The organism is Streptomyces sp. NBC_00038 (assembly GCF_026343635.1).
In the GTDB taxonomy this organism is placed as follows: Bacteria; Actinomycetota; Actinomycetes; order Streptomycetales; family Streptomycetaceae; genus Streptomyces.
In genome coordinates this window covers 1205528-1263198 of sequence record NZ_JAPELQ010000001.1, presented here as the reverse complement: position 1 = coordinate 1263198, position 57671 = coordinate 1205528, and the positions used below count along the sequence as shown (strand labels likewise).

Annotated in this window: 52 protein-coding genes (2 of these 52 running past the window's edge); 28 read left to right on the top strand and 24 right to left on the bottom strand. The window is 70.6% G+C overall.

Annotated elements, in window-relative coordinates; all coding sequences use genetic code 11:
- A protein-coding gene (locus OG219_RS05860; protein ID WP_266823561.1) for a TerD family protein crosses the window boundary here: on the top strand, positions 1 to 105 show its 3' end. 1164 nt of this gene lie to the left of the window's left edge; only the last 105 of its 1269 coding nucleotides appear in the window; its start codon lies off the left edge, out of view; its stop codon occupies positions 103 to 105.
- Positions 106 to 109: 4 nt separating this feature from the next.
- Here the strand turns inward: OG219_RS05860 and OG219_RS05855 are convergent, their stop codons facing one another.
- Positions 110 to 1285: a glycosyltransferase gene (locus OG219_RS05855; protein WP_266823559.1), complete on the bottom strand. Its 1176-nt coding sequence runs from the start codon at positions 1283 to 1285 to the stop codon at positions 110 to 112.
- A gap of 57 nt (positions 1286 to 1342) precedes the next feature.
- Between OG219_RS05855 and OG219_RS05850 the strand changes: the two genes are divergently transcribed.
- Positions 1343 to 2128: a glutamate racemase gene (locus OG219_RS05850; protein ID WP_266823557.1), complete on the top strand. Its 786-nt coding sequence runs from the start codon at positions 1343 to 1345 to the stop codon at positions 2126 to 2128.
- Positions 2129 to 2261: 133 nt separating this feature from the next.
- On the top strand, positions 2262 to 2807 hold the full coding sequence (locus tag OG219_RS05845; protein WP_266823555.1) for a hypothetical protein: 546 nt from the start codon (positions 2262 to 2264) through the stop codon (positions 2805 to 2807).
- Between the two features lie 24 nt (positions 2808 to 2831).
- Here the strand turns inward: OG219_RS05845 and OG219_RS05840 are convergent, their stop codons facing one another.
- Complete coding sequence (locus tag OG219_RS05840) at positions 2832 to 3917, bottom strand: O-antigen ligase (RefSeq protein ID WP_266823553.1); 1086 nt, start codon at positions 3915 to 3917, stop codon at positions 2832 to 2834.
- A 251-nt stretch (positions 3918 to 4168) separates the two neighbouring features.
- On the opposite strand from OG219_RS05840, the gene lnt reads away from it, so the two are divergent.
- The 4 genes from lnt (at position 4169) to OG219_RS05820 (ending at position 9186) form a co-directional block, all read left to right on the top strand.
- The gene (gene lnt, locus OG219_RS05835; RefSeq protein ID WP_266823551.1) at positions 4169 to 5782 is read left to right on the top strand and encodes an apolipoprotein N-acyltransferase; all 1614 of its coding nucleotides are present in this window, start codon (positions 4169 to 4171) and stop codon (positions 5780 to 5782) included.
- 55 nt (positions 5783 to 5837) lie between these two features.
- A complete protein-coding gene (locus tag OG219_RS05830) occupies positions 5838 to 6311 on the top strand; it encodes an NUDIX domain-containing protein (RefSeq protein WP_266823549.1) in 474 nt (157 codons plus the stop codon).
- Between the two features lie 60 nt (positions 6312 to 6371).
- Complete coding sequence (locus tag OG219_RS05825; RefSeq protein WP_266823547.1) at positions 6372 to 7172, top strand: 3-hydroxybutyrate dehydrogenase; 801 nt, start codon at positions 6372 to 6374, stop codon at positions 7170 to 7172.
- Positions 7173 to 7248: 76 nt separating this feature from the next.
- Positions 7249 to 9186, top strand: coding sequence for a GAF domain-containing protein (locus OG219_RS05820; RefSeq protein WP_266823545.1), 1938 nt, complete (start codon positions 7249 to 7251; stop codon positions 9184 to 9186).
- Between the two features lie 59 nt (positions 9187 to 9245).
- Here OG219_RS05820 and OG219_RS05815 read toward each other — a convergent pair whose 3' ends face one another.
- Positions 9246 to 10631, bottom strand: coding sequence for an MFS transporter (locus tag OG219_RS05815; RefSeq protein ID WP_266823543.1), 1386 nt, complete (start codon positions 10629 to 10631; stop codon positions 9246 to 9248).
- 342 nt (positions 10632 to 10973) lie between these two features.
- On the opposite strand from OG219_RS05815, the gene OG219_RS05810 reads away from it, so the two are divergent.
- Positions 10974 to 12581 carry a serine/threonine-protein kinase gene (locus tag OG219_RS05810; protein ID WP_266823541.1) on the top strand — a complete coding sequence of 536 codons (1608 nt, stop codon included), beginning with the start codon at positions 10974 to 10976 and terminating at the stop codon, positions 12579 to 12581.
- Positions 12582 to 12657: 76 nt separating this feature from the next.
- A complete protein-coding gene (locus OG219_RS05805) occupies positions 12658 to 13200 on the top strand; it encodes an FABP family protein (RefSeq protein WP_266823539.1) in 543 nt (180 codons plus the stop codon).
- Positions 13201 to 13256: 56 nt separating this feature from the next.
- Here OG219_RS05805 and OG219_RS05800 read toward each other — a convergent pair whose 3' ends face one another.
- Positions 13257 to 14009 (bottom strand): hypothetical protein, encoded by a 753-nt coding sequence (locus tag OG219_RS05800; RefSeq protein ID WP_266823537.1) that lies wholly within the window; start codon positions 14007 to 14009, stop codon positions 13257 to 13259.
- Positions 14010 to 14226: 217 nt separating this feature from the next.
- Here OG219_RS05800 and OG219_RS05795 point away from each other — a divergent pair, with 217 nt between their 5' ends.
- Entirely contained in the window at positions 14227 to 17139 is a 2913-nt protein-coding gene (locus OG219_RS05795; RefSeq protein ID WP_266823535.1) for an AAA family ATPase, read from the top strand.
- Between the two features lie 63 nt (positions 17140 to 17202).
- On the opposite strand, the gene OG219_RS05790 is transcribed toward OG219_RS05795, so the two are convergent.
- The 3 genes from OG219_RS05790 to OG219_RS05780 form a co-directional block, all read right to left on the bottom strand.
- Complete coding sequence (locus OG219_RS05790; RefSeq protein WP_266823533.1) at positions 17203 to 19224, bottom strand: serine protease; 2022 nt, start codon at positions 19222 to 19224, stop codon at positions 17203 to 17205.
- Between the two features lie 129 nt (positions 19225 to 19353).
- Positions 19354 to 20088 carry a TIGR03943 family protein gene (locus OG219_RS05785; RefSeq protein WP_266823531.1) on the bottom strand — a complete coding sequence of 245 codons (735 nt, stop codon included), beginning with the start codon at positions 20086 to 20088 and terminating at the stop codon, positions 19354 to 19356.
- Positions 20085 to 21104, bottom strand: a complete 1020-nt coding sequence (locus tag OG219_RS05780) for a permease (protein ID WP_266823529.1) — start codon at positions 21102 to 21104, stop codon at positions 20085 to 20087. The genes OG219_RS05785 and OG219_RS05780 overlap by 4 nt, the downstream gene beginning before the upstream one ends.
- A 192-nt stretch (positions 21105 to 21296) precedes the next feature.
- Here OG219_RS05780 and OG219_RS05775 point away from each other — a divergent pair, with 192 nt between their 5' ends.
- Genes OG219_RS05775 through OG219_RS05755 form a run of 5 tightly spaced genes read left to right on the top strand, consistent with a single transcriptional unit; the run spans position 21297 to position 26036 of the window.
- The gene (locus OG219_RS05775) at positions 21297 to 22802 is read left to right on the top strand and encodes a cytosine permease (protein WP_266823527.1); all 1506 of its coding nucleotides are present in this window, start codon (positions 21297 to 21299) and stop codon (positions 22800 to 22802) included.
- Positions 22799 to 23362, top strand: a complete 564-nt coding sequence (locus OG219_RS05770) for a cysteine hydrolase family protein (RefSeq protein ID WP_266823525.1) — start codon at positions 22799 to 22801, stop codon at positions 23360 to 23362. The genes OG219_RS05775 and OG219_RS05770 overlap by 4 nt, the downstream gene beginning before the upstream one ends.
- Positions 23359 to 24066: a GntR family transcriptional regulator gene (locus tag OG219_RS05765; RefSeq protein WP_266823523.1), complete on the top strand. Its 708-nt coding sequence runs from the start codon at positions 23359 to 23361 to the stop codon at positions 24064 to 24066. The genes OG219_RS05770 and OG219_RS05765 overlap by 4 nt, the downstream gene beginning before the upstream one ends.
- A gap of 36 nt (positions 24067 to 24102) precedes the next feature.
- On the top strand, positions 24103 to 25107 hold the full coding sequence (locus OG219_RS05760) for an ADP-ribosylglycohydrolase family protein (protein ID WP_266823521.1): 1005 nt from the start codon (positions 24103 to 24105) through the stop codon (positions 25105 to 25107).
- Complete coding sequence (locus OG219_RS05755; protein WP_266823519.1) at positions 25104 to 26036, top strand: PfkB family carbohydrate kinase; 933 nt, start codon at positions 25104 to 25106, stop codon at positions 26034 to 26036. Before OG219_RS05760 ends, OG219_RS05755 begins: the two co-directional genes overlap by 4 nt.
- Here the strand turns inward: OG219_RS05755 and OG219_RS05750 are convergent.
- Positions 26012 to 27274, bottom strand: a complete 1263-nt coding sequence (locus OG219_RS05750; protein ID WP_266823517.1) for an alpha-L-fucosidase — start codon at positions 27272 to 27274, stop codon at positions 26012 to 26014. The genes OG219_RS05755 and OG219_RS05750 overlap by 25 nt on opposite strands.
- 297 nt (positions 27275 to 27571) lie before the next feature.
- Here OG219_RS05750 and OG219_RS05745 point away from each other — a divergent pair, with 297 nt between their 5' ends.
- A complete protein-coding gene (locus tag OG219_RS05745; RefSeq protein WP_266836010.1) occupies positions 27572 to 30442 on the top strand; it encodes a carbohydrate binding domain-containing protein in 2871 nt (956 codons plus the stop codon).
- Between the two features lie 50 nt (positions 30443 to 30492).
- On the opposite strand, the gene OG219_RS05740 is transcribed toward OG219_RS05745, so the two are convergent.
- The 3 genes from OG219_RS05740 to OG219_RS05730 form a co-directional block, all read right to left on the bottom strand.
- Positions 30493 to 31359, bottom strand: a complete 867-nt coding sequence (locus OG219_RS05740; protein WP_266823515.1) for a geranyl diphosphate 2-C-methyltransferase — start codon at positions 31357 to 31359, stop codon at positions 30493 to 30495.
- Positions 31360 to 31422: 63 nt separating this feature from the next.
- Positions 31423 to 32688, bottom strand: a complete 1266-nt coding sequence (locus OG219_RS05735) for a family 2 encapsulin nanocompartment cargo protein terpene cyclase (RefSeq protein ID WP_266823513.1) — start codon at positions 32686 to 32688, stop codon at positions 31423 to 31425.
- 5 nt (positions 32689 to 32693) lie between these two features.
- On the bottom strand, positions 32694 to 34115 hold the full coding sequence (locus tag OG219_RS05730; RefSeq protein WP_266823511.1) for a family 2B encapsulin nanocompartment shell protein: 1422 nt from the start codon (positions 34113 to 34115) through the stop codon (positions 32694 to 32696).
- Between the two features lie 264 nt (positions 34116 to 34379).
- On the opposite strand from OG219_RS05730, the gene OG219_RS05725 reads away from it, so the two are divergent.
- Both OG219_RS05725 and OG219_RS05720 read left to right on the top strand, forming a co-directional pair.
- The gene (locus tag OG219_RS05725; RefSeq protein WP_266823509.1) at positions 34380 to 35621 is read left to right on the top strand and encodes an acyl-CoA dehydrogenase family protein; all 1242 of its coding nucleotides are present in this window, start codon (positions 34380 to 34382) and stop codon (positions 35619 to 35621) included.
- Between the two features lie 157 nt (positions 35622 to 35778).
- Positions 35779 to 36192 carry an SseB family protein gene (locus tag OG219_RS05720; RefSeq protein ID WP_266823507.1) on the top strand — a complete coding sequence of 138 codons (414 nt, stop codon included), beginning with the start codon at positions 35779 to 35781 and terminating at the stop codon, positions 36190 to 36192.
- Positions 36193 to 36199: 7 nt separating this feature from the next.
- Here the strand turns inward: OG219_RS05720 and OG219_RS05715 are convergent, their stop codons facing one another.
- From OG219_RS05715 to OG219_RS05685, 7 genes are all read right to left on the bottom strand, one after another.
- Positions 36200 to 37573, bottom strand: a complete 1374-nt coding sequence (locus tag OG219_RS05715) for an FAD-binding oxidoreductase (protein ID WP_266823505.1) — start codon at positions 37571 to 37573, stop codon at positions 36200 to 36202.
- A gap of 74 nt (positions 37574 to 37647) precedes the next feature.
- On the bottom strand, positions 37648 to 38748 hold the full coding sequence (locus OG219_RS05710) for an LLM class flavin-dependent oxidoreductase (RefSeq protein ID WP_266823503.1): 1101 nt from the start codon (positions 38746 to 38748) through the stop codon (positions 37648 to 37650).
- Between the two features lie 74 nt (positions 38749 to 38822).
- Positions 38823 to 39794: an ABC transporter substrate-binding protein gene (locus OG219_RS05705; RefSeq protein ID WP_266823502.1), complete on the bottom strand. Its 972-nt coding sequence runs from the start codon at positions 39792 to 39794 to the stop codon at positions 38823 to 38825.
- A complete protein-coding gene (locus OG219_RS05700) occupies positions 39791 to 40507 on the bottom strand; it encodes an ABC transporter ATP-binding protein (RefSeq protein WP_266823501.1) in 717 nt (238 codons plus the stop codon). The genes OG219_RS05705 and OG219_RS05700 overlap by 4 nt, the downstream gene beginning before the upstream one ends.
- Before the next feature lie 2 nt (positions 40508 to 40509).
- The gene (locus OG219_RS05695; RefSeq protein WP_266823499.1) at positions 40510 to 41406 is read right to left on the bottom strand and encodes an ABC transporter permease; all 897 of its coding nucleotides are present in this window, start codon (positions 41404 to 41406) and stop codon (positions 40510 to 40512) included.
- Positions 41407 to 41430: 24 nt separating this feature from the next.
- Positions 41431 to 42279, bottom strand: coding sequence for a sulfurtransferase (locus tag OG219_RS05690; RefSeq protein WP_266823497.1), 849 nt, complete (start codon positions 42277 to 42279; stop codon positions 41431 to 41433).
- On the bottom strand, positions 42276 to 42998 hold the full coding sequence (locus OG219_RS05685) for an alpha/beta hydrolase (protein WP_266823495.1): 723 nt from the start codon (positions 42996 to 42998) through the stop codon (positions 42276 to 42278). The genes OG219_RS05690 and OG219_RS05685 overlap by 4 nt, the downstream gene beginning before the upstream one ends.
- A 357-nt stretch (positions 42999 to 43355) precedes the next feature.
- Between OG219_RS05685 and OG219_RS05680 the strand changes: the two genes are divergently transcribed.
- A complete protein-coding gene (locus OG219_RS05680) occupies positions 43356 to 44204 on the top strand; it encodes a LysR family transcriptional regulator (RefSeq protein ID WP_266823493.1) in 849 nt (282 codons plus the stop codon).
- 30 nt (positions 44205 to 44234) lie between these two features.
- On the opposite strand, the gene OG219_RS05675 is transcribed toward OG219_RS05680, so the two are convergent.
- The 6 genes from OG219_RS05675 to OG219_RS05650 all read right to left on the bottom strand — a co-directional run bounded on the left by OG219_RS05675 (position 44235) and on the right by OG219_RS05650 (position 49424).
- Positions 44235 to 44627 carry a MarR family winged helix-turn-helix transcriptional regulator gene (locus tag OG219_RS05675; protein ID WP_266823491.1) on the bottom strand — a complete coding sequence of 131 codons (393 nt, stop codon included), beginning with the start codon at positions 44625 to 44627 and terminating at the stop codon, positions 44235 to 44237.
- A 104-nt stretch (positions 44628 to 44731) separates the two neighbouring features.
- On the bottom strand, positions 44732 to 45085 hold the full coding sequence (locus tag OG219_RS05670; protein WP_266823489.1) for a VOC family protein: 354 nt from the start codon (positions 45083 to 45085) through the stop codon (positions 44732 to 44734).
- Between the two features lie 166 nt (positions 45086 to 45251).
- Entirely contained in the window at positions 45252 to 46283 is a 1032-nt protein-coding gene (locus tag OG219_RS05665) for a LacI family DNA-binding transcriptional regulator (protein ID WP_266823487.1), read from the bottom strand.
- Complete coding sequence (locus OG219_RS05660; protein WP_266823485.1) at positions 46280 to 47185, bottom strand: carbohydrate ABC transporter permease; 906 nt, start codon at positions 47183 to 47185, stop codon at positions 46280 to 46282. Before OG219_RS05660 ends, OG219_RS05665 begins: the two co-directional genes overlap by 4 nt.
- On the bottom strand, positions 47182 to 48105 hold the full coding sequence (locus tag OG219_RS05655; RefSeq protein WP_266823483.1) for a carbohydrate ABC transporter permease: 924 nt from the start codon (positions 48103 to 48105) through the stop codon (positions 47182 to 47184). The genes OG219_RS05660 and OG219_RS05655 overlap by 4 nt, the downstream gene beginning before the upstream one ends.
- Entirely contained in the window at positions 48102 to 49424 is a 1323-nt protein-coding gene (locus tag OG219_RS05650) for an ABC transporter substrate-binding protein (RefSeq protein ID WP_266823481.1), read from the bottom strand. The genes OG219_RS05655 and OG219_RS05650 overlap by 4 nt, the downstream gene beginning before the upstream one ends.
- A gap of 185 nt (positions 49425 to 49609) precedes the next feature.
- On the opposite strand from OG219_RS05650, the gene OG219_RS05645 reads away from it, so the two are divergent.
- The 9 genes from OG219_RS05645 to OG219_RS05605 form a co-directional block, all read left to right on the top strand.
- Positions 49610 to 51631: a beta-galactosidase gene (locus OG219_RS05645; RefSeq protein ID WP_266823479.1), complete on the top strand. Its 2022-nt coding sequence runs from the start codon at positions 49610 to 49612 to the stop codon at positions 51629 to 51631.
- Between the two features lie 270 nt (positions 51632 to 51901).
- Positions 51902 to 53470 (top strand): arabinogalactan endo-1,4-beta-galactosidase, encoded by a 1569-nt coding sequence (locus OG219_RS05640; protein ID WP_266836009.1) that lies wholly within the window; start codon positions 51902 to 51904, stop codon positions 53468 to 53470.
- Between the two features lie 145 nt (positions 53471 to 53615).
- On the top strand, positions 53616 to 53903 hold the full coding sequence (locus OG219_RS05635; protein WP_266836008.1) for a winged helix-turn-helix domain-containing protein: 288 nt from the start codon (positions 53616 to 53618) through the stop codon (positions 53901 to 53903).
- Positions 53904 to 54087: 184 nt separating this feature from the next.
- A complete protein-coding gene (gene crcB / locus OG219_RS05630; RefSeq protein ID WP_266823477.1) occupies positions 54088 to 54552 on the top strand; it encodes a fluoride efflux transporter CrcB in 465 nt (154 codons plus the stop codon).
- A gap of 16 nt (positions 54553 to 54568) precedes the next feature.
- A complete protein-coding gene (locus tag OG219_RS05625) occupies positions 54569 to 54943 on the top strand; it encodes a DUF190 domain-containing protein (protein WP_266823475.1) in 375 nt (124 codons plus the stop codon).
- Between the two features lie 2 nt (positions 54944 to 54945).
- The gene (crcB, locus tag OG219_RS05620) at positions 54946 to 55320 is read left to right on the top strand and encodes a fluoride efflux transporter CrcB (RefSeq protein WP_266823473.1); all 375 of its coding nucleotides are present in this window, start codon (positions 54946 to 54948) and stop codon (positions 55318 to 55320) included.
- A gap of 72 nt (positions 55321 to 55392) precedes the next feature.
- A complete protein-coding gene (locus OG219_RS05615; protein ID WP_266823471.1) occupies positions 55393 to 56226 on the top strand; it encodes an undecaprenyl-diphosphate phosphatase in 834 nt (277 codons plus the stop codon).
- Between the two features lie 123 nt (positions 56227 to 56349).
- Positions 56350 to 57081, top strand: coding sequence for a FadR/GntR family transcriptional regulator (locus OG219_RS05610; protein WP_266469844.1), 732 nt, complete (start codon positions 56350 to 56352; stop codon positions 57079 to 57081).
- Positions 57078 to 57671, top strand: the 5' end (the start) of a protein-coding gene (locus OG219_RS05605) for an amino acid permease (RefSeq protein WP_266823468.1). The gene runs 846 nt beyond the window's last position; the window shows 594 of its 1440 coding nt (coding positions 1-594); the start codon lies at positions 57078 to 57080; the stop codon falls past the right edge of the window. Before OG219_RS05610 ends, OG219_RS05605 begins: the two co-directional genes overlap by 4 nt.

Here is a 57671-nt window from a genome sequence, read left to right as displayed (position 1 = left end):
CAGCGTGAGGCCCGGTTCCTGGTCCCCGAGCGCGGAGTGAGCCCCCAGCGCACCGTCGACTACGCCTACGGATGGGGCATGAACTGGACCCCCGGCAGGAAGTGAGCGGTCAGCTCTCGTCCAGGGCGGCGTCGGGACGTGCGTAGGTGCGGCCCTTCCAGGCCGCGCCCCGCCCCCTGTAGTGCTGCACCGCGGAGTCGACCGTCATGAGGAGATACAGGAAAGCCGTGACGGGCAGCAGCGGAGCCAACCACAGAGGCTGCCGGTAGTAGCGCAGCATCGGCAGATACGTCGCCGTCATCAGCAGCCACGCGAGCCCCCCGGCGGTCGCGGCCCACACACTCGCTGTGGCGAGGCCCGCGAAGAGGGCGATCGGCGGCACCAGGTAGACGACGGCGAGGCCGGTGACCGTCCCGGTGAGCAGCAGTGGGTTGTGCCGCAGCTGGGCGTACGCGCTGCGCGAGACCATCCGCCACAGGTCGTGCAGACGCGGATACGGGCGGACGCTGTCCACTCCCTCCGCGAGCCCCAGCCAGATGTGGCCGCCACTCCCCTTGACCGCCCTCGCGAGCGCGACGTCGTCGATGACGGCATGGCGGATGGCGTCCGGAATCCGCGCCCGCTCGGCCGCGTCCGCACGCAGCAGGACGCAGCCGCCCGCCGCGGCAGCCGTCCGCGAACCCCGCACGGCGATCCTGCGGAAGGGATAGAGCTGGGCGAAGAAGTAGACGAAGGCGGGTACGACGAGCCGCTCCCACACGCTCTCCACCCGCAGCCGGGCCATCTGCGAGACCAGGTCGAAGCCGCCGGTGCGCGCCGCCGCAACCAACTCCCGCAGGCTGTCCGGAGCATGGGCGATGTCGGCGTCTGTCAGCAGCAGATACTCGGGTGCACGCGCGCGTGCCAGACCGATGCCGTGACGCACCGCCCAGAGCTTGCCCGTCCAGCCCGCGGGCGGCTCCCCGGGCGAGTCGACGGTGAGCGACAGCCCGCCGTGCCGCCGCGCCAACTCACGGGCCAGCTCCCCGGTGCCGTCCGAACTGCCGTCGTCGACGAGGAAGACCTCCGCCCGCCCGGGATAATCCTGGGCGAGGAGAGACGGCAGGCTCGCGGGCAGCACGGCGGCCTCGTCGCGCGCGGGGACGACGACGCAGACCGACGGCCAGTCGTCCGGGTCCCTGCGGGCCGGCAGTCTGATGTCGGTGCGCCAGAAGAAGCCCTGGCAGAGCAGCAGCCACAACCAGGCGGCGAGTGATCCGGCGGCGATCCACACGAAGGCGCTCACGGGCGCAGTCTGCCCCACGGGACCGGCCCGCCGACGCCCATCGTCTATCGTGGCCGGGTGAAGATCGCGCTCATGGACTCCGGAATCGGCCTGCTTCCCGCCGCGGCCGCGGTACGCCGTCTGCGACCCGACGCGGATCTCGTGCTCTCCTGGGACCCGGACGGCATGCCCTGGGGGCCCCGTACCCCGCAGGACATCACGCGGCGCGCCCTGGCGGTGGCCGAGGCCGCTGCCGCGCACGGTCCCGATGTCCTGATCGTCGCCTGCAACACCGCGTCCGTCCATTCCCTGCCCGAGCTGCGCGCACGGTTCGAACCGGACCTGCCGATCATCGGCACGGTCCCGGCGATCAAGCCGGCCGCCGCGGGAGGCGGGCCCGTCGCGATCTGGGCGACACCCGCCACCACCGGGAGCCCGTACCAGCGCGGTCTCATCCGGGAGTTCGCCGACGGCGTGGCGGTCACCGAAGTGCCGTGCCCCGGGCTCGCGGACGCCGTGCACCACGCCGACGAGTCGGCGGCCGACGCCGCGATCGCCGCTGCGGCCGCACTCACCCCCGACGACGTGACGACGGTCGTCCTGGGCTGCACCAACTACGAACTGGTCGGTGAGCGCATCCGCGCGGCCGTGCAGAAGCCCGGCCGCGCGCCCCTCATCCTGCACGGCACGGCCGGGGCGGTCACCGCTCAGGCGCTGCGCAGGATCGGCGAGATCCCCGCCCCCGAGGCACCCGCCGACTCCACCGTCACGATTCTGCTCAGCGGCCGCGAGGGCGCGATGCCGGCGACCGCGCTCACCTATGCGGAAGGCCGCCTCCTGTCGGCGGTCAGCCCCGCCCGCTGACCGACGGTCACGGACTGCGTACGGTCACGGTCGGCCACCGGGTGAACGCCGTCCGTACGGCGAACGTCCACCCGGAGCAGTAACGCTCCGCAACCCAGTGCCCGCAGTGCGGAACCTGAGTAGTCTCATTGGCATGAGGGACCACCCCCACGGCAAAAAAACCTCGCACCCCGCCATCTGGACGGGGCGCGCGACCAACCGCGTCCAGTGGTTGCCCGCGCTCGGCGGGGCCGCCTGCATCGCGCTCGGCATCGAGCTGGCCGTCGACTCCGCGTGGACGTCGGGCAGCGCCCCGCTCGTCATGTCCGTCGTCGGCTGCATCGCGGCAGGACTGCTGATCCTGTTCGGCACGCTCGCGTTCGTGCATGTCTCCGTGAAGGTCGACAAGGACTCCCTCGAAGTGCGCTGCGGCCACATAGGGCTGCCGCGTCGCCGCATCCCGCTCTCGAACGTCGTCGGCGCCGACTTCGCGCCCTCGGTCACCCCCCGCCAATGGGGCGGCTGGGGCTACCGCTGGCGGCCCGAGATGGGGACCGCGGTCATCGTCCGGCGTGGCGAGGGCGTGGTGCTCCTCCTCGGAGACGGCCATACGTTCACGATCACGGTGGACAACGCGGAGGCGGCCGTACGGATCATCCGCGACCATCTGCGAGCGACCAGGCCGGGCACGGCGCTCTGACCCGGTCGCCTGCCCTACGGCTGATCAGTCGCCTGCGTCGCGGCTGAAGGCGGTTGCCGGGGGGACCCCACCCGCGTCGATGATGAGATCCGGCACCTCGTCGGACAGCGGTCGTGCCGTGGCGAACCCGGCCAGCAGACCCGCGCCCGCCGTGACCGTGGTGAAGCTCAGAGCGTTGCCGACCGACGCGACGACGGCCAGTGCGGTCAGGGCCGCGCCCGCTGTGAGCGCGATCGGTGTGGGACGCCGCGTGCGCCACAGTGCGTACAGGACCCAGCAGAACACCGCCGCAAGAAGTGCCAAGCCGATCACGCCCTGCTCGGCCGCCTGCTGCAGAGGCGCGGAGTGGGGCTTGCCGTCGGGCAGCAGCGACTGCGTGACCGTCGGGCCGAGTTCCCCGTAGCGCCCAGGTCCTGCGCCGAAAGCCGGATACTCGCGGGCCAGGTGCAGCGCGTCGCGCCAGAGCAGGACCCGGTGCTGGGTGAGCGGGCCTTCCAGAGCGGCGGTCAGGCCGTCCGGCAGCACGTTCTCGGCGATCGCCCAGGACGTTCCCGTCACCAGAGCGGTGGTGAGCGCGAGGCCGGCCAGTCCCAGGGCGCGGCGGCGCATGCGGGCGGCGGCGAGGGAGCACAACAGCACCCCCGCGCAGATGACGAGTCCCGCGGTCGACGCCAGTACCGCCGCGGTCACCACGATCCCGGCGGCCAGCAGCCGCAGCGCGAGGCGCAGCACCAGTGGGCGGGCGGCCCAGGCCGCGCAGCAGGCGGCTCCGACGGAGAGGGCCAGCAGCGCGGCCGTGGCGCCACTGTGTCCGAGCGGCGAGGTGATCTGCGGGCCGGGAGTGGTGTGCGGGGCGGTGACCGCGAGGCCGAGTCCGGCGAGCGCCCCCGCACAGGGCGCGGCGACCGGCAGCAGCGCCCCGAGGATCCGTCCCGAGGCGTAACCGGCTGCCACGGCGAGTATCGCCAGGAGTACGCCCTCGGGCCGGCCGTCGTGCGCGCCCGCCGTGATCAAGGACCAGATCGCGCACGCCGCGAGCACGATCACGCCCGCGACGTCGGAAGCGTTGCGTCTGTCGCCCGCGGCCGCGGGATCGGCCGCAGAAGTCATCCCCGTGGACCCCACCCCGTCGCCCCCCGACTGTGACGGGCCCCCGCCGTCGAGGCCGCTTCCGGCCGCACGTCAGAGGCTCGGGCACACCGTAACGGGTGATGCGCCAGTTTGTGGACAAGTTGCGCAGGAACGTTGCGGCAGATGCGAGGGGGAGCGCCCTGCCGGGCAGGGGTTTTCCGCCGGGTCCTCGGCTCCCACGGGACGGACCGCGCTGTCGGCGCCCAGGTCACGCGCCGTACACTCCCGGAGTGACCGCCACCGCGACATCCGTAGACGAGCCGGAGCAGCTCGAACCCCAGGCCGCGCCCGTATCGCGTGGGGCCAGACTCGCCCGCCGTCTCGTTCCGGCCTCCACCGCGGTGCTCTCCGGCGTGCTGCTGTACGTCAGCTTCCCGCCGCGCACTCTGTGGTGGCTGGCCCTTCCGGCTTTCGCGGTCTTCGGCTGGACGCTGCGCGGACGCACCTGGAAGGCGGGCCTCGGGCTCGGCTATCTGTTCGGCCTCGGGTTCCTGCTGCCGCTGCTCGTGTGGACCGGTGTCGAGGTCGGCCCCGGGCCGTGGATCGCTCTCGTCATCGCCGAATCGGTCTTCGTCGCACTCGTCGGCGCGGGTATCACCGCCGTCTCCCGGCTGCCGGGCTGGCCTCTGTGGGCGGCGACGCTGTGGATCGCGGGCGAGGCGGCACGCGCGCGCGTGCCGTTCGGCGGGTTCCCCTGGGGGAAGATCGCGTTCGGGCAGGCGGACGGTGTCTTCCTTCCGCTCGCCGCGGTGGGCGGAACTCCGGTGCTCGGTTTCGGGGTCGTGCTCTGTGGCTTCGGGCTGTACGAGGTCGTGCGCCTGGTTCTCGAAGGCCGCCGTACCCGGGTCGTACGGCGCGGTGCCGCCGCCGTGGCACTGCTCAGCGTCGTCGTCCCCGTGGCGGGGGCGCTCGCCGCGCGGTCCCTGGTGAGTGACAAGGCCGAGGACGGCACGGCGACCGTCGCGGTCATCCAGGGCAATGTGCCGCGTGCGGGGCTGGAGTTCAACGCCCAGCGACGTGCCGTTCTCGACTACCACGCGCGGGAGACCGAGCGGCTGGCCGCCGAGGTCAAGGCGGGCAAGGTCGCCCAGCCCGACTTCGTGCTGTGGCCGGAGAACTCCTCGGACATCGACCCGTTCACCAACCCCGACGCGCGCGCCGTGATCGACGCCGCGGCCAAGGCGATCGGCGCCCCCATCTCGGTCGGCGGTGTCGTCGAGCGGGACGGCAAGCTCTACAACGAGCAGATCCTGTGGGACCCGGACAAGGGCGCGGTCGACACGTACGACAAGCGGCAGGTCCAGCCGTTCGGCGAGTACCTCCCGCTGCGTTCGCTCATCGGGGCCATCAACAGCAACTGGACTTCCATGGTCAGCCAGGACTTCAGCCGTGGCACCAAGGCGGGCGTGTTCACCATGGACGGCACCAAGGTCGGCCTCGCCACCTGCTACGAGGCCGCCTTCGACTGGGCCGTGCGGGACACCGTCACGGACGGCGCCCAGATGATCTCGGTGCCCAGCAACAACGCGACCTTCGACCGCAGCGAGATGACCTACCAGCAGCTCGCCATGTCCCGCGTCCGTGCCGTGGAGCACAGCCGCACCGTCACGGTGCCGGTGACCAGCGGCGTCAGCGCCATCATCATGCCGGACGGGAAGATCACCCAGAAGACCGGGATGTTCGTGGCGGACTCGCTCGTCCAGGAGGTGCCGCTGCGCTCCTCGGAGACCCCTGCCACGCGGCTCGGGATCCTTCCCGAGATGCTCCTGGTGCTGGTCGCGGCGGGCGGGCTCGGCTGGGCGGTGGCGACGACGGTGCGCGGACGACGCGACACCAGCGTTTAGCGTGGCGTTCCCGTACCGCAACGGAGCTGCGGAACAGGGCCGTTAGGGTCGGTGCATGGCTACTCCTGACTTCATCCACACGATCCGGGCCACCGCCGGCCAACAGCTGCTCTGGCTGCCCGGAGTCACCGCCATCGTCTTCGACGACGCGGGCAGAGTGCTGCTGGGGCGCCGCACCGACACACGCAAGTGGTCGGTGATCGGTGGCATCCCCGACCCGGGGGAGCAGCCCGCTGCCGCAGCGGTGCGGGAGGTCTTCGAGGAGACGGCGGTGCGATGCGTCGTCGAACGCGTCGTGCTCGTCCAGGCCCTTGCGCCGGTGACCTACGAGAACGGCGACATCTGCCAGTACATGGACATCACGTTCCGGTGCCGGGCTGTCGGTGGAGAGGCCCGTGTCAACGACGACGAGTCGCTGGACGTCGGCTGGTTCGACGTGGACGCCCTGCCGGAGCTGAACGAGTTCTGCCAGCTTCGGATCAAGCAGGCACTGTCCGACGCACCCACATGGTTCGACCCTACGACCTGAGTGTGAAGTGTGTGGGGTGACCACATCGGTCGGGGCTGGGGTGCTGCTTAGGGTCGGGACATGACCTCGCCCAGCCCCCACCCGGGCACCCCAGCCTCCGCACTCGACCACGGTGGCCGTACCGCCCTCGTCACCGGTGCCGCCGGCGGTATCGGCCGTGCCTGCGCGCTGCGGCTCGCCGCAGCCGGGGCCAAGGTGAAAGCGGTCGACCGGGACACCGCGGGTCTGAACACCCTCGCCGACCTGGCACAGGGCCTCGCGGGCACCGTCGAGCCGCACGTCCTCGACCTCACCGACCTCGACGCGGCGGAGCAGGCCGCCGAGGGCACCGACATCCTCGTGAACAACGCAGGGCTGCAACTGGTCCGCCCCATCGAGGAGTTCCCGCCCGACGTCTTCCACACCGTGCTCACCGTGATGCTGGAGGCACCGTTCCGGCTCATCCGCGGCGCCCTGCCCCATATGTACGGGCAGGGCTGGGGCCGCATCGTCAATGTGTCGTCCGTCCATGGGCTGCGCGCATCGGCGTTCAAGTCGGCGTATGTAGCCGCAAAACATGGCTTGGAAGGGCTCTCCAAAACCGCCGCCCTGGAAGGCGCTCCCCATGGAGTCACCTCGAACTGTGTGAACCCCGCCTATGTGCGGACCCCCCTGGTCGAGAAGCAGCTCGCCGACCAGGCACGGGCCCATGGGATCCCGGAGGAGCGGGTGCTCGCCGAAGTGCTGCTCCAGGACAGCGCGGTCAAGCGGCTCATCGAACCCGAGGAGGTCGCCGAGGCGGTCGCGTATCTGTGCGGGCCGCAGGCGTCCTTCATCACCGGTACGTCCTTGGCGCTGGACGGCGGCTGGACCGCTCACTGAGCGGGTGTGACGGGTGCCCATCGTGAGTTATCCACAGGCAGGCGGCGTCGATCCGCCGATGGGTGATCCTGGGAGCATGTCCCGCGATCACACGCAGTCCGCCGAGCCCGCCGCCGACAGCGTCGAGGCGCCGTTTCTGGAGCTGCTGGCCAGAGGCGCGTCCGCCGACGCCTACGAGCAGCCCGTGCTGCTCGCCCGCGCGGAGGGCCGGCCGCCGGAGCGCGTCGCCGCCCTCGAACAGGCAAAACTGCTCGCGCTGCGTGTGCGCTCGGAGATAGAGGGACGGCGCCGCCGGGAGGCGGAGCTCTCCGCGCTCTTCGAGACCGCCCACGATCTGGCGGGCCTGCGCGATCTCGACGCCGTGCTGCAGGCGATCGTGCAGCGGGCCCGGTCGCTGCTCGGCACCGACGTCGCGTATCTCAGCCTGAACGACGAGGGCAGGGGCGACACCTATATGAGAGTCACCGAGGGCTCCGTCGCCGCGCGCTTCCAGCAGTTGCGGCTCGGTATGGGCGAGGGCCTCGGCGGGCTCGTCGCGCAGACCGCCCGCCCCTATGTCACCGACGACTACTTCAAGGACGAGCGGTTCCAGCACACCCGGACCATCGACGCGGGTGTACGGGACGAAGGCCTGGTCGCGATCCTCGGTGTGCCTCTCATGATCGGGCCCCAGGTCATCGGCGTGCTGTTCGCCGCGGACCGCCGCGCACGGGTCTTCGAGCGGGAGCAGATCGCCCTCCTCGGTTCGTTCGCCGCCCTCGCCGCCGCGGCCATCGACACGGCGAACTGGCTCACGGAGACCCGCTCGGCTCTCGACCGCCTGGGCCGTGCCAACGAGATCATCCGCGATCGCAGCGGAGTGATCGAGCGCGCGTCCGACGTCCACGACCGGCTCGCCGAACTCGTGCTGCGCGGTGGGGGAGTCCACGACGTGGCCGCCGCGGTGTCCGAAGTCCTCGACGGCACGGTCGAGTTCGCCGAGTCCGGCGCCGCACCCGCCACCGCCCTGGAGACATCCCGGGCCGAGGGCCACGCGGTGCGACACGGATACGACTGGGTCGCCGCCGTGGCGGCCGGAGGCGAGCTGCTCGGCGCGCTGGTGCTCCGCGGCCATCCGGGACTCGACCCCGTCGACCAACGCACCCTGGAACGCGCCGCGATGGTCACCTCACTCCTGCTGCTCGCCAGACGCTCGGCCTCCGAGGCCGAACAGCGCGTCCGCGGCGAGCTGTTGGACGACCTCCTGGACGACCGCGACCGCGACCCGCGCCTGTTGCGCGAGCGTGCCGCCCGACTGCACGCCGACCTAGACGGGACCCATGTGGTGCTGGCCGCCCGGCTAGAGGCACCGGCCGCCGACGCCGACCAGGAGGCGGCCGCCCGCAGACGCCTGTGGTCCGCCGCCTCCCATCTCGCCACCACCCGGCACGGACTCGCCGCGGCCCGCGACGGCGGCACCGTCCTGCTGCTGCCCCTCCGCTCCGGCGACACCGCGACGGACCTGGCCCGTCGCACGGCCAAGCACCTCGGCACCGCCGTGCACGAGAAGGTCACCGTCGGCGCCTCCGCGCCCGTCCAGCAGCTCGTCCAGCAACTCGCCGCCCGACCGGGCGCGGTGGCCGCGGCCTACGCTGAGGGACAGCGCTGCCTGGACGCTCTGCGCCTGCTCGGCCGAGCCGGAGACGGCGCCGCCGCCGAGGACTTCGGGTTCCTGGGGCTGCTGCTCGCCGGCGACCGCGACATCTCCGGCTTCGTCGAACGCACCGTCGGCCAGGTCGTCGCGTACGACGAACGACGCGGCACCGACCTGCTGCGCACCCTCGACGCCTACTTCGCGTGCGGCATGAGTCCGGCACGGACCAAGGACGACCTGCATGTGCACGTGAACACGGTCGCGCAGCGGCTGGAGCGAGTGGGCCGACTGCTCGGGGACGACTGGCAGAGCCCCGGCCGCGCCCTGGAGATTCAACTCGCCTTGCGGCTGCACCGGTTGTCGTCCACCGCACCGCACTGAGCCGCACGGCCTCGACCCCCGCACGCACTCGGGCGACGGGGGTCGGTTCGGGGCGGGGATCACGACGTACGCGCGTCCACTGTCCGGGCTGTCGTCGGCAACTCCGCCGGTGAGGGCTCCACGTCCGCCAGGTCGCGGTGCCGCGTCTCCTTGGCGACTCCCACCGCGATCAGTGTCACCACGACCGCCCCGATCACGTACAGCGCGATCGGAGTGGAACTGCCGTAGTCGGAAAGGAGCGCGGTCGCGATGAGCGGTGCGGGCGCGCCCGCCGCGACGGAGGCGAACTGGGCGCCGATGGAGGCACCGGAGTAGCGCATCCGCGTCGCGAACATCTCGGAGAAGAAGGCGGCCTGGGGCGCGTACATGGCGCCGTGCAGCACCAGGCCCACGGTGACGGCGAGGACCATGTTCCCGAAGCCGCCGGTGTCGATGAGGGAGAAGAACGGGAACATCCACAGGCCGATTCCGGCGGCGCCCAGCAGATAGACGGGCCTGCGGCCCACCCGGTCCGAGAGTGCGCCCCAGGCCGGGATGACGGCGAAGTGCACGGCGGACGCGATGAGTACGGCGTTGAGTGCCGTCTGTTTGGAGACGCCGGCCGACGTGGTGGCGTACACGAGGATGAAGGCGGTGATCACGTAGTAGCTGATGTTCTCCGCCATGCGGGCACCCATCGCGACCAGCACGTCACGCCAGTGATGACGTAGCACGGAGACCAGCGGCAGCTTCTCCACGTCGTCCGGCCGCTCCGCCCTGCGGGCCTGGGCCTGCGCCAACGCCTGCTTGAAAACTGGTGATTCATCGACAGACAGACGTATCCACAAACCGACGATCACCAGGACGCCGGAGAGCAGGAACGGAATGCGCCAGCCCCAGGAGACGAAGGCGGCGTCCGACAGTGTGGCGGTCAGCAGCGAGAGCACACCGGTCGCCAGAAGCTGTCCGGCGGGCGCCCCCGTCTGCGGCCATGAGGCCCAGAATCCGCGGCGCTTCGCGTCACCGTGCTCGGACACCAGCAGGACGGCGCCGCCCCACTCCCCGCCGAGCGCGAAGCCCTGCACCAGCCGCAGAACGGTGAGCAGCACCGGCGCCGCCGCGCCGATGGTCGCGTGTGTGGGCAGCAGACCGATCGCGAACGTGGCCCCGCCCATCAGCAGCAGGCTCAGCACCAGCAGCTTCTTACGGCCGAGCCGGTCGCCGAAGTGCCCGAAGACGAGCGCGCCCAGCGGCCGGGCCGCGAACCCCACGGCGTACGTCAGGAAGGACAGCAAGGTGCCGACGAGCGGGTCGGAGCCGGGGAAGAACAGCTTGTTGAAGACGAGCGCGGCTGCCGAGCCATAGAGGAAGAAGTCGTACCACTCGATGGTGGTGCCGATCAGGCTCGCGGCGACGATGCGCTTGAGGCTGGCCGGTGGTGGGGGAGCGGTTGCTGCGGGGGCCATGTGCACCACTTCCAGGCGTTGGGCGGGGACGTGTACGTACCGGCACAAGGTAGAAAGCAGCAGGTCAACGGCACATGTGGTGGGACACCATAGTTCGGGGGCCGAGTGTGCGTGTTTCACCCACGTTCGCATCGTGCAGCGGACACGGGACCAGCGGGACCAGGTCGCTGAAGCGGAATGCCTCGCCCATTCGTAGGCGCGCAGCGCAGTGACCGCAGGCGCTCGGCCTCGGCGGCGGACCGGACGGATTCGCACCGGTTGTCGGAGGCCTCCGCTAGAGTCGGCGCGTCCCCGGTCAGGCACTCTGCCGCGGGTGTTTTCGCGCTGGGGGATGACGGCACGATGGGGTTCGAACGACTGGAACTGGCCGGCTACGAGATCCAGGAGGTCCTGGGTCAGGGCGGTTTCGCCACGGTGTACCGGGCGTCCCAACTCGCCGTGGGCCGCGAGGTGGCGCTCAAGGTCGACAGCAGAATGCTGGCCTCGCCCCGGGACCGGCAGCGATTCATGCGGGAGGTCACCGCGGCCGGCCAGTTGTCCGGGCACCCGCATGTGGTGTCCGTGTACGACGCCGGGGTACTCGGCGACAACCGCCCGTACATGGTGCTGGAGTTGTGTCCCGGCGGCTCGCTGGGCGACCGCCTGCACCGCTACGGACCGCTGTCCGTCAAGGAGGCCTGCGACATCGGCGTGGGCATAGCCGACGCGGTGGCCGCGGCCCACGCCGCCGGGGTGCTCCACCGCGACATCAAACCGGGCAACATCATGATCAACCGGTACGGCGGGGTCGCCCTCACCGACTTCGGACTGGCCGCCATGCCCCGGCCCGACCGGGAACTCTCGGTCACCCGGGAGGCGTTGACGCCGGCGTACGCGCCGCCCGAGGCCTTCCACATGGCCGAACCGGCCCAGGCCGGCGATGTGTACTCACTCGCCGCGACGGTCTACGCCCTGCTCCTCGGCCGCCCTCCGCACTTCCCCGAGGACGGCAGTCAGCTCAGTCTCGCCGAGCTGATCGTGCGTCACACCTGGCCTTACCCCGACCTGCCAGGAGTGCCGACCGGGCTCAACGAGATCCTCAGACACGCCCTGGCGGTGGACCCGGCGTACCGGATCTCCGACGCCGGCGTGCTGCGTGACGCCCTCGCCGCCGTGAACACCGGCACCGTCCCTCGGAGCGGCTTCGCACAGGCTCGCCCCACGACCGCCACGGTCCCCGCCGAGCGGGACGCCGCGCCGTCGCACTACCCCCTTCAGGACTCCGTCCCCCCAACGGTGGCTCCCGGTCTGCCCGATCGGCCGGACGGGGCGGGCCCGACGGCCACCGTCACGGGGTCGGGCGAAGCGAAGCCGAACAGAAACCGCCCCAGGCTGATCGCCGTGCTGGCGGCGGTGGCGGTCTCGGTGAGCGTGTCGGTCACTGTGATCAACTACCAGAACGGGGAGTCGGACGCCCCTGATGCCTCCACGACCCTGACTCCGTCCAACGGCGCGAGCACCGCGGGGAACGCCGGGTTCGGCGGGGTGTCGACCAGCGCGCAGGACTGCCCGGCCGCAGCGGTCGAGGGGCTGGGCGGCAGGTGTGTCATGACCCCGGAGTGCTGGAGCGGCATCACGGACATCTCGGGGACCATCACGGTCAGCCGCGCGGACTGCCAGGTGAAACACGTTTGGGAGACCTTCGCCATCGCCCCGCTGCCCAAGGACGGGATGACGAACAACGCCCGGGACCTGATCAAGCACCCCGACGTGCGGTCGCTGTGCTCGCAGGACGTCATGCTCAAGTCCCGGTCGGGCGCGGGCCGGGAGGTGACCGTGGAGTGGAGGGCCGACATAATTCCGCCGTCCGCCGAGCAATGGGCGGACGGTCTGCGGGTCTTCCGCTGTGTCGCCGCGGCGAGCACGGAGGACGGAGAAATCACCGGCAGCCGCTTCGGCGCGGACGGTTGAACCCCTGAGGTTCCGATCGGCAGCCTAGGCTTCCACCCGGCCCCCGGCCCCCGCATCGACCCCAGGAGCGCACAGCGTGTTCGACCCCGCACAGGACTACCCGTACCCCGACGGTCACCGACCGGACGAGGCGCCCGCACCGCACGCACTGCTGGAGCCCGTGCTCGGCCTGCTGGGCGTCTGGCACGGCAGGGGCCAGGGCGGCTACCCGACGCTGACCGGGGACTTCTCGTACGCGCAGGAGGTCACCTTCAGTCACGACGGCCGTCCCTTCCTGCGTTACGAGGCCCGGGCCTGGCTGCTGGACGCCGATGACGCGCCGCTGCGTCCGTCGGCCCGGGAGAGCGGCTGGTGGCGGCTTCAGCCCGACGGCCGGGTGGAGGCATTGATCACCCAGCCCACCGGCATCGCGGAAATCATGGTCGGGCGTGCGACCGGCGACACGGTCGACCTCTCCACCCACGAGGTGGCCGTCGCCCCCACCGCCAAGAAGGTCAGCGCCACCCGCCGCCGCTACACGCTGACCGACGACGGCACGCTCACGTTCGACCACGACCTCGAGGCGGTCGGCCAGCCGCTGCAGCACCATCTGTCGGCGCGGCTGCGGCGCAGGGGCTGACCGGATCACCCCAACAGCAGGCGTTGCGCGAGCCGGTGTTGACCTTCGGGGACCCTCTACGGTGTCGCCGTGAGTAGTTCGAGGACGCGTCTGGTCTTGGACCCCTGTTCGCAGTCCGCCGGGTCGACGCCGCGTCGGCGCAGGCCGCTCTCCAGGACGAGTTGGGCTATCTCCGCGCCTTGACGTCCGACACGGCGGGAGAGTTCGACGACGTCCAGACGCGCCCCTGACGGGGAAGTCGCCACCCAGCGCTCGACGGCGAGCGGCATATGGGACCAGATGACGGAGGGCCACCAGCGTGCGTCCACCGGGCCCAGGGCGGTCAGTCGGCCGAGTGGCACCGGACCGTTCGCGCAGTGGGCGAGGAAGCTCCGCTGGGTGTCGGTGAACAGCGCGTCCGGCGGACCGCTTCGGGCCAGGGCGCGCGCCACCGTACCTGCCGGGTGGCGGGCGTTGACGGACACGGAGAGCATCCGTCCCTCGCCGGACCAGTCCGATGCGAAGTCCAGCCGGTCGATTCCGGTGTCCCTCGGTGTGGACCAGTCGGCGGTCAGCAGGGAGGGACGGCACGGGCGCAGCCGCACGGTGGTGTCGTCGGGCCGTCCCCGTGTCTCACGCAGGCGCAGGATGACGCCGGAGTCCAGCAGCGGCAGGCGGGCGGGACAGGCGCCGGACTGCTCGCAGAACCAGATCCGCCGGTCCAGGCCCCGCCCCAGGACCGCGTCCCGGATCCCCGCGCGACGCGCCTGCTCCGCGGACACGGTCACCTTGATCTCGACGACGTCCAGCCGGCCTCGGGCAACCACCAAGACGCCTCCTCCGCAGAGCACGCACCTTCCGACAGCTCACCGCGTGCCCGGGCCGCCGCGCATCGGGGAAGTCCCCAACTTCCGTGCGGGACAAGGGCATCCGCCGGATGGCGTAGAGCGGGATGAACGGCTGCCGGTGACTCCCGGTGACCGACGCGAGGGGAGCATTCTGGTCGGGCGCGCAGAGCCGCGGCGGTGGCGCGCATACGGGGGAATCATGAAGGAGCCGACGCTGCGAGGTGGTCTCCGCGAAGAGTGGGTCGCGGACGGCTACGGGGTGCGGGTACCGGTCGGGCGCGAACGGGAGTGCGCGCTGCTGGACGGATTGCTGGATTCGCTGCCCGATCGAGGGGCCGCGCTACTGCTGCGGGGAGACCCCGGCATCGGGAAGACCAACATGCTCGACTATGTCGCCTGGCGGGCACGCGGCAGGAACCTGCCCGAGCGCGGGGTCGAGTCGGAGGCGGTTCGGGCCCAGCCCCCGTGTGGGGTCGCGTCGCAGGCGATACGGGTCCTGCGGACGCGCGGGGTGGAGTCGGAGGCCGTACTGCCCTACACCGTGCTCGCCGACCTCCTGCTGCCGCTTCGGTCGCACTTCGCCGAACTGCCGTCGACCCAGCGCAGAGCGCTGGAAACGTGCTTCGCCTTGATGGAGGCCGATGAGCCGAATCCGTACGCCGTGTGCGTCGGGACGCTGGGTGTGCTCGCCGCCGCGGGGGAGGCCGAGCCGCTGGTACTTCTCGTGGACGACCTGCACTGGTCGGACCCTTCGTCGCGACGGGCCCTCCAGTTCGTCGCACGCCGTCTCGCCACCGAGCGGGTGGCCCTGGTGATGGCCGCACGTCCGGCTTCCGACGACGACGTCACCTGGGAGGACGTACCCCGGCTGACCATCGCGCCGCTGCAGGAGGACGACTGCCTGCGACTGCTGGAGCGTGGCGGAGTCGACCCCGAGGAGCCCGCGGTCACCCGCCTGGTCCGGCTCAGCTCGGGGAATCCGCTGGTCCTGGTGGAGTACGCGGCGGCCCTGCAGGACGCGAGGAAACGCGGCGACGAACTGGCGGACACGGCCTGGGAGATGCCGGGGCCGATGGTCGAACGCGCATGGTGGGGACGGATGCGGACCCTGTCCCCTCAGACACGTACCGCCCTGCTGTACGTCGCGGCCTGCCGCGTCCCCGAAATCGCCCTGTTGGAAAGGGCGTTGGCCGTGAACGGGCTTTCGCTCGGCACCCTCGACGAGGCCGAGGAGAGCGGGCTGATCCGGGCTCTGGACCACGGCTACGAACTGCGCCATCCGGTGCTCCGGCCCCTGGTGTTCAGGCACTGCTCGGTCGCCCAACGGCTGCGCGCGTACCGGACGTTGGCGGATCTCTCGGCCGGGGAGGTGAGGACGTGGTACCTCGCCTCCGCCGCGCCCGGTCCCGACGAGACGGTGGCCTCGGCACTGGCGGACGCGGCCGAACGATCCCGTCGCCGCGGTGCACTCGGTGCCGCGGCACACGCCTGGCACCGCGCCGCGGAACTGTCGCCCTCCGCCGCCGACCGGGCGGAGCGCCTGCTCAACGCGGCGAGGGACGCCTTCTACGGAGGAGCCTCCCGCGATGCCGTCGACTGGTGTGAACAGGCCCTGCGTTGGAGCGAGGACGTACGGTTGACCGCCGATATCGAGCTGCTGCGTGGCCAGGCCTGCGGCTGGCTCGGCGATCCCGGCCGGGCCCACCGCTCCCTGGTGGCCGCGGCCGAGGCGGTGGAACCGGTGGACCGCTTCCGAGCCTGCGCTTTGTACGGGGCGGCCACCCTGCCCGCGACGATGGACGGCCGGATCGACCGGGCGGTGGACACCTCGGCGCGATCCGCGGCCCTGGCCGACATCCTCGAAGAAGAGGCCGGTGAGGAGTCGAGTACGCGCTCGTCCCGGCACCTCTCCAACGTGATGCGGGGCTGCGCGCTGGCGCTTGCCGGGAAAGTGCCCGAGGGGCGCGGGCTGTTACTGGCCGGACGGGCGGCGCTGCACGGCAACTGGCCTTTGGAGGAGCAGCAGTTGGCCGTGCAGATCGGCCAGGCGCTCTCCTGGGTGGACGAGAGGGAGGCGGCGACGGCGGTGCTCGACGCGGTCATCGACGGCGCCAGGCGCGACGGGGTTCCCGCCCTGCTGCCGTACGCCCTGGTCGGTCGGTGCGAGGTGACGTCGTGGAGCCGCTGGCCGATGGCCAGGGCCGCCGGGGCCGAAGCCCTGCGCTGGGCCCAGGAACTCGGGCACCGGGCGATGACCGGGTACGCACTGCTCCTGATGGCGCGACTCGACGGCCTGCGCGGCGACCGGGCGGGTTGTGAGGACCGTATCGCGGCCTACGAGCGGTACTGCGGCAAGGTGCGCGGCCTTGAAGTCTTCGCCCAGGCGGCGCTGGGCTCGGCGGCGCTCACCGGAGGGGAGCCGCAGGCGGCTGCCGGGCATCTGGAACGAGCCCTGTCACTCGCGGACGAGATGGGACTCGGCAACCCCAACCTGATGCCGTTCCTGACGGAGCTCGCCGAGGCGTACGTCCGGACCGGAGAACGGGACAGCGCGGTCCGGCTCGCCGGCTGGATCGAGGGCCTGGCCCGGTCCACGGGACTCGCCTGGCCGGCGGCCGCCCACGCGCACTGCAGGATCATGCTCTCCGGGTCCGCGGACGAGGCACAGGGATGGCTCGGGACCGCTGAACGCGTCCATGTGCGCGAGGAGATGACCTTCGAGCTGGCGCGGACCCAGCTGGTGTGCGGCGAGCTGCTGCGCCGTTTCCGGCGGCCCAAGGCGGCCCGGGGGCTGCTCCTTGCCTCTCAACTGGCCTTCGCCGGCCTCGGCGCGAGCTCCTGGCGGTCCCGGGCGGCCGTGGAACTAGCCGCGGCCGGTCACCGGGCCGCCGACACACGGGCACCGGAACCGCGGATCGACCGGCTCACCGCCCAGGAACTGCAGGTGGCGCTGGCCGTCGGAGACGGGCTGAGCAACGGTGAGGCCGCCGCCGCCCTGTTCGTGTCGCGCAAGACCGTGGAGGCCCATCTGACGCGCGTCTACCGGAAACTCGGGGTGCGGTCGAGGTCCGAGCTGGCCGGGTACCTGGTACACACGGACGTGGTGCGCTGACCTGCCACGGGACTCCCGTGACCCCACCCCGGGGTCACGGGAGCAGCCCGTTGGCGGAAGAAGTCACGGGCGCAGTCCCCGCACCACCGCCCGGGCCACCTCTGGATGCGCCAGGTACTCATCGACGTCGTGCGCCTGCTCGCGCGGGTTCGTGACGACGGACTCCTGGATGTCGGTACCCCACCGAGGACGGAGCGGGCATCCGATCGTGACCGGGTCGGCCGGGCACCAGACGTTGTCCCAGCGGCCCACCCGCTCCGGACGCCGCAGCTTCGGGTCGAGCAGCCGCTCGTACACGGTGTCGAGACCGAGCGGACTGCCGGCCGTGACGAGGAGCCGTACGTCGACCGCGGTGTCCAGCCGCGTCAGGAGATCCATGGCCACAACGGTTCCGAGGCTGTGCGCGACGATGGTCAGTCCGCCCGAGTCGGGCACGCTCTCCAGCACGGCGTCAAGGACCGCCTGCCGGGTCTCCCGGTTGTCGAGGTAGCGGGCCACGTCGCCCAGAACGGCCGACACGAACAAGGCGTCCAGATCCGTGCGTGCGGCCAGCCAGGCCAACGAGCGTCGCAGCACGCCGGACGCGCCGCCGGGCAGGCTGAACCCCTCCTGTGCCGTGAGCAGTTCCTCCGGCATACCGGCCTTCACCGCGGCCTCGCGGACCAGTTGCTCGTACAGCACCCGGGCCGTGGGGTCGACCGGCGGGGCGGCCGAGGCGTACCCGAGCGTCGACTCGTCACCGAGCAGGGCCTCGCGGCCCGACGTACCGGCGGTGCGGTTGCCGTAGAACGGGAGCCATACGTCGACCGGATCCACCGTCGGCAGACCGGCGAGGGTGAGTCCCCGGTTGAGCCCTGCAGTCCAGGAGCGACGCATGTTCTCGGGATCCGCCTTCTCCTGGCCTCGCCCATGCAGGAACAGCAACGTGCTGCGCCCCGCGAACGCCCCCGTGCGGCCCCTGAGTCCACGGCGCAGCGGAGCGGCCGCGGCGGCTCCCGCCCTGAGTGCCTCGGTGGCGGGCACGGCCGTGGGTGCGGTGGCGGGGAGCAGGCCCAGGTCCCCGAGCACCTGCTCGCGTGCGGTCCCGGCCAGTGAGGCACGCAGGCTCGCCACGATGCGGCTGACCCGGGCGCCCTCGTTGGCGGCCCAGTCCACCAGGTCGTCCGGGTCACCGGGCTGTACGAGGGTGCCGTCGCGCCGCAGTTCCCTGCCCTGGGCGTCCCTGCGGGGCACGCCGGCATGATGCAGCGCCACCACTTCCCACTGATCGTTGAACACGGGTGAACCGGAGTTCCCGGGCTCGGTGTCCGTGTCGTAGTGCAGGAAGTCGTCGAGCTGGACCCGCAGTTCGTTGCGGCGGATGGCGATCTCCTTGAGCCGGCCGCTCGGGTGCCCCACGATGTTGACGGACTCGCCGATCACCAGTTTTCCCTGCGCCTCGATGAGCCGGTTCCAGCCGAACTGCGCCCCCGGCGGGCGCCCGTCGTCCCCCGCCGCGACACGCACGAGGGAGAAGTCGAGGCCTGCGTCGGTGAGGGGACCGAAGTCCGCGACCAGCCGGTACAGGGCCGGCTGCGCCGGGGCGTTGTCGATTCCGGTCTCGGCGGCGAACTCCACGACGACCTGCGCGGCCATGTCCGCGTCCGGCAGCACATGGTGATTGGTCATCAGCAGATCCGGGGAGACGAGGAACCCCGTTCCCAGCGGCAGCACGCGGCCGTTGTCGGACACCGAGATGCGGCCCACGGTCGCTGCGGCACGCGAGCCGCGCGAGAGGAAGTTGACCGCCTGGAGGTCCTTGGAGGCACCGATGATTCGCTCCAGGAGCCGCCGTCCCGGCCCTTCCTGCGAGACGAGCGACATCACCGTCTCCATGGGCAGCGCGCCCCCGCTGATCAGGTGCTCCGCGCGGGCCTGGAGCTGGGGTTCGGTGTCCGGCAGTGACACCCCCTGCCCGGCCAGCCGCTCGACTTCCTCACGTTGCGGGAGCGCGTCGGTGTATCGGTCGGCTGCCGCGTCGTCATGCTGCTGCCGGGCGGCCTGCACCCGCTCGTACATGTCCTCGTTGAAACCGTGGGTGTCCATGAGCACCATCCCGAAGGCGAGGCTGGGGAGAAAACGGGCTGCTCCCTGCTTAGCCCTGTCCTCCGCCGTGCGGCATCGGGGAACTCCCCATGGAACGGCGGGTCGGACCGCCGCTCCCCGGGGAAGCGCTCAGGTGTTCCAGCTCTCGTCGTACGGGTCGCGTGGGGTCGGGACCGGCTTGGCCTCGCCGACCTTGATGAAGGGGATGACACCGTCGTTGACCGGGTCCTTGGTGCGCTTGCTGGTGTAGGTACCGGTGACCTCGAGCCAGGCGTCGGGTTGCAGGACGGGGGGAATCCGTCCGGTCAGGCCGATCTTGACCGGTTGGGCGTCGGCTGCGCAGCAGTTGAGGGCCATGCGGACGAGGTAGGGAGTGCCGTCGTGGTCCAGGGCGACGAAGCCGGTGACCTTGACCCGGCGGTCGCCGAGGGTGCGCCCGTGGTCGTAGGCCGCGCGGCCGGCGTAGTCGACCAGGCTGAGCGGAATCGGGTCGCCGGCGGGCAGTGCGGCGTAGCCGAAGGGGGCTTGCAACGCCGTACCGGTGCGCATCGCGCTGTAGGAGCCCAGGGCGGGAGGGGCGACCAGGATGAGGGCGAGAAGGGGGAGGACCAGGAGCCAGGCGATGCGGGGTTCGCGGTGGGAGTGGCCGTGTCCTTCGTCGTCATGGTCCTGTTCGGGTGCGCGCCCCCGCCGCAGTTCGTACCACACCGTCGCGGCGGCCGTGACGATCAGAACGACGCCGGCCCCCAGCAGCAACGGGCGCAGCCCGGCCTTGACGTACCGCAGATAGAGGTCGCTGGAGCCGGCCTTGAGAATCGCCGCGCCGACGAGGAACAGGACCGCGGCCTGCGCCTGCCGGTTCACAGGAGCACCGCCCCGACGAGGAGCGACATGAGGATCGCCAGGGTGAAGGTGGCGGGGGCGAACCGCAGCGCGAACCCGCGGCCGAAGGTGCCGACCTGCATGGCGAACAGCTTCAGGTCGATCATCGGCCCGACGACGAGGAACGCAAGCCGGGCGGTGAGCGAGAACTGCGACAGCGAGGCGACCACGAACGCGTCGGCCTCGGAGCAGATCGACAGCAGGACCGCGAGGACCGCCAGGGCGAGTACCGACACCAGGAAGTTGCCCGCCGCGGCTTGCAGCCAGCTCTCCGGTACGACGGCCTTGAGCGTGGCCGCGGCCATCGCGCCGACGACGAGGAAGCCGCCCGCGTGCATCACGTCGTGCCGTACGGACCCCCAGAACGCGGCGCCCCTGCCGAGGCCGTCGTGTGCCGGGCGGGCCGGCGGGCGCAGCCAGTCCGCGCGTCCCAGTCGCTGCCACAGCCAGCCCATGGCGCACGCCACGAGGAGGCTTGCCACGAACCGGGCGAGGACCATCTCCGGGTTGCGCGGGAACGCGACCGCCGTGGCGGTGAGCACGATCGGGTTGATCGCCGGCGCGGACAGCAGGAACGCCAGCGCCGCCGCGGGTGTGACGCCCCGGCGCACCAGCGCCCCGGCCACCGGCACGGAGGCGCACTCGCAGCCGGGCAGGACCGCCCCGGCCATCCCGGCGACCGGCACCGCGAGGGCGGGCCGGCTCGGCAGGGCGCGGGCGAAGAACGAGGGCGGGACGAACACCGCGATGACCGCCGACAGGAGCACACCGAGGACGAGGAAGGGCAGGGCCTGGATGATCACCGCGACGAACACGGTCGTCCAGCTCTGCATCACCGGCGCGGACAGCGCCTGCCGGATCGGACCCTGCAGGGTGACCAGCAGGAGCAGCAGCATGGTCAGGACGAGCGGGGAGCTCAGGTGCCAGCCCCGCCGGCCCTGCCGATCGCCCGCGTCGCGGTGCTCGACCGGGGGCGGGACCGCCTTGGTGATGGTCACGGGTGAGGTACCTCCGGTAAGGAAGGGCTCGGTGGCTTGGTGCCCCTCCACCTTCAGTACGCCGGTTTCGGCACAGCTTCTCACCGTGGAGTGGAACGTCCGCGGGCAGGTTTCCCGTTGGCTCGCGCCTCTTGACGCCTCCGGGCGGCCGACCTAACCTCCACTGAACACGTCTAGACAGGTAGGTCGACGATGACGGAATCCCCTGACACCCGCGAATCCCGCGACAACAGATCCGCGGGCCGACAGCTCCAAGTGGAGACACACGGCCTCGACGTGATCGGCGACGCCGAACGGAAGGGCACTCCACGGACACTGTTCTGGCCCTGGTTCGGAGCCAACGTCGGGGCTCTCGGCCTGAGTTACGGCGCGTTCGCGCTCGGCTTCGGCATCTCCTTCTGGCAGGCGCTGATCGCCGGATCGATCGGCATCGTGTTCTCCTTCCTGCTCTGCGGCTTCGTCGCCGTGGCGGGCAAGCGCGGATCCGCGCCGACCATGGTGCTCAGCCGCGCCGCCTACGGCGTACGTGGGAACCGGCTGCCCTCGGTGATCTCCTGGGTGCTGACCGTGGGCTGGGAGACCGTGCTCTGCTCGCTCGCCACGATGGCCACCGCGACCGTCTTCTCGCGGCTCGGCTGGGGCGGCGGCACGGAGACCAAGGTGGTCGCCCTGCTCGTGGTCGGCGCGCTGATCGTGGTCGGGGGCGTGATGGGCTTCGACGTCATCATGCGCCTGCAGACGGTGATCACCGTGGTCACCGGGGTGCTCACGGTCGTCTACATCGCGCTGGTCGCCGACCACATCCACTGGAGCACCGTCAGCGCCGTACCGGCGGGCTCCACGGCGGAATTCGTCGGTGCGATGGTCTTCATGATGACCGGCTTCGGACTCGGCTGGGTCAACGCCGCCGCCGACTACTCCCGCTATCTGCCGCGCGGTTCCTCCAGCCGCGGCGTGATCGGCTGGACCACCTTCGGCGGCTCGGTGGCGCCCCTGCTCCTGCTGCTCTTCGGCCTGCTCCTCGCGGGCTCCTCCGAGGACCTCAGCCAGGCCATCGCCATCGACCCGATCGGCGCGCTGACCACCATCCTGCCCACGTGGTTCCTGATCCCCTTCGCCGTTGTCGCCGTGCTCGGCATGGTCGGCGGCGCGGTCCTGGACATCTACTCGTCCGGCCTGGCGCTGCTCTCCGCCGGTCTGCGCGTGCCGCGCTATCTGGCGGCGCTCGTCGACGGAGTTCTGATGATCGCGGGCTCGATCTACATCGTCTTCTTCAGCGACAACTTCCTGGGCCAGTTCATCGGCTTCCTCACCACGCTGGGCGTCCCCGTCGCGGCCTGGTGCGGGGTCATGCTGGCCGACCTGGTGATGCGTCGCCGTGACTACGACGAGCGCGACCTGTTCCGCACCGGCGGCCGGTACGGCGACATCCCGCTCCAGCCGCTGCTGCTCACCCTTGCCGCCACCGCGCTCGGCTGGGGCCTGGTCACCAACTCGGCCGCGAGCTGGCTGGAGTGGCAGGGCTACCTGCTCGACCCGTTCGGACTCGGCGGCAAGACGGGCAACTGGGCCTACGCCAACCTGGGCGTCCTGCTCGCCCTCGCCGTCGGATTCCTCGGCACGCTGGCCCTCGGCCGCGGCCGGGTGGGCACCCAGGAGCGGCAGGAACCCAGCGAGGAGGTGCTCAGCGCAGTATGAGTGACGAACAGGTACACGGTCGGCTCACCGTCATCGACATGCAGCGCGTCTTCGCCGAGCCGGACAGCCCCTGGGCGACGCCCCGTTTCGACGAAGCCGCCGAAGGCGTACGCCGATTGCTGCCGGCCTTCGGCGACCACGTCACCTTCACCCGCTTCATCGCGCCCGAGAAACCCGTCGGCGCCTGGCGCGCGTACTACGACCAGTGGCCCTTCGCGCTGCAGCCACCCGACGCCCGGCTGTGGGAGCTGACGGACGAATTCGCCGAACAGGCACGGCACTTGGTGAACGCCACCACCTTCGGCAAGTGGACGCCCGAACTCGCCGCACGTGTCGGCACCGAGGGCCGGATGGTGCTGGCCGGAGTCAGCACCGACTGCTGCGTCCTGTCCACCGCCCTCGCCGCCGCCGACGCCGGAGTGGAGGTGCTGGTGGTGGCCGACGCCTGCGCGGGCGTCGACGACGACTCGCACGCCAAGGCCCTCCATGTGATGGACCTGTACCGGCCGTTGATCCGGGTCGTCACCGTCGACGAGGTGCTCGCCGGGGGTGCGGCATGACCGGAGTCCGCCTCAAGCACCAGCAGATCACCGAAGTGCTCGCCAAGGAGATCCGCGCCGGGGACCGGCCGACGGGGGAGCAGCTGCCGGGCGAACACGCCCTGGCCCAGCGCTTCGGCGTCAGCCGCACCACGGTGCGGGCCGCCCTCGCCGAACTGAACGACGCGGGCCTGATCGCCACCCGCACCGGCAAGGGTTCGTACGTGCTCTTCGACGGCCGCCCGCTCGACGACCGGCTCGGCTGGGCGCACGCCCTGGCCGACCAGGGCATCGACACACGCGTGCGGACCCTCGCCGTACGGGAGGTCCAGGACAAGGAGCTCGCCAGTCGACTCGCCCTGGACACACCGACGTTCATACGGGTCGAGCGGATCAGAGAACTCGTCGCGGACGGCTCGGTGATCTCGTACGAACGCAGCTGTCTGCCGCCCGTTCCCGGAGTCAGGGAACTGCCGGCCCAGGGCCTCGGCGAAGTCTCCCTCACCGAGGTATTGCGGCGCGCCGGACTGCGCCCCGACCACGGCGAACAGCGGCTGGCCGGGCGGCGGATCGACGCCCGGGAGGCGGAGGTGCTGCGCCGTGAACCGGGCGACTGGTTCCTCGACACACGGCGCACGAGCCGCGCGGTCGACGGCGCCTTCGTCGAACACGTCATGAGCCTCCTGGACCCCGACCACTTCCAGCTGTCCCTCGAGTTCGGCTGACCCCTCGCCCCGGCCGACTCCCTACGGAAAGTACCCATGACCCTCCAGAACCGCGCCGCCGGAGCCCTGTACGGGCTCGCCCTCGGTGACGCTCTCGGCATGCCGACCCAGATGCTGTCGCGCCCGCAGATCGTCGACCTGTACGGACCGCTGCTGACCGGCTTCCACCCCGCAGCCTCCGACCACCCGCTGGCTGCAGGTATGCCGGCCGGGGCGATCACCGACGACACCGAACAGGCCCTCCTGCTCGCCCGGTTGCTGCTCGACGGCAAGGGAAGCGTCGACCCGGCGGAGCTGGCCCGGCGCCTGGTGGCCTGGGAGGACGACATGCGGGCCCGTGGCTCGCTGGACCTGCTCGGCCCCTCCACCAAGCGCGCTGTGGAAGAGGTCCTGGCGGGCACGCCCGTGGACGAGGTCGGGCGGTACGGCACCACCAACGGCGCGGCGATGCGGATCGCACCCGTGGGGATCAGTGTGGCCTCGACGGATCCGGTCGCGCTGGTGGACCGGGTCGTGGAGGCCAGCAGGCTGACCCACAACACGGGGGTCGCGCTCGCGGGTGCGGCGGCCGTGGCCGCCGCGGTCAGCGCGGGACTTGACGGTGCGTCGGTTCCGGAGGCGGTCGAAGTCGCCGTGCGGGCAGCCCGGTCGGCGGCGGGCCGTGGCCACTGGGTGGCCGCGGCCGATGTGGCCGAGCGGATCGTGTGGGCCACCGAGCTGGTACGAGGTCTCGACGCGGCCCAAGTCTGCGACCGTGTCTACGCGTTGGTGGGCACCAGTCTCGCGACCCAGGAGTCCGTGCCCGCCGCGTTCGCCGTCCTGGCGGCCTGCCCGGACGACCCGTGGCAGGCGGTGCTGCTCGGCGCGTCCGTCGGCGGGGACTGCGACACCATCGCCGCGATCGCGGGTGCCGTCGGCGGCGCCTGCCACGGAGTGGACGCCTTCCCGGCCGAGGCGCGGGAGACCTTGGTACGAGTGAATCCGCAGCTGGACCTGGACGCGACCGCCGCCGCGCTCCTGACCCTCCGGGGGCGGCCGTGACCCGGCTCCTGCACCTCGGCAATGTGGTCATGGACCTCGTCCTGGAGGTTCCCGCCCTGCCCGAACGCGGCGGCGACGTCCTCGCCACCCGCACCGAGCGGACGCCGGGCGGCGGATTCAACGTCCTGGCGGCGGCCGCCCGCCAGGGCCTGCCCGTCACCTATGCGGGAGCCCACGGCGCAGGCCCGTTCGGCGACCGGGCCCGGAGCGCGCTCCGCACGGAGGGCATCGACGTCCTGTCGGCGCCCCGCCCGGACCTCGACACCGGCTTCGTCGTCTGCCTCGTCGACGCCGAGGGCGAGCGCACCTTCGTCACGAGCCCTGGCGCCGAGGCCACGCTGACCGTCGACGATCTCACCGAACTGCGGCCAGGACCGGACGACTTCGTCTACGTCTCCGGATACAGCCTGTTGCACGAAGCCAACCGTGGCGCCCTCACCCAATGGGTGCCCCAACTCGACCCGAGCGTCACCGTGATCGTCGACCCTGGGCCGCTGGTGGACGAAATCCCCACGGCCGCCCTGGAGTTGTTCCTGGCGCGCGCCGACTGGTGGACCTGCAACGCCCGGGAGGCCCTGCTTCTCACCGGAATCGACGACCCGTCCGCCGCGGCCGTGGCCGTCGGGGCACGTCTGAAGCGCGGCTCGGCCCTGATCCGTACCGGTCCGGACGGCTGCATCCTGCACCACGAAGGCACGCTCTCCGCGATCCCCGGCCACACCGTCCGGGCCGTCGACCTCAACGGCGCGGGCGACGCGCACACCGGCGTCTTCATGGCCGCGCTGGCCAACGGGCTGCCCCCGTTCGATGCAGCCCGCCGCGCCAACGCGGCCGCAGCGATGGCGGTCACCCGGTCCGGGCCCGCCACCGCGCCCGACGCGCACGCGCTCGACGAGTTCCTCCGTCAGTCGCGCCCGGCACCCCGGTAGAGGTCCAGCTCACCGTCCAGTTCGACGGCCAGCACGGTGGCGTACTCGTCGAGGTCGGCCGCGGCGGGAGCGTCGACCCAGGTCACGCCGGGTACCGCGTCCAGGCCACCGGTGATGCGGTGACCCAGTTCGGTGCCCGTGCCAAGGACGGTCACCCGGCGTACCGAATTGCGCAGCCCACGGACGGACACCGCCTCGCGCGGTACGTCGAAGCACGTCAGATACAGCGTGCGACGGTCGGCGGACAGGGTGCTGGGGCCGTAGTGGTGGCCGGGCGGCAGCCCGGCGACCGTCCCGTACACGGCGTCGGCGTGCCGCGAGATCCACGCGCCCAGGCCCTCCAGGCGTTCGACCTGTTCCGCCGGGATCGTCCCGTCCTCCATGGGACCGACGTCGAGCAGCAGGTTGCCGCCCATGCCGATCGTCTCGGTGAAGTAGCGCACCAGCTGGCGTACCGACTTGTAGTCGTGGTCCGTGGGTCGGTAGCTCCATGAGTCGTTGATCGTCAGGCACAGCTCCCAGGGGCCGTCCGGGGCCTGCAGCGGGACGCCCTGCTCGGGGGTCGCGTAGTCGCCGTGACTGAGCATGCGGGCGTTGAGAATCGCGTCCGGGTTGCCCGCGAGGATCAGCTCGGCCAGCTCCCGCATCCGCCACTGCTCCTCCGTACGCTCCCACTCACCGTCGAACCAGAGCAGGTCGGGGCGGAAGCGGTCGACGAGTTCACCGACCTGGCCGTCGCGGTAGGCGAGGTAGCGCTCCCAGGCCGCCGGGTCCTCCTTGCCCGGCTCGGCATGCGAGAAGGGGCTGGGGGTCTCGCCCGGCCCGACGTGCCGGATGCTCGGGTAGTCGGGGTGGTTCCAGTCGGAGTGCGAGTAGTAGAGGCCGACCTTGAGGTCACGCTCGCGCAGGGCGTCGACGAAGCCGGTGACCAGGTCCCGGCCGGCCGGTGTGTCCTGGACCACGTCCAGGTTCCGGTGGCCGGTGTCCCACAGGGCGACGCCGTCGTGGTGCTTGGTGGTCAGTACCGCGTACTTCGCGCCGACGCGGGCGAACAGCTCGGCCCAGGCCGACGGGTCGTAACGCGAAGCGGTGAAGCGGCCGAGCTGTTTCATGTACTGCTCGTGCGTGACCTCGCCCGTGTAGAAGGACCAGGACTCGGCCCATCCGTCCACGGCGTAGACGCCGTAGTGGATGAAGATGCCCAGCTTGGCATCGGAGAACCAGGGTTGCATCGGCATGCGGCCACGCTAGGCGCGGGTGCGCGGCCCGCGCGTGGGCGCCGGTCACCACTACTGGTCGATTCTCACCCTGCGCCCCCAACCTTGTGCGATCCCTTTACGTGCCTGTCATGTCCCTGTAGCTTCCGCGCTGCAAGAGATTTCAGGAACTTTCCGGTTCTTCTTGCAGTGCAACTCCCCACCCGCCGGGCCGCATTGGAGTCGCTCATGAGACGCACGTCCCCGTTCCCGATCGTGGCGCTCGCGGCGGCGACCCTGCTGGTCGCAGGGATCCCGCCGGACGTCGGCTCCCCGCCCATGGGCAGCACGGCGGCCGAGGCGACGAACACCGCGACCGTCTTCTACTACACGAAGACCAAGAACTGGCCGTCCACCTACCTCCACTACGCACCGGACGGCGGCTCCTGGACCACAGTGCCCGGCACGCAGATGGAGACGGCCTGCACGGACTGGGTGAAGAAGACCGTCGACCTCGGCTCGGCCGCCGGTCTGCAGGCCACCTTCAACAACGGCAGCGGCACCTGGGACAACAACGGCGGCGCCAACTACGCGCTGGGCACTGGCGACATCACCGTCAAGGACGGCGTGATCGCCCACAGCGACCCGTGCGCCGGCACCGAACCGGTCGAGGGCAACGAGGCGACCGTCTACTACTCGACCGCCACCTCCGGCTGGACCACCGCCAACATCCACTACGCGCCCACCGGCGGCTCCTGGACGACGGTCCCCGGCATCGGCATGGAGACGGCCTGCACCGGCTGGTGGAAAAGGACCCTCGACATCGGTACCGCGACCTCACTGAAGGCCGCCTTCAACAACGGCAACGGCGTCTGGGACAACAACAACAGCGCCGACTACACCCTCCCCACCGGCACCACGACCGTGCAGGACAGGACGGTCACCACGGACGCCGAGGACCCGTGCGCCGCCGAGGATCCGGACACCGAGGCGCCGACCGCGCCCACCAAGGTCACCGCGAGCGCCACCGACACCTCCATCGTGATCTCCTGGGAGGCGTCCACCGACAACACGGCGGTGACGAAGTATCAGATCACGCGCACGGGCGGCACCAAGGGCACGGTCGTCACCGATGTGGGCTCAACGGTGTACTCCGACACGGGACTTGAGGAGCAGACCGGCTACACGTACACCGTGAAGGCCGTCGACGCGGCCGGCAACACCTCGCCCGCCTCCGCCGAGGCCACCGCTACGACCGGCGACGAGGCGCCCGAACCGGCCTCCGGCACCCCGCTGGGCACCGACCCGCGCAAGGACCCGATCTACTTCGTCCTCACCGCCCGCTTCTACGACGGCGACAGCTCCAACAACCGCGGCGGCAGCCAGCACGTCAAGTCCGGGAACGCGGCCAACAACGACCCCATGTTCCGCGGCGACTTCAAGGGCCTGGTCGACAAGCTCGACTACATCAAGGCGCTCGGTTTCTCGGCGGTCTGGGTCACCCCGGTCGTCCTCAACCGCTCGGACTACGACTACCACGGCTATCACGGCTACGACTTCTACAAGGTCGACCCCCGTCTGGAGTCCGCCGGCGCCTCCTACCAGGACCTGATCAACGCGGCGCACGCCAAGGGCATGAAGATCTACCAGGACGTGGTCTACAACCACAGCTCCCGCTGGGGCGCCAAGGGCCTGTTCACCCCGACCGTCTACGGCGTCCGCGACTCCGAGTGGAGCTGGTACTACGACGAGAAGAACGAGGGCTTCGAGTACGACGGCCTGACCGTCGACCCCAAGTCCGGGAAGTCGTACTACAACGGCGACCTCTGGTCCACCGCCGAACCCTCGGGGAACACCTGCGTCAACTGGGGCAAGGCAACGGGCGGCAAGAGCTCCGAGGGCTACACGCTCTACAACTGCCAGTGGCCCAGCCCCACTTCGGGCATGTTCCCGAAGGCGTACTACCACCAGTGCTGGATCGGGAACTGGGAGGGCGAGGACGCGCGTTCCTGCTGGCTGCACGAGGACCTGGCCGACTTCAACACCGAGAACACCGCGGTCCAGAACTACCTGATCGGCGCCTACGACAAGTACATCGACATGGGCGTCGACGGCTTCCGCGTCGACACCGCCGTACACATCCCGCGCGTCACCTGGAACCGCCGTTTCCTGCCCGCCATCTACGACCGGGTCACCCAGAAGTTCGGTACGACCGCCGCGCAGAACTTCTTCGTCTTCGGCGAGGTCGCCGCCTTCGTCAACGACAAGTGGAACCGCGGCTCGGTCAACCACTCCGCGCAGTTCTACACCTGGAAGGAACGCAAGGAGTACAGCGCCGACGACGAGACCGCGGCCATCGAGCAGTTCAACTACGAGAACAACCTCGGCACCGGCAACCAGCCGACATCCACCAACGCCTTCCTGAGCGGCAACAGCTACCACACGCCGGACCGCAGCCAGTTCTCCGGGATGAACATCATCGACATGCGTATGCACATGAACTTCGGTGACGCGCAGAACGCCTACAACAACGGCAAGGACTCCGACGACAGCGTCAACGACGCCACGTACAACGTCGTCTACGTCGACAGCCACGACTACGGCCCCAACAAATCGAGCACCCGCTACAGCGGCGGCACCGAGGCGTGGGCCGAGAACATGGCGCTGATGTGGACCTTCCGCGGTATCCCGACCCTCTACTACGGCTCGGAGACCGAGTTCCAGGCCGGCAAGCAGATCGACTGCGGTCCGACCTGCCCGCTGGCGTCCACCGGCCGCGCCTACTACGGCGACCAGCTCGCCGGAACCGTCATGGCCTCCGAGTTCGGCAAGGCCGACTCGGCGAGCGGCCAGGTCGCCACGACGCTGGCCCAGCCACTGGTCAAGCACGTCCAGCGGCTCAACCAGATCCGCCGGGCGATCCCCGCCCTGCAGATGGGCCAGTACTCCACCGACGGCATCAGCGGCTCGATGGCCTTCAAGCGCCGCTACACCAGCGGCTCGACGGACAGCTTCGCGCTCGTCACGGTCACCGGCGCCGCGACGTACACCGGCATCCCGAACGGCACCTACACGGACGCCGTCACCGGTGAGGTGAAGACCGTCTCGAACGGCACGCTGTCCGTGACGGCTCCCGGCAAGGGCAACCTCCGGGTGTACGTGCTGAACGGTCCCGGGAAGATCGGGAGCGATGGGCCGTACCTGAAGTAGGACGGGTTGGGTGGTCCCGGGCCCGAGCGGGTCCGGGACCACCCGCGTCGTCAGATCCGGTCCGCCGCGATCAGCAGATAGTGGAAGCTCCCTTCCTTGTACGCGGTCAGGAACGCCTCCTCGATCCCCGTCGCCACCTCCGACTTGGCCCGCAACTCCCAGTAGGGGATGGTCGCGGCCGTCAGATCGACGACCTCGATCGGGACGAGATTGTTCGCGGCCATCGCCTTGAAGTACTCACTGCGCGGATGGATGTTGCACGTGTAGTGCTCGTCGATCTTGCTGACGGCCTTGGAGCGCAGGCCCTGGACGTCGTTCGAGCACCCGGTGATGCACACGTACCTGCCGCCGTACTCCAGGAGCCGGGCGAACTCCCCGTACAGCTCGAAGAGATCGACGTACATCGTGGTCTCGTTCGTCCAGATGGCCCGGCGTGAGCCGGTGGCGAAACCCGTGCCGAGCATGTTGCGGAAGTGGAAGCGCACCTTGTCGGAGACGGTCCGCCGGTCGGCCTGGTCGTTGGCGAAGGCGACCTGCTGCTCCGAGATGCTCACGCCGTCCACGGAGCAGCCGAAGCGGGCGTTGGCCATGATGCTGGTGCCGCCGCGGCCGGAGCCGGCGTCCAGGAGGCGGTGCCCCGGACGGATGTCGCCGAGGTGGTCGAGGAGGACGTCCGCCTGCGCCGTTTCCAGGCGGTGCATCTCCTCGATCATGCGCTGCTCGCGGGTTTCGCGCGGGCCCTGAAGGACCGACGGGTCGTAGTCACCCAGGCCGTAGTGGTGGTGGTAGAGGTCGTCGACCTCGCCGAGCTTGAGGTTGACGGCGTTCCTCTCCGCGTTCCAGTAGTCGGCGACGGACTTCTGGTACGGGGTGCGCAGGACGTTGGCCACGGTGTTCGCTGTTTCGGTGACAGACATGCGGAATCAATCTCCTTGCAGGTGAACGGAGTTCGGGATGTCGGGCGACGGGAAGCTCGGATGTCAGGCGGTGGTGGTGTAGCGGCCGCTGCTCGCGTGCCATTCGCGGCTGCCGCCGAGCCAGGCCCAGGTGCCGGCCAGGAAGCGGCGCAGCTCGGGTGAGCCGGTGAGGGCGAGTGCGGACGCCTCGGCCTCGAAGGTGTGCATGAGCTCGTTGTGGATGTCGACGGTGCGGTCGACCGCCTCCTCGAGGGAACACTCGTCCTCGGCGGCGATCAGCCGGGGCAGGCTGAAGTCCGTCGGGTCCTCCTTGCCCATGGAGTACAGGTCGTTGACGATCACGCTCGCCGAGCCCGCCATCGTGAACGCGCGGCGCACCCGAGGGTCGGCGAACTCGCCCTGCGGCACCTCGTATCCGGCGACGGCGTCGACGAGCACCATGCACGGCACGAAGCTGTTCTCGTGCCGGTGCATCAGGAACTCCCAGACGGGCGGGGTGTGTTCGGCCGTGTGCCAGACGCCTTCATGGTTGTAGGCGACGAACATGATGGCCAGCTCGTGACGGAGCCTGCGTACCTGGGTCGTCGTGGCGTACCGGGCGAGATCGGCGAGGCTGGAGCGGAGGGCGCGCACGACGGGGTCCGCCTGGACGACCTTCTCCAACTCTGGTGCGTACGCCAGGGGCAGGTGTGCCTGGTCGATCACGGAATGGGCGATCGCGAGGCGCTGCCCGAGCAGTTCGTGCTGCGGCTCCTCCACCTCGCAGTCCACGTAGTGGTCGTCCACGGACCACTCCGCCAGCGCGCACTTCGCCGCCGCCAGCAGCCGGTCGGGGTCGTCCGACTCCGGATGCGCGAGCATGATCAACCGCCCGAAGTCGGCCTTGCGGATCATGTCGAGTCGGCCGGGGTAGATCCCGACCTCCTCTGCCCACTCGACCAGCCCTTCGGTGACGGTCTCGCCGAGACCACGGTCGTCGCGGACAGCGGGCGGGCAGTGCAGCCGCGCGGCCGGCCGCACGGGCGCGGGTTCCGGCGGCGGATCCGGGGCGAACGCCCGGGCGGCCGATGTACCGAGCCCGCTCGGACCGGTGGGCAGGCGTGGCAGTGGTGGTCGTACGGCGTCTGGCGGCGGCAGCGGCGGACGTGGGAGCCGCGCCGAGGATGTGCCCAACCCCGTTGGCACAGAGGGTAGTTGCGGTGTGCGCGCCGGCTTCGGGGCGAGCGGCAGCCGCGGTTCGGCCGTGGCCCGCGCGGACAGCAGCGCCGTCACCAGCTCCGCCAGCTCGTGGCCCGCCGGGAGAGCGAGGGTCCTGGAGATCAACGACACCGGCGTCAGCTCCCGCTCGGGCGGGAGACCTCGACGTTCTCCAGGATGCCGAGCGCGTCCGGCACCAGCACGGCCGCCGAGTAGTACGTGCTCACCAGATAGGAGATGATCGCCTGCTCGTCGATGCCCATGAACCGCACGTTCAGGCCCGGCTCGACCTCGTCCGGAATGCCGGTCTGGTAGAGGCCGATCACCCCCTGGTCGTCCTCGCCGGTACGCAGCGCGAGGATCGACGACGTGCGGCCCGGGCTGACCGGGATCTTGCCGCACGGAAGCAGCGGCACACCGCGCCACGCGGGCAGGTGATGGCCGTTCAGCTCGACTCCGCCGAAGTAGATGCCCCGCTTGTTGCACTCCCGGCCGAACGCGGAGATGGCCCTGGGGTGCGCGAACAGGAAGCGGGTGCCGCGCCGTCTGCTGAGCAGCTCGTCCAGGTCGTCCGGTGTCGGCGGCCCGGAATGGGTGGAGAACCGCTGGTCGTAGTCGGCGTTGTGGAGCAGCCCGAAGTCCGCGTTGTTGACCAGCTCGTACTCCTGGCGCTCGCGCAACGCCTGGACGGTGAGCCGCAGTTGCTGCTGGGTCTGGTTCATCGGCCGGTTGTAGAGATCGGCGACCCGGGTGTGCACGCGCAGCACGGTCTGCGCCACGCTCAACTCGTACTCGCGCGGCCCCGGTTCGTAGTCCACGAACGTGCCGGGCAGATCGGCCTCGCCCACATGCCCGGAGCTGAGCGCGATGTCGGCCTCGCCCGACCGGTTGCGCGGCCGGTGTCCGTCGGAGCCGAGCCGCTCGACATGCGCCCGCAGCCCCTCGTACCGCTCCGCCACCGCCCGGTACGCCGCGTGCGGCAGCGCCAGGACCGTGGTGGCCGTCGCCGCGCGCGCCGTGAAGTCCCAGGTGCCGTCCGCGCCTGCGAGGACCTGACCGCCGAAGGTGTCACCGTCGGCCAGCAGACCGGTGATCGTCTCGTCCCCGTAGGGCCCCGAGCCGACCTGCTCCACCTTGCCGTGCGCGATGAGGAACACATGGTCGGCCGGACCGCCGGCCTCCACCACGAGCTGGCCGGGCTCGTACTCGCGCTGGACGAACTGCTCCGCCAACACGTCCAGCGTGTCGCCGTCCGGGAACCCGCGCAGCAGCGGAAGTTCGGCGAGTTCCGCCGGGACGACCCTCACCCGCGCGCCGGTCTTCACGAAGGTCACCCGCCCGTCGCCGACCGTGTACGACAACCGTCGGTTCACGCGATACGTGCCGCCCGGCACGTCCACCCACGGCAGCATGCGTGTCAGCCACCGTGAGCTGATGCCCTGCATCTGGGGCTCGGACTTGGTCGTCGTCGTCAGGTTCCGTGCCGCGGCGGTTCCGAGGCTCTGTTGCTCCCGCTCCTCGGCGCCCTCCGCGGGCGCCGTATCGGTCTCGACCGACATGGGTTCCTTCTCTCCTGTTGCGTCCGTGACAGGATGCATCCGGACTGTCACGCTCCGCGCCTACAGCTACCCGTGATCGGCCGCGACGAACGAAGCCTTCGGGCGGCGTGCGAAGCACGTCCCGCCACGAAGTGCCCCCGCACCACCCCCGATTCACTCGGATGCGCCTGGTTGGCGGTATCCGGTCGGTACCCGGGCGCCCCCTGCCGTGTTCAATCGCTTGTACCGCCGCGCGCAAGGACGGACCCCTCGTCAGGAGGCACCGTGATCGCCGTTCCCGAACCCGCGCTCACCGAACGCGAACTGATCGAGCGTGCCGTGGAGTTACGACCCGCGCTGCTCGAACGCCAGCCGGAGACGGAGCGGTTGACGCACTACCCCAAGGACACCCACGACGACTTCCTGCGGGCCGGCTTCTACCGGATGCTGCAACCGCGCCGGTACGGCGGCTACGAGTTCGGTCTGCCGACCTTCTACCGCGTGGTGACCGAGACCGCGCGCGGCTGCCCCTCCACCGGCTGGGCCCTGTCGCTCACCGCCGCCCACGTCCTCCAGGTCGCCGGCCTCTTCGACGAGAAGGCGCAGGACGAGATCTTCGGCGACGACGGCGAGTTCCGGGCCGCGTCCACCGTCGTGCCGATCGGTGTCGCCCGGCCCGACGGCGACGGTCACGTCGTACTCGACGGGACCTGGCCGTACTCGTCCGGCGCGCCCTACTCCACGCACTACCTCGGCCAGACACTGCGCGCCCCGGAGAAGCCCGGCGAGCCGCCGGGACCCTTCGTGCTGTTCCTCGCGCCGCGCTCGATCTGGACGGTGGTCGACGACTGGCACGGCGCCCTCGGCCTGCGCGGCAGCGGATCCAACAGCATCCGCATCGACGAGGGGCACGTCCCCACGTACTTCACCCGGGAGGTGAGCCTGCTCGACCTGCCCGTCGAGGGGGGTACTCCCGGTTCGAAGCTGCACGGCAACGCCATGTACGCGGGGCGCGCGCCCAGCTTCTACCACGGCGAACTGGCCGCCATCATGATCGGCACCGCCTACGCGGCCGCGGACGAGTACGCCCGGATCATCGCCGAACGCCCGCTGATCGCGGACCCCTCCCGCACCCGCGCCGAACTCCACGACTACCAACGGCATTTGGGGGAGGCGCTGGGCGCCATCCACACCGCCGAGGCGGCGCTGCTGCGCAACGCGGAGGACTGGATGGAGGTCTGCCGCCGCAACGTCTCGGGCGAGGCCCCGTTCACCACCGCCGAGGACAACCGGCTCGCCCTCGTCTTCCTCACCGCCGGGCGGATGGCGTGGGATGTGCTGCAGGGCATCCTCTTCCGCACGGCCGGCTCCCGGTACGCCCGCGACGGCGAGCGGATGCAGCGGTACTTCCGGGACGCGGCCACGTACTGGACGCATGTCGGGCCCACCATGGCCGAGCCGCTGCACCGGCGCGTCGGCTGCGACCGCCTCGGCCTGCCCTCGGACGACATCCCGCTGCTGCCCTGAGCGGAGCCGCTGATCGAAGCCGTCGAGCGAAGCCGCTGAGCGAATTCCCTGATGAGAAGAGCGATGATTGCCTCCGCCGCGGGTGGGTACGGGACGAAGGTGTGCCTGGGGCGGTCCCCGTCCCGGGCGGCCCGTCCGTACTACCCCGGGATTTGCCATGGACACCCCCTCGAACAACTACACCGCGCCCGCGACACCCGCTCAGGAAGCGTTGGACACGCTCGCCGTGAACACCGAGGACGCCGAGGCCCTGGCCACGCTCGCCGGCAGCGACGTGCTGGTCCCCGTGCCGGACGACGTCAGCGAGGAGGAAGTGGCCGACCCCTCGGCCGTCGCGCTGCCCGTCCTGGAGGCGCCCGGCGGCGAGCAGGTCGTGCCGGTCTTCACCTCGGAGCTGGAGATGGCCGAGCTGCTCCCGTCCGTCTCCCGTTACCGCATGGTGCCGCTGGGCGCGCTCGCCTCCCAGTGGCCGTCCAGTGACCTGGCGCTTTCGATCGACGCCAGTTCGGCACACGGTCTGACCCTCACCTCGGAGGGCGTACGCACCCTGCTGGCCAGGCCTCTCGCGTAGGGGCCGCTTAGAGACTCTTGCCGGGATTGAGGATCCCGCGTGGGTCGAAGGCGTCCTTCAGCCGCCGCTGCAGTGCGTGGGCCGCGGGCCCGAGCTCGTCCGCCACCCACTGCCGCTTCAGCACCCCCACCCCGTGCTCGCCCGTCAGGGTGCCGCCCAGACGCAGGGCCAGCGCGAAGATCTCTCCTGCCGCCTCCCAGGCGGCGTCCGGCAGGACGGGCAGCGACGGGTCCACCACGATGATCGGGTGGAGGTTCCCGTCGGCGGCGTGCGCGATCGTGAAGACGGGCACGTCATGGCGCCCGGAGATGGCGCGGATCTCACGGGCCGCCTCCGCGAGGCGGGAGCGGGGTACCGCGATGTCCTCGATCAGCGGACGGCCGAGGCGCTCCAGCGCGGGCAGCGCGAGACGGCGGGCGGCGAGCAGCGCGTCGGCCTCGGCAGGGTCCGTCGTCGTCTCGACCGTCGTCGCCAACGGCGCCAGGAGTCGGGCGACCGTCGCCGCCTCGATCGCCGCTCCCGCGCCGTCGCACTGCACCAGCAGCAGGGCGGCGCCGCGCTCCCGCAGCGCAGGGTCGATGGCGCCCAGCACCGGCCCGTCGACCAGTTCCGCCAGCGCGGGCTCCACCCCGGCCCGACCGATCGCGTACGAGGCCTCGGCGGCCTCCTCGAACGAGGCGAAGTACGCGGCGAGCGTGGCCGTGGCCACCGGGACGGGCCGCAGCCGCAGCGTCGCCGACGTGATCACCGCGAGGGTGCCCTCGGAGCCGGTGAGCAGGGCCGTGAGGTCGTAGCCGGTGACGCCCTTGACCGTACGGCGGCCGGTGCGCACCACGGTGCCGTCCGCGAGCACCGCCTCGAGACCGAGCACGCTGTCCCGGGTGACGCCGTACTTGGCGCAGCGCAGGCCGCCCGCGTTGGTAGCGATGTTCCCGCCGATCGTGGAGATGGCCGCGCTCGCCGGATCGGGCGCGTAGCGAAGGCCGTGCACGGCGGCTGCCCGGTCCAGCTCGGCCGTGATCACCCCGGGTTCGACGACGGCGAGCTGGTCGTCCGGTGACAGTTCGAGGACGCGGTTCATCCCGGACAGGTCGAGCACGAGCGCGCCCTCGCCGGCCGTCGCCCCGCCCGACAGACCGGTACCCGCGCCGCGCGGAACCACCGGCACGCGCAGCGCGTGCGCGTGCCGGAGGGTGACCGTCACGTCCTCGGTCCGCCGGGCACGGACGACGGCGAGCGGGCTCCCGTCGGGCCGCGTGCCGGAGCGGTCGGTGGCGTGCGCGGTCACCGTGGCCGGGTCGGTGGTCAGCCGGTCGGGGGGCAGATCGCGGGCGAGCAGGCCAAGCAGCTGGGCCGACGCGGTGGTCGCTGGTGCTGTCACGGGTTCGGTGCCTTCGTTTCGTTCGGTTCCGTCGGTGCCCACGCAGTTTCGGGTTCGTCCGTCGTGGCGTGGGGTCAGGCGGCCTGGGAGGTCGCGGCGCGGTGGGCGAGTTCCTGCCGGACCAGCGGGAGGACGTAACGGGCGTAGTCGATCGCGTCGTTGAGTGGGTCGTAGCCGCGGATCGACAGCAGGTCGCAGCCGATGTCGACGTAGTCGAGCAGCGCCTGGGCGACGGTCTCGGGGGAGCCGACCAGCGCGGTCGAGGCGCCCGCGGCGTTCGTCGCGACGGCCGGGGCCGTCCACAGGCAACGGTCCTGGACCTCGCCGCGCTCGGCGATGTCGAGCAGCCGCTGCGAGCCGACGTTGGCCGGGCGCCCGGCCGTCTTGTAGTGGCGCAGCGACTCCGTGCCCGAGGTCTGCTCCTTGAGCACGCCGAGCGTGCGGTGCGCCTTCTCCCAGGCCAGCTCGTCGGTGGGCGCGATGATGGGGCGGAACGACACCCAGATACGGGGATGGGGGCGGCCAGCGGCGTCCGCGACCGCGTTGACGGCGGCGATCTGCTCCGCCGTCTCCTTCAACGGCTCGCCCCACAGCCCGAAGATGTCGCCCTGCTGCCCGCCCACCCGGTAGGCGTCCTGCGAGGAGCCGCCCACCGAGATCGGGACGAGCCCGTTCACCGGCCGTACGTCGGAGTGGAATCCCTCGAATTTGTAGTGCTTGCCCTCGTGCGAGACCGGCCCGTCCGCCGTCCACACCTTCCGCAGGATCTGGATGTATTCGTCCGAACGCTCGTACCGCTCGGTCTTGTTGAGGTAATCACCTTCGCGGTGCTGCTCCTCGTCACTGCCGCCGGAGATGATGTGCACCGACAGCCGGCCGTTGCTGATCCGGTCCAGCGTGGCGAAGGCGCGGGCCGCGTGGGTGGGGAAGATGACGCCGGGCCGGTGCGCCAGGACCGGCCGGATGCGTTCGGTGTGGGTGGCGACGAACTGGGCCAGCTGGAGGGCGTCCGGCGAGGCCGAGTGGTAGGCGACCAGCGTGTGGTCGAAGCCGCCGTCGTCCAGGGCGCGGGCGTAACGGCGTACGTAGTCGGGGTCGAAGCCGGTGCGGGCGCTGGCGGCGGGACCGTTGGCTCCCGCGTCGGTGTGGACGGCGCTGATGAACTCTACGGGCATGGTGAACTCCTGGCTTTCAAAGGCGACTTGCCGTCACGGGTGACGTGCTGTCACAGGTGACGTGCTTCCAAAGGTCACTTGAGGACCGACGTGTCGGCCGACTTCGCGACGTCGACGTTCGGTTCGAGCACGCCGATGCCGTTCATCAGGTCGGCCACGCCCTGGACCGTCCCGTTCACCTCGGACGTGATCGGCAGAACCTTGCTGTAGGCGGCCGAGGCGAGCGTCTTCGCGACGGAGGCGTCGGCGCCGTTGAGCTTCACGATGGCGTCCGCGTAAGCGTCCTGGTGGGTGCTCGTCCACTCCAGGGCCGTACCGAGCCGCTTGAGGAAGTCGCCGAGCGCGGCCTTCTTCGCCGGGCTCGCCAGGGCCTTCTCGGAGGCGCCGATGAAGCCGTACCCGCTGATGCGCCCGTCGGCGCCGTCGACGAGGACCCGGCCGCCCTGCTGGAGGCCGACGGCCTGGTAGACCCCGAAGGTCGCCCAGACCTGGATCTTCCCGGAGGCGAACGCCGCCTGCGCGTCGGTCGGCAACAGGTACTGCACCTTCACGTCGGAGTACTTGAGCCCGTTCTGCTGGAGCACGTTGGCCAGCAGGTACTCGGCGATGCTGCCCTTCGCCGAGGACACCACGACGGTCTTGCCCTTGAGATCCTTGACGCTCTTCACGTCGGAGTCCTTGGGGACGATGAGCGCGGTGTGGTGGCCGTCGTTCTTGAGCGCCGCCACGTTCTTGAACTTCACGCCGCCGCTGAGTGCCTGGAGGGCGGGCAGGTCCGCGGAGTACGTGGTGTCGGCGGCGTTCGCCTGGACGGCCTGGTAGAGCGGTGCCGCGCCCTCGAACTCGGCCCACTTCACCTTGTACTTCGCGCCCTTGAGCGCGTCGGAGGCGGCGAAGATGGTCTGGAGGGTCTTCGCCTGGTCGCCGATGGTCAGGGTGACCTCGTCCGGGCCGGTGGCTGTGTCCGCGGAGGAGTCGGCGCCGCAGGCGGTCAGCGCCAGCAGGGCGGTCAGGCTCAGTGCGGCGGCTGCGAGTCTGCGTATCACGAGGGGGTCCCTTCGAGGGTGGGGGTGACGCCGAGCCAGCCGAGGAGGCGGGCGCGGAGGGTGACGAATTCGGGGGCGGTGAGATCACGGGGGCGGGGGAGCTCGACGGTGAGGTCGTGGGCGATGCGGCCCTCGTCCATCACCAGCACCCGGTCGGCGAGCAGCAGCGCCTCCTCCACGTCATGCGTGACCAGGAGAATCGCGCAGCCGTGCCGCTTCCACAGCTCGCCGACCAGCTGCTGCACCTTGCCCCGGGTCAGCGCGTCCAGCGCGCCGAACGGCTCGTCCAGGAGCAGGAGTTCGGGCTCACGGACGAGGGCGCGGGCCAGCGAGACGCGCTGTGCCTGACCTCCGGAGAGGGTCTTGGGCCAGACGGTGGCCCGTTCCGCGATGCCGACCTCGTCCAGTGCCTTGCCGGCCAGTGCGCGGTCGGGGCGGCCGGGCAGCCCGAGGACGACATTGCGCCACACCTTCAGCCAGGGCAGCAGCCGAGGGGACTGGAACGCGGCACTGCGCCGCGCGGGCACGGTGACCTCGCCGCCGATCTCGTCGTCGAGCCCGGCGAGGATGCGCAGCAGCGTCGACTTGCCGCAGCCGCTGTGTCCGAGGAGGGCCACGAACTCGCCCTCGCGGATGTCGAGGTCGAGGTCGTGCAGGACGGTGTTGCCGTCGAAGGCCCGTGAAAGCCCCCGTATTTCCACGCTGTTGGTCATGATCAGGCCTCGCCCTCGAAGTTGGCGCGCCAGGTCAGCAGTCGGCGCGAGAGGACTCGTACGGCGAAGTCGCAGGCCAGACCGAGCAGCGCGTACACGGCGAGGCAGAGCACGATGATGTCCGTGCGGAAGTACTGCTGGGCGTTGCTCATCAGATAGCCGAGGCCTGCGTCGGCGTTGATCTGCTCGGCGAAGACGAGCGCGAGCCAGGCGGTGGAGAGTGCGTACCGCAGGCCTACGAGTGCCCCCGGGAGCGCGCTCGGCAGGATCACGTACTTGATCAGACCCAGTCTGCCGAGCCCCATCATCCGTGCCGCCTCGACGAGTTGGGAGTCGGTGGAGCGGATGCCGCCGTAGATGTTGAAGTACAGCGGGTAGGTGACGCCGAGGGCGACGAGCGCGATCTTCGGGGTCTCCTCGATGCCGAACCAGACGATGAACAGCGGGATGAGACCCACCCACGGGATCGCCCGGAACATGCCCATCGACGAGTCGATGACGTCCTCGCCGAGCCGGAAGAGACCGGCCAGCAGGGAGAGGCTCAGCGCGATCGTCGCGCCGATCAGGAAACCGATGGCGGCCCGGCGTCCCGACGCGGCGATGGCGTCGGGCAGTTCACCGTTCCTGGTCAGGTCGACGGCCTGGCGCAGTACGTCCACGGGAGAGGCGAGGACGGATTCGGGCAGGACACCCGTGGCCGAGGTCAGGAACCACAGGAGTACGAGGCCGACGGGGCCCGAGGCGCGGCGTACGGAGCGGGGGACGGTGAAGCGGCGGGTGGTGCGGGAGGTGCCGCGGATGGTGACGCGGGGTGTGGTCTTCGGGGCCGGGGCGGCGAGTGTGGCGGGGGCGGGGCCGGTTGGCACGGGCGGTGCCGTGCTCAGGGGTTTCGTCGTCATGGTGGGGGTTCCTCTCGCGTCGCCTCAGGACGGCAGCGGGCCGGTCGCGGCGGGGCGTGCGGGATCGGCGGACCAGGCGGACCAGGAGCCGGGGAAGAGCGTCGCCTCGTAACCGGCTATGGCGAGTGCGGCGATCTGATGGGCGGCCGTGACACCGGAGCCGCAGTAGACACCGATGCGCGAAGTCGCGTCGGCGCCCTTGTCCGCGAACCTCTTGCGGAGCACCTCGGCCGGCAGGAAGGTGCCGTCCGCCGCGAGGTTCTCCCCGGTCGGAGCGGAGACCGCGCCCGGGATGTGGCCGGCGCGCGGGTCCACCGGTTCCACCTCCCCGCGGTAGCGCTCGGCCGCGCGGGCGTCCAACAGCAGTCCCGTCGCGGCGAGATCGGCGGCACCGTCCACGTCGACGGTCTGGAGCCTGTCGGCACGCAGGGCGACATCACCCGGCGACGGATCGGCGGGCGTGCCGGCCGCCAGCGGTAGTCCGGCCGACCGCCAGGCTCCCAACGCCCCGTCCAGGAGCGTCACTTCGGCCACTCCGGCGTAGCGCAGCAGCCACCAGGCCCGGGCCGCGGCCGTGTTCCCCAAGTCGTCGTACACGACGACCGGTTGCCCGGCCCGCACACCCCATCTCCGTGCCGCCGCTTGGAGATCCGCGAGATCCGGCAGCGGATGGCGTCCGCCCTCCGCGCTCGGCGGCGCGGCCAACTCGGTGTCCAGGTCGACGTACACCGCACCCGGTATGTGCCCGGCCGCGAAGTGGTCCCGGCCGTGCGGGTCGCCGAGCGCCCAGCGGACGTCGAGTAAGGCGGGCGGTTCGGCGGAGCGCAGCAGACCGTCGAGCTCGGCGACCGTCGTCGTCACGCGGGCGGTCATGCGAGGCCCTCGGCGATCACGGGCAGCTCGGGGGAGAGGCGCAGCCGCTCCAGGAAGAGGACGACCGTGGCGGCGGCCGTGCGGTGCAGCGCGTCGTTCAGTACGTCATGACGGCCGCCGTTGAAGGTCACGGTCCGCACTCCGGGGTGGCCGGCGTACGCGCTGAGCGCCTGGTCGAGGGGGCTGACCCTGTCGTCCGAGCCGTGCAGGGCCAGCACCGGGACGCGTACGGAACCGAGGCGCAGCTCCGGGAGAGCGGCCGTCGTGTCGAGTGCTCCGCGCCGGAACTCCGGGTCGTTCGTGAGCCGGCCCTGGTGGGTGGGGCAGGCGGTGCGCGCTTCGACCTCTGCTTCCCAACTGCCTGATTCCCAGGGGCTGGTGGGCAGTCCGGCGAGGATCAGCGCGTCGATCCCGGGCGTCTGCTCGGCGGCGAGGTGCGCGGCGTACCGGGCACCGGAGTCCGAACCGACCAGCACCTTCGGGCCGGGCAGCGACTCGTCGGCGAGGAGCTTGGCGGCCTGGTCGGTCACCGAGGGGTCGGCGGTGGGATCACCGAGGGCGCGTACGCGGTAGGCGTCGAAGGCGAGCCGGCGGCCGAACCGCTCGTACACACCGCCGTGCTCACCGCGCCCGGCCAGCACGATGAGCGTGCCGCGCGCGGCGAGGCCTTCGGGTTCGTTCCAGGAGGACGGGGGGAGGGAAGGCGGGGATGCGGGCATGAGGGGGCGACTCCCTTGGATGGGCGCAGCGCGGGGGTGGACGCGCGGGGGTACGAGGGCGCGGCTCAGGACCGTTGGCACGTGTCGGACGCGCAACGGAGACGGCTCGCGAGAGGTGAGAGCGCCGGACGCCTCAGTGAAGGGCGGCGGCGGAGTGCTTCAGCAGGTCAACGACAGCGCGCGCTGCTCGCCACGCCGAAGTCGATGACTCGGCGCTGCGTCAGAAAGGCAGCGGAAGCGGTGGCGTGAAGCATGGCCTCATCATGACCGGCCGCGGCCGGATACGTCCAACGACGATTCCGCATCGAAATCGATCAGCAATCGCGATCGATGCCGGAACCGGGCTACCGTCGCCGCATGCCCCAACCTGTCCTCGACATCGTGGCCCTGCGCAGCCTGACCGCGATAGCCGACTGCGGCGGCTTCCATCGCGCGGCCCACTCCCTCGCCCTCAGCCAGTCCGCGGTGAGCCAGCATGTGCGCAGGCTGGAGAAGACACTGGGCCGCCCGGTCGTCGAACGCGAGGGCCGCGGGATGCGGTTCACCCCCGACGGCCGCCTGCTCGTGGAGCAGGCCCGCCGTATCCTCGCCGTCCACGACGAGGCGGTGCGCGCCCTCCTGGACGTGGACGGCGACACCGTCACCATCGGCTCCACCGAGCATGCCGCCGACCAGTTCCTGCCCCGGCTCACCGCTGCCGTGCAGGCGGTGCGGCCAGGGTGCCGGGTGCGCTTCCGTATCGACCGCTCGGCGCGCCTCGTCGAGGCCGTGGAGCGGGGGAGCGTGGACGTCGCGGTGTATGTCACCGAGGCCGCCGCCACCGAGGGCACCCCGGTCGGCGGACTGCCGCTGACCTGGCACGCCACGCCCGGCTGGGCGCCGCCCGAGACTCCCGACCCCGTCCCGCTGGTCGCCATCGAGGACCCCTGCGCCATCCGCCGCCGGGCCATCGCGACCCTTGCCGCGCACGGCGTCGCGGCCACGGTGGTCGGCGACGCCGGCTATCTCGCGGGCGTCCTCGACATCGCCCGCACCGGCCAGGGCGTGGCCCTGCTCGCCGCGGTCGGACCCGCGCCGGACGGCCTGACCCCGTACGACGGGCTGCCCCCGGTCACCCCGATCCCGATGAGCGCGCTGGCCCGCCCCGGCGCGGACCCTGCGACGGTCACGGCCGCGTTCGACGCGGTGCGGGATCTGCTGCGGTGACCCGAGGCGGGTGACGCGGGACTCCCTGAGCTAGCCGTTGAACATGCGGTCGAGGACGGCGCGTTGCAGTGGGCGGACCTCGGCGTGCAGGTCGTGTCCCTTCGCGGTGAGCGCGACCCATACGCCGCGCCGGTCCTCGACGCAGACGGTGCGCTCCACCAGGCCGTCCTTCTCCAGCCGGCCGATGAGGCGGGACAGGGCGCTCTGGCTCAGATGGACCCGGTCGGCGATGTTCTGCACACGGCAGACCGCGCCGGGCTCCGCGGCCGTGCCGGAGGCGAGGATGTCGAGCACCTCGAAATCACTGGCGCCGAGACCGTACGGGTGCAGCGCGCGGTCGATCTCGCACATCGTGCGCGCGTGCACCGAGAGGATGTCCCGCCATTGGTCCTCGAGCCGGACGCCGGGCGTCTTCGCTGCCATAACTTAACGGTAACAGAGATCCGGCCAGTTGTTGATTGCACAACTAGTGCAGGCGCATTCAGTTGCCTCCGGCTCCTGCTCCGGCTCGGCGGGTGCCCGCAGCCCTACTCGGCGGACGGGTCCTGGAGGAGCCCGATGAGGTTCCCGTCGGCGTCTTTCACCGAGGCGATCAGCCTGCCGCCGCCCACGTCCTGGACGTCCTGGAGCGACTCCGCCCCGGCTTCGAGCAGGCCCGCCAGAGTTCCCTTGATGTCGGCGACGTGCCAGTAGGGAACCGGCCCTGTCATGCCCTTGGCGTGGCCGTTCGGGTCCAGACCGACGTCCTGGCCGGCGTCCTTGAATCCGACGTAGTACGCCTCGTCCGCGTACGGGTCCACCTGCAGCAGTGCGCTGAACAGGGCCTTTGCCTTGGCGATGTCCTTGACGGGGTAGACGATGGTCTTCAGGCCTGCGGTCATGACGACTCCTGGTGTCTGTCGCGTTGTCTGTCGCACCGACGTGGATTCCGTCGGTGGTTTCACGCTAAGGCGGGGGAGTGCCGGGTGGCTTCTCGAATCCTGACCGGTGCGAGTGCGAGTGCGAGTGCGAGTACGCGTCGCGTGGACGGGGGTTCCCCGGCACGGCCTAGGTCGACTCCCGCCGCACCAGCTCCGTAGGAAGGATCACCGCCGCCGGGTCCTCGCCCCCGATCTGGGCGAGCAGCACCCGTACCATCTCGGCGCTGATGCGGTCCCAGGGCTGGCGGATGGTGGTCAGGGCGGGAGTGGACGCGGTGGCCGCGGGGGAGTCGTCGAAGCCGCCGACCGACACGTCCTCGGGTACCCGGCGGCCGGCCTTGCGCAGCGCGGCGAGGACACCCTGTGCCATCAGGTCCGAGGCGACGAACACGGCGTCCATGTCCGGTACCCGGCCGAGGAGTTGCTCCGCGCCTGCTTCGCCGCTGGCCCGGCTGTAGTCGCCGGAGACGACGAGACGGTCGTCGGCCTCGATGCCCGCCTCGGCGAGCACCTCCCGGTAGCCCGCGAGACGCTCGACACCGCCGGGGGTGTCGAGCGGGCCCGTGACCATGCCGATCCGGCGACGGCCGAGGGACAGCAGGTGCTTGACCATGTCACGGGCGCCGTCCCGGTCGTCGGCGGCGACGTAACTGACCTTGGACCCCATGCCGATGGGCTTGCCGCAGGCGACCAGCGGCACGCCCGCCTCGCGCAGCTGCTCGGCCACCGGGTCGCCGGAGTGGCTGGAGACCAGCAGTACCCCGTCGACATGGCCCGCGGTGATGTACCGCGTTATGCGCCGCCGTTCGTCCTGCGTGCCCGCGAGCATCAGCAGGAGGGGAACGTCGTGCGCGGCCAGCGCCTGTGTGCAGCCGCGCAGCAGGACGTTGAAGTTGGGGTCCTCGAAGAACCGCTCCTGAGGCTCGGTCAGCAGGAAGCCGATGGAGTCGGAACGCCCGGTGATCAGCGAGCGGGCGTGCCGGTTCACGACGTAACCCGTCCTGCGGATGGCGGCGTTGACCGCCTCTTGCGCCGCGGGGCTGACGTAGTGCCCGCCGTTGAGCACACGCGACACCGTGCCCCGGGACACACCCGCCTCACGCGCGACGTCATGAATCGTGGGCGGTCTGCGCCGGCCCCCCGCGTTGGTCATGGTCACGACTTTACGGCTCCCGACAGCAGATCGAGACTCCAGAAACGCTGGATGACCAGGAACAGCGCGACCAGCGGGATGATCGCGAGCAGCGCGCCGGTGATCACCAGCGTGTACAACGCCGGGGTGTTGGAGCCCTGTTCGAGAAGCGTGAACAGGCCGAGCGTGATCGGGAACTTCTCGTCGTCGCTGAGCATGATGTACGGCAGCAGGAAGTTGTTCCACACCGCCACGAACTGGAACAGGAACACCGTCACCAGACCCGGCACCATCATCGGCAGCGCGATCCGCGTGAAGATCCGCCACTCGCTCGCGCCGTCCATCCGCCCGGCCTCGACCACGTCACCGGGCACGGCCGCCGCGGCGTAGATCCGGGCGAGATAGACGCCGTACGGCGAGAGGATGAGGGGCAGGAGCACGGACGCGTAGGAGTCCGTGAGGTCCGCCTTCGCCAGCAGCAGGTACTGCGGGATCGCCAGGATCACCGGCGGCATCAGCACGCCCGCCATCAGGATGCTGAACACCGTCTCGCGGCCTCGGAAGCGGTACATCGCGAGCGCGTAGCCGCTGACCGCCGAGACGGCCGTCGACAGGAGGGCGCCGAGACCGGCGTACAGGGCGGAGTTGCCCATCCACTGCCAGTAGATGCCGTCGCGGTAGGCGTTGAGATCCTTGACGTTCTCGGTGAAACCGGTGCCCGGCAGGAAGGTGAAGGTGGAGAACAGCTCGCTGCCCGACTTGGTGGCCGCGATCACCACCCAGGCGACGGGCAGCAGACAGTAGAGCGCGCCGAGCAGCAGCGTCAGCGTCGGGACGAGGGCGATCCGGCGGCGCAGCGGCGGCCCCTGGGCGGTTCCGGGGGTCGTACCCGCGGCCGGTGCGGCCTTACGCATGGCAAGAGAACTCATCGTGCTTCCTCCTGCTTGTTACGGGAGTTCGCGGCGCGCAGGAAGCCGAAGGACAGGACGAGGGTGACGACGGCGATGAGTGCGGCCTGCGCGGCGGCGGAGTAGATGTCGCCGTTCTTGAAGGCGTCCTGGTACACCTTCATCAGCGGACTCCACGTCGTGGATACGGAGTTGGTGAGCGGTTTGAGGGTGGTCGGCTCGCTGAACACCTGGAGCGTCGCGATGATCGAGAAGAAGAAGGTGAGCACCAGCGAGGGCGCCACCATCGGGATCTTGATCCGCAGCGCGATCTGCAGCGGCGTGGCGCCGTCCAGCTTCGCCGCCTCGTACACCTCGGCCGGAATGGCCTGCAGGGAGGTGTAGATGACGATCATGTTGAAGCCGGTGCCGCCCCAGACGGCGATGTTGGACAGTGCGATGTACAGCGGACCGCCGTCGAGCAGATCCGGCTGAGGCATCCCCAGCTTGTCCAGGATGAAGTAGAAGGGGCTGACGTCCGGGAGGTACAGGAAGCCCCAGAGCATCGCGGCGACGACGCCGGGAATGGCGTACGGCAGGAAGATCGCGAGCCGCGTGAAGGGGGCGAGGCGCACCTTGTCCGTGTCGAGCATCAGCGCGAAGAGCAGGGCGAGGCCGAGCATCACCGGGATCACGATGGCGCCGTAGCCCGCCACGCGCAGTGCCCCGTCGAGCAGTTCGGAGTCGGTGAGCGCGTCGGTGTAGTTCTCCAGGCCCGCCCAGACCTCCTTGCGGGCTCCGGCGCCCAGGCCCAGGCCCGAGACCTGGACCTTGTGCAGGCTCAGCCAGAGCGCGTACCCGATGGGCAGCGCGAAGAAGAGGGCGAAGAGGATCGTCGCGGGGATGAGGAAAGCGTACGGGGCCCCCTTGACCCCGTACGACTTCCGGCGTGCCTTGGTCACTCCGCGACCCCGAAGCCCTGCTTCTTGAGGTCGGCGACGGTGTCGTCCTGCATGGTCTTCAGCGCGGCACCGAAGTCCGACTTGTCCTTGGCGGCGGCGCCGAAGGCGTCGTTGAAGGTCGTGTAGGCGACGTTCACGTTCGGGCCCCAGGCGGACGGCGCGGTGGTCTTCGCGATCTCGGAGGCCTTGGTGTAGAAGTCGGCCTGGTTCGAGAAGAAGGCCGGCGGCGTGGCGAACGCGCCACCGGTCTGCGCGCTGGTGGCGGCCGGGTAGATGCCACCCTCCTTCGCCATCGCGGCCACCGCCGTCGGGTCCGTGTTCAGCCAGGCGGCGAACTTCGCGGCGGCCGACTTGTTCTTGGAGTCGGTGGTGACCGCGGTGGACGAACCGCCCCAGCTCCCGGTGACGTTGTCACCGGCCGACCACTGCGGCAGCGGCGCCATCGCCCACTTGCCCGCGGTGTCCGGGGCCGCGGTGGTGAGGGTGCCCGGCGCCCAGACCGCGCTGACCCAGGCGATCTGCTTGCCGGTGTTCAGCGCCTTGTTCCAGGACGGCGTGTACATCGGCTGGTTGTCGATCGCGCCCTCCTTGACGAGGCCGCCCCAGAAGTCGGCGACCTTCTGCGTCGCCGCGTCGTCGATGCCGACCTTCCACTTCTCGCCCTCGGTCGTCCACCACTTGGCTCCGGCCTGCTGCGCGAGACCCGCGAAGAGGCCGGAGTCGTTGGCGGAGAACGTGGTCAGGTCCGTCTCGGGGGACTTCTTCTTGAGCGCGCGGGCGGTCTCCGCGAACTCCTCCCACGTCGTCGGGACCGTCAGACCGTACTGCTTGAACAGGTCCTCGCGGTAGTAGAACATCATCGGCCCGATGTCCTGCGGGACCGCGTACACCGCGTCCGTGCCCAGCGTCGTCTGCTGCCAGACGCCCTCGGCGAACTTGTCCTTCGCGCCGTCCACATCGCCGGATATGTCGGCGAGCGCGTCATTGCTGACCAGCGTCGGAAGCGCCTGGTACTCGGCCTGGACCAGGTCCGGCGCCTTGTTCGCCTTGTGCGCGGTGAGGATCTTGGTGACCAGCGTGTCGCCGGACGCCTGCTTCTTCACCGTGACGGTGATCTGCTGCTCTTTCCCCGGCCCCTTGTTCCACAGGTCCACGACCTTGTCCATGCCAGGGGCCCAGGTCCAGTACGTCAGAGACGCGGGACCGGACTGGGCTTCGCTCTTGTCGTCGTCGGACGAGCCACAGGCGGCGAGCGAGGTGGCACCGAGCGCGACGGCGATGGTGGTGGCCACGAGGCGGCTGTGCTTCGTGATGGGCATGGATAGTTCTCCCCTGACCTGGGCCTCCGCCTGCTGCGGACGACCTGCCATGCTTCTGTGAGCGTTCACAGTAGAGAAACATCCCGGACACTTGTCAATGGTTGTTGCTGTGCGGTTATGTTGGGCTCTCGCCGATGGCGATGTGTGTGCACGTTCCCAAATGATCGATTAAACGGGAGAGATCCATGCCGGAGACCACCCCCAGGGGCCTCACCAGGCTCGCCTTCGGTGGGGACTACAACCCTGAGCAGTGGCCGGAAAGCGTCTGGCAGGAAGACGTCCGGCTGATGCGCGAGGCGGGCGTCACGATGGTGAGCGTCGGGATCTTCTCCTGGGCGCTCCTCGAACCGGCACCGGGCGCCTACGAATTCGGCTGGCTGGACCGCGTACTCGACCTGCTGCACGAGAACGGGATACGCGCCGACCTCGGTACACCGACCGTGGCGCCGCCCGCCTGGTTCTACCGCGAACACCCCGACGCGCTGCCGGTGACCGCCGACGGCACCCGCTACGAGTTCGGCTCACGCGGCGCCATCTGCCACAGCAACACGCACTACCGCGCTGCCGCCGCGGACATCGCCGCCCAGCTCGCCACCCGGTACGCCGGCCACCCCGCGCTCGCCATGTGGCACGTCCACAACGAGTACGGCGTGCCCGTCTCGGCCTGCTACTGCGAGAGCTGCGCCGCGCACTTCCGCCGCTGGCTGACGACGACGTACGAGACGATCGACGCGCTCAACGAGGTCTGGGGCACCGCCTTCTGGGGCCAGCGCTACGCCGAATTCGACCAGATCAACCCGCCGCGGGTGACCCCGACCGTCGGCAACCCGGCCCAGGCGCTCGACTACAAGCGGTTCGCCGACGCCACCCTGCGCGAGAACTTCGTCGCCGAGCGGGACATCCTGCACCGCCTCTCACCCGGCATCCCGGTCACCACCAACTTCATGACCGCCCTGAGCCAGTGCGACTCCATCGACTACTGGGCCTGGGGCCGCGAGGTCGACCTCGTCACCAACGACCACTACCTGATCACCGACGGCCGCCGCACCCACGTGAACCTCGCGATGGCCGCCGACCTCACCCGCTCGGTCGGCGCCGGCGCCCCCTGGCTGCTGCTCGAACACTCCACGTCCGGCGTCAACTGGCAGCCGCGCAACCCCGCGAAGGCCCCGGGCCAGATGGCCCGCAACTCCCTCGCGCACGTCGCACGCGGATCCGACGGCGCCATGTTCTTCCAGTGGCGGCAGTCCCGGCGCGGCGCCGAGAAGTTCCACTCCTCGATGCTGCCGCACGCCGGAACGGACTCACGGGTGTGGCGCGAGGTCGTCGAACTCGGCGCGTCCGTCGACAAGTTGGCGCCGCTGCAGGGCACCCGTACCGTCGCCGACGTCGCCGTGCTCTGGGACTGGCAGTCCTGGTGGGCGCAGAACCTCCAGTGGCGCCCCAGCGAGGACCACGACCCGCGCGAGCGCGCCGACGCGTTCTACGAGGCGCTCTACGACCGGCACCTCACGGTCGACTTCGCCCACCCGGAAGCCGACTTGTCGGCGTATCCCCTTGTCGTCGTACCCGCGCTGTATCTGATGACGGAGGCCGCCGGGAGCAACCTCAGGGAGTACGTCGAGAACGGCGGCACCCTCGTCGTCTCGTACTTCTCCGGCATCGTCGACGAGCACGACGCCGTGCACGAGGGCCCCTACCCGGGCGCCCTGCGTGACGTACTCGGCCTGACCGTCGAGGAGTTCTCGCCCCTCCTCCAGGGCGACCAGGTCCGGATCACCGGGCCCGACGGCTCCGAACTCACCGGCGACGTATGGACCGAGTTCGTCGTCCCGCGCGGCGCCGAGACCGTGTGGACGTACGCCGACGGGCTCACCGCGGGCCGGCCCGCCGTCACCCGGCACGGCCTCGGCGAGGGCTCGGCCTGGTACGTCTCCACCCGCCTCGGTGCTCAGGGCCTGGACGCCCTGATCGGCTGGGCGGCAGACGACGCGCGGATCGCGCCGCGCGCCGACCTGCCCCGCGACGTCGAAGTGGTGCGCCGCACCGGCGAGTCCGGCACGTACGTGTTCGCCATCAACCACACCTCGTCCGACGCCAAGGTGCCGCTGGAGGCGCACGGCACCGAACTCCTCACGGGCGAACGGGCCGCAGGCCGACTCGGGGTACCGGCGGGCGCGGTCCGGGTCGTACGGCTCGACGGCTGAACCGGTTTGTTGCCTTCGCCCCCGCCGCCCCTACCCGTCCCATCCTTTCGGCGGCCGGCCCCCGAACCCCCGCTCCTCACACGCCGGAGGGGCTGAAATGCCCAGCCCGTCCGGCGTTCGAGGACGAGGCCGTTCAGGCCGAACGGGGGGTTTGGGGGCGGAGCCCCCAAAGAACGGGACGGGTAGGGGCGGCGGGGGCCAAGAACCCTCTCCTCAAGCCCCAACCCCGGGGCGCCCATCCCCATCACGTCGAAGGGACGACGGACGATGATGTTCCATCCCAGACGCACACTCAGAGCCCTGCTGCTGCCGCTGGCCGCCGGGCTCGCCCTCACCGCCCTGCCCGCGCAGAGCGCTCACGCGGCGAGCACTCTCACCAACGGCGGCTTCGAGTCGAACGGCGCCGCCACCGCGACACCGACCGGCTGGTCGACGTACTCGGCGGCGGGGCAGAACGCAGCCTCGTACACCGAGTCCGGTGGCCACGGCGGGAGTTACCGCCTCACCCACTGGTCGGCCTCGGCCTACAAGGTGGAGACCTACCAGTACCTCTCCGGGCTGACCAACGGGAACTACACCCTCACGGCGTGGGTGCGTTCCGGCGGCGGCCAGAACTCGGCTTACCTCGCCCTGAAGAACTGCGGGAGTTCGGAGCAGCGCACCGATCTTCCGGTCTCCGCCGGCGGCTGGATCCGGATCGTCACGTCGATCGCCGTGACGAACAACCAGTGCACGATCAGCATCAACTCCGATGCGAACGCGGGTAATTGGATCAACGTCGACGACCTGACCTTCGCGTCGGGCTCGACCGGCCTCGCCATCAAGGGTTCTGACGTCTCGTCACTCGCGAAGAGTGAGGCCCTCGGCGGTGTCTACAAGACCAGTTCGGGCACGACGGGCGACGCGCTCGCCATCCTCAAGTCCGCCGGGCAGAACTACGCCCGCCTAAAGGTGTGGGTGAACCCCGCCGACGGCTACAACAACAAGGCGCGCGTGCTGGCCGTCGCCAAGCGCGTCAAGGCGCAGGGCATGAAACTGCTCGTCGACTTCCACTACTCGGACACCTGGGCCGACCCGGGCGCCCAGACCAAGCCGGCCGCCTGGTCCGGACACTCCTACAGCCAGCTCAAGACCGACGTCTACAACCACACGTACGACGTCCTCAACGCCCTGAAGGCGCAGGGCACCACGGCCGACATGGTGCAGGTCGGGAACGAGATCAACGGGGGCATGCTCTGGTCCGAGGGCTCGACGAGCAACTGGGCGCAGCTCGCGGGGCTGCTCAACTCCGGCTACGACGCGGTGAAGGCGGTCAACTCCTCCACCACCGTGGCGCTGCACCTCGCCAAGGGCGGTGACCTCGCGGGCACCCGCTGGTGGTTCGACAGCGCGGCAGCCAACGGCGTGAAGTTCGACGTCATCGGCCTGTCGTACTACGGCTACTGGCACGGAACGCTCGCCGACTTCCAGACCACCCTGGACGACGCGGCGGCCCGCTACGGCAAGCCGGTCTACCTTGCCGAGACGGCCTACCCGTTCCGGCTGGACAGTGAGGACTCGCACGAGAACATCATCGACCTGACCAGTGAGCTGGTCTCCGGCTACGCGGCCTCGACGGCCGGGCAGACGAAGTGGATGAAGGACGTGGCGAGCATCGTGGAGGCCGTCCCGAACGGTCGCGGCCTCGGCATCTTCTACTGGGAGTCCACCTGGACCGCGGTCACCGGCAACGGCTGGGACCCGACGGACTCCGCGTCCGGCAACGGCTGGGAGAACCAGGCCCTGTTCGGCTACGACGACAAGGCGCTGCCCGCCATGTCGTGGTTCAGCCACCGCTGAGCAGGTGAGGGCCCGGCCGCCGTGGCGGCCGGGCCCTCGGCGTTCCCCCGGACCGTTCGGCCCCTGCGAGCGTCGCCGAAGTCCGTGCGTGTCGCCCCGGGCTGCGGGACAGTAGCGGGAGACCGCCGTGACGGAGGGGGACGAGATGCTGAGGGTTCCCGTCAGTGGACAACGCCTGGACATCCTGGAGTGGCTGCGGGACCCCGTCGCGCACTTTCCGCCGCAGCGGTACGGCGACCTCGTCGAGGACGGCATCAGCTCGGCGACCCTCGCCGCCAAGCTCGGCGTGAGCCGGAACGCCGCGCGCACCCACCTCGACCTCCTCACCGGGATCGGGCTCCTGCGCGCCAAGAAGATCAGACGCCGCACCTTCTACCGCCGCGACGAGTACCGCATCGCCGAGGTCAGCCACTTCTTCGAGAAGGGCTGGTAGCAGCCGCCGGGTATGCGGGGCCGGTCCACCCGGCGTTACGCTGTTCACCGGCCGCGATCTTGCCTCGCGGCGCGGCGGTGGGGCCCGCCGTACCCGAACCGCGGTGTCGGTGCCGCCAACGGTCCCTACTTGCGATGGAGCGTGCTCGGGCGACCGGGCCCCGGCGAGTAGGAGACGTACGCACATGACAGTCCCACGGCCAGAGCGAGTCGACCGGGCCGAGATTCCCGCGCGGCCGGTGTCCCCCTGGCACGGCCAGGGACCGGCCGTCGCGATGGTCGCGCTCGGCGGCGCCATCGGCGCCACGGCCCGCTACGGCGCGTCGCTGCTGTGGCCCGCGCAGACGGGCGGATTCCCCTGGACCACGTTCTGGGTCAACGTCGTCGGCTGCGCCGTGATCGGCGTCTTCATGGTGGTCGTCACCGAGGTGTGGGCGGCCCACCGGCTGGTGCGGCCGTTCTTCGGCACCGGAGTGCTCGGCGGGTTCACCACCTTCTCGACGTACGCCGTCGACATTCAGAAGCTGGTCGACCAGGGCCGTCCCGGGACCGGTCTCGCCTACCTCGCCGCGACCCTGTTCGCGGCGCTCGCGGCGGTCGGGCTCGCGGTCGGGGCAGCACGCCGCGTCCTGAGGCGGAGGCGGCGATGACGAGACGGAGGCAGCGATGACCAGGCTGACGGGTCGCGCCCTGCGCGTGACGATCTTCATCGGCGAGAACGACACCTGGCACCACAGGCCCCTCTACACGGAGATCGTGCACCGCGCCCGTGAGGCAGGCATCGCGGGCGCCAGCGTGTTCCGAGGCATCGAGGGCTTCGGCGCCTCCTCGCTGATCCACACCTCGCGGCTGCTCTCGCTCAGCGAGGACCTGCCGGTGGCGATCGTGATCGTGGACACCGAGGAGCGGGTACGCGACTTCCTGCCGACGCTCGACGCGCTGGTCACCGAGGGGCTGGTGATCCTCGACGACTGCGAGGTCATCAGATACGTCGGACGGGAACCGAACCAGGGCGAAACGGGCAAGGAAGGTAAGAGGTAGTTGTGAACTGGCTGCTGGTGATCATCGGAGCCGCGGTCGGCGCGCCCCTGCGCTATCTGACCGACCGCGCGGTGCAGCTGAGACACGACTCGGTCTTCCCCTGGGGCACCTTCGCCGTCAACGTCACGGGCTGCCTGATACTCGGCCTCCTGACCGGCGCGGCCTCGGCGGGACATGCCTCCTCCCACCTGCAGCTGCTGATCGGCACGGGCCTGTGCGGGGCGCTGACCACGTACTCGACGTTCTCGTACGAGACGCTGCGGCTGACCGAGACCGGCGCCGGGTTCTACGCCGCGGCGAACGTGATCGGGAGCGTCACGGCGGGCCTCGGGGCGGCGTTCGCGGGGGTCGCCCTCGCCCAAGCTGTGTGGTCGTAAGGGACGGACGCTTGCCTGCACGTAGTAAGACGGTCGGCAGCACTGTCGGCCAATTCTCCAGAACTGGATCCCATGAGCGTCATCAACCTCGGTCAGGCCGTCGTCCTCGGAGCAGTCGAGGGAGTGACCGAATTCCTCCCCGTCTCCTCCACCGGACACCTCAAGATCACCGAAGGGCTGATGGGCATCCCCGTCGACGACAACGCCGTGGTCGGGTTCTCGGCCGTCATCCAGGTCGGCGCGATCGCCGCCGTGCTCGTGTACTTCTTCAAGGACATCGTGCGGATCCTCTCCGCCTGGGGGCGGGGCCTGCGCGACCGCGAGGAGCGCTACCACCACGACTACAAGTTCGCCTGGTGGGTCATCTACGCGACCATCCCGATCGTGATCGTGGGTCTGGCCGCGAAGCCGCTCATCGAAGGCCCGCTCGCCTCGCTGTGGGTGGTCGCGGCCTCGCTGATCGTCGGCAGCGGCGTGATGTGGGCGGCGGACCAGATGGGCCGGCACAAGCGCGGCGAGGACGACACCTCGTTCAAGGACGCGATGCTGGTCGGCTGCTCCCAGATCCTCGCCCTGCTCTTCCCGGGCTTCTCACGCTCCGGCGCCACCATGTCCACGGCGCTCATCCTCGACCTCGACCGGGTCGCCGCCACCCGCCTCTCCTTCTTCCTCGGCATCCCCGCCCTGACCGGCGCCGGGCTGTACGAGCTGAAGGACGCCCTGGGCACGGGGGTCGGGGCGGCTCCACTCGTCGTCGGCACGCTGGTCTCCTTCGTGGTCGCGTACGGCTCCATCGCCTGGCTGCTGAAGTTCGTCGCCAAGCACTCCTTCAACGCCTTCGTGATCTACCGGCTGGTGATCGGCGTCGCGCTGTTCGGCCTGCTCGGCGCGGGTGTGCTCAGCTGAATCCGGCGTCCGTGCGAAAGCGGACCCGTCCACGGTGTGAGAGCCGGTGTCCGCTCGTCGGGCACCGGCTCTCACGTCTTCCACTCTTGACAGCCGCCTCCCGTTCCCCGGAGTATCACCCCCGTGAACCTGTCAGACAGCCAGACAGGTGGCTCGGTACCGCGGCGCGTCAGTGCCATGGAAGCGGTGCTCACCCACCTCCGCAGCGCCATCGAGCGCGGCGAGTACGCCATCGGCGACAAGCTCCCCTCCGAGGCGGAGCTGTGCCGCCGCCTGGAGGTCAGCCGCCCCGTGCTCCGCGAGGCGCTGCGAGCCCTGCAGGTGATGGGCCTGACCGTGTCCCGTACCGGCAAGGGCACCTTCGTCCTCGCCAACACGGTCGAGGACCCCACCTTCGGCGACTACGCGGCCAGCGACCTGCTCGAAGTGCGCCGCCACGTCGAGATCCCCGTCGCCGGGTACGCGGCGGTACGCCGCACCCCGGAGAACCTCGACCACCTCGCGCATCTCCTGGAGCGGATGGAGCGCGAGATCGACACCACCGCGTGGGTGGCGATGGACACGATCTTCCACATCGCCGTCGCCGAGGCCTCCCAGAACCCGGTCTTCCGCAGGGTCATCGAAGAGATCCGGGACGCCCTGGCCCGCCAGTCGGCCTTCCTCAACGAACTCGGCGACCGCCGCGAGCAGTCCAACCGCGAACACCGCGCGATCGTCGAGGCGCTGATCGACGGCAGCGAGCACGACGCGGTGGAAGCCATGTCCCACCACCTCGACCGCGTCGAGAACACCCTCACCTCCATCGTGCACCCCGAGCGCACGGACACCCCCACGAAAGGCGGACCCGAGGCGTGAGCGAGCAGTCCCTGAAACAAGAAGCGCACGCGGCGACCGGCCATGTCGACGCCGGCGACGCGGGCTACAGCAAGTCGCTCAAGTCCCGGCACGTCAACATGATCGCCATCGGCGGAGCCATCGGCACCGGCCTCTTCCTCGGCGCCGGCGGCCGCCTCGCCGACGCCGGCCCCTCGTTGTTCGTCGCCTACGCGGTCTGCGGCCTCTTCGCCTTCCTGGTCGTCCGCGCGCTGGGCGAACTCGTCCTGTACCGGCCGTCGTCGGGCGCCTTCGTCTCGTACGCCCGTGAATTCCTCGGTGAGAAGGGCGCGTACATCGCGGGCTGGATGTACTTCCTCAACTGGGCCACCACCGGCATCGCCGACATCACCGCAGTGGCCCTCTACACGCACTACTGGGGCATGTTCTCCGACGTCCCGCAGTGGGTGATCGCGCTCATCGCGCTCGCCGTCGTCCTCACCGTGAACCTCATATCGGTGAAGATGTTCGGCGAACTGGAGTTCTGGTTCGCGATCATCAAGGTCGGCGCACTCGTCGCCTTCATGCTCATCGGCATCTTCCTCCTTGTCACCCAGCACCCCGTCGACGGT

Coding starts and splice junctions, on each gene's coding strand:
- OG219_RS05635 (WP_266836008.1), top strand. CDS start 53,616: ATGCTGAGGGTTCCCGTCAGTGGACAACGCCTGGACATCCTGGAGTGG.
- OG219_RS05790 (WP_266823533.1), bottom strand. CDS start 19,224: ATGGACACCCACGGTTTCAACGAGGACATGTACGAGCGGGTGCAGGCC.
- OG219_RS05680 (WP_266823493.1), top strand. CDS start 43,356: ATGCCCCAACCTGTCCTCGACATCGTGGCCCTGCGCAGCCTGACCGCG.
- OG219_RS05685 (WP_266823495.1), bottom strand. CDS start 42,998: ATGCCCGCATCCCCGCCTTCCCTCCCCCCGTCCTCCTGGAACGAACCC.
- OG219_RS05740 (WP_266823515.1), bottom strand. CDS start 31,359: ATGTCTGTCACCGAAACAGCGAACACCGTGGCCAACGTCCTGCGCACC.
- OG219_RS05700 (WP_266823501.1), bottom strand. CDS start 40,507: ATGACCAACAGCGTGGAAATACGGGGGCTTTCACGGGCCTTCGACGGC.
- crcB (WP_266823477.1), top strand. CDS start 54,088: ATGACAGTCCCACGGCCAGAGCGAGTCGACCGGGCCGAGATTCCCGCG.
- OG219_RS05640 (WP_266836009.1), top strand. CDS start 51,902: ATGTTCCATCCCAGACGCACACTCAGAGCCCTGCTGCTGCCGCTGGCC.
- OG219_RS05675 (WP_266823491.1), bottom strand. CDS start 44,627: ATGGCAGCGAAGACGCCCGGCGTCCGGCTCGAGGACCAATGGCGGGAC.
- OG219_RS05730 (WP_266823511.1), bottom strand. CDS start 34,115: ATGTCGGTCGAGACCGATACGGCGCCCGCGGAGGGCGCCGAGGAGCGG.
- OG219_RS05625 (WP_266823475.1), top strand. CDS start 54,569: ATGACCAGGCTGACGGGTCGCGCCCTGCGCGTGACGATCTTCATCGGC.
- OG219_RS05810 (WP_266823541.1), top strand. CDS start 10,974: ATGGGGTTCGAACGACTGGAACTGGCCGGCTACGAGATCCAGGAGGTC.
- OG219_RS05770 (WP_266823525.1), top strand. CDS start 22,799: ATGAGTGACGAACAGGTACACGGTCGGCTCACCGTCATCGACATGCAG.
- OG219_RS05760 (WP_266823521.1), top strand. CDS start 24,103: ATGACCCTCCAGAACCGCGCCGCCGGAGCCCTGTACGGGCTCGCCCTC.
- OG219_RS05720 (WP_266823507.1), top strand. CDS start 35,779: ATGGACACCCCCTCGAACAACTACACCGCGCCCGCGACACCCGCTCAG.
- OG219_RS05825 (WP_266823547.1), top strand. CDS start 6,372: ATGACCTCGCCCAGCCCCCACCCGGGCACCCCAGCCTCCGCACTCGAC.
- OG219_RS05795 (WP_266823535.1), top strand. CDS start 14,227: ATGAAGGAGCCGACGCTGCGAGGTGGTCTCCGCGAAGAGTGGGTCGCG.
- OG219_RS05815 (WP_266823543.1), bottom strand. CDS start 10,631: ATGGCCCCCGCAGCAACCGCTCCCCCACCACCGGCCAGCCTCAAGCGC.
- OG219_RS05710 (WP_266823503.1), bottom strand. CDS start 38,748: ATGCCCGTAGAGTTCATCAGCGCCGTCCACACCGACGCGGGAGCCAAC.
- OG219_RS05830 (WP_266823549.1), top strand. CDS start 5,838: ATGGCTACTCCTGACTTCATCCACACGATCCGGGCCACCGCCGGCCAA.
- OG219_RS05765 (WP_266823523.1), top strand. CDS start 23,359: ATGACCGGAGTCCGCCTCAAGCACCAGCAGATCACCGAAGTGCTCGCC.
- OG219_RS05615 (WP_266823471.1), top strand. CDS start 55,393: ATGAGCGTCATCAACCTCGGTCAGGCCGTCGTCCTCGGAGCAGTCGAG.
- OG219_RS05660 (WP_266823485.1), bottom strand. CDS start 47,185: ATGAGTTCTCTTGCCATGCGTAAGGCCGCACCGGCCGCGGGTACGACC.
- OG219_RS05775 (WP_266823527.1), top strand. CDS start 21,297: ATGACGGAATCCCCTGACACCCGCGAATCCCGCGACAACAGATCCGCG.
- OG219_RS05670 (WP_266823489.1), bottom strand. CDS start 45,085: ATGACCGCAGGCCTGAAGACCATCGTCTACCCCGTCAAGGACATCGCC.
- OG219_RS05845 (WP_266823555.1), top strand. CDS start 2,262: ATGAGGGACCACCCCCACGGCAAAAAAACCTCGCACCCCGCCATCTGG.
- OG219_RS05840 (WP_266823553.1), bottom strand. CDS start 3,917: ATGACTTCTGCGGCCGATCCCGCGGCCGCGGGCGACAGACGCAACGCT.
- OG219_RS05745 (WP_266836010.1), top strand. CDS start 27,572: ATGGGCAGCACGGCGGCCGAGGCGACGAACACCGCGACCGTCTTCTAC.
- OG219_RS05820 (WP_266823545.1), top strand. CDS start 7,249: ATGTCCCGCGATCACACGCAGTCCGCCGAGCCCGCCGCCGACAGCGTC.
- OG219_RS05750 (WP_266823517.1), bottom strand. CDS start 27,274: ATGCCGATGCAACCCTGGTTCTCCGATGCCAAGCTGGGCATCTTCATC.
- OG219_RS05645 (WP_266823479.1), top strand. CDS start 49,610: ATGCCGGAGACCACCCCCAGGGGCCTCACCAGGCTCGCCTTCGGTGGG.
- OG219_RS05650 (WP_266823481.1), bottom strand. CDS start 49,424: ATGCCCATCACGAAGCACAGCCGCCTCGTGGCCACCACCATCGCCGTC.
- OG219_RS05690 (WP_266823497.1), bottom strand. CDS start 42,279: ATGACCGCCCGCGTGACGACGACGGTCGCCGAGCTCGACGGTCTGCTG.
- OG219_RS05695 (WP_266823499.1), bottom strand. CDS start 41,406: ATGACGACGAAACCCCTGAGCACGGCACCGCCCGTGCCAACCGGCCCC.